Source organism: Pseudomonas sp. AOB-7 (assembly GCF_003696305.1).
Taxonomy (GTDB): Bacteria; Pseudomonadota; Gammaproteobacteria; order Pseudomonadales; family Pseudomonadaceae; genus Aquipseudomonas.
On the sequence record NZ_RFFK01000005.1, the window covers coordinates 1 to 54873 of the forward strand.

A 54873-nucleotide genomic window follows, 5' to 3' on the forward strand; every position below is an offset into this window, starting at 1 on the left:
AGCGTGCGCTGGCGCAACTCCGACGTGCGCCGCGACGTCGGCATGGACTTGCAGGAGAACCGCCTGATCATCAACTACCCGCTGTCGATCCTGTAACGCCCGACGCGCCAGCGCGTCCGCTTGTCTCCATGTGTTTACGGCACTTTGCGCCCGTCCTTGCGACGGGCTTTTTTGGCCTGCAGATCCAACGGTTTGCCGCTGGCCCCTACTCCCCCTCAGCGCAGCTGGCCCACCACCTGCGCCAGCACCGTCAACACGTCCCGCCCCAGCTGCTTCGAGCGCGCGCCGTTCCAGCCGGTGCGTGGCTGCGGGTTGTCGTCGTGGTCCTTGAACGGCATCTCGATGGTGAACGACAGGCAGTCGAAGGCCTGGCCCACGGCGTTGCACGCCAGGGTCAGGTTGGCCTGGCCGGGTTCGTCGCGCGGGTAGCCGAAACGGGTCTGGAACTCGGCGCCTATGCCCACCAGGCGCCGGCGGAAGTCCTCCTCCAGCGCGGCCAGGCGCGGCGTGTAACCGGGGTTGCCCTCGCAGCCGGCGGTGAACACGTGGGGAATTTCCTCGTCGCCGTGGATATCCAGGAACAGGTCGACGCCGATGCGCTGCATCTGTTGCAGCACGAACAGCACTTCCGGGCTGCGCTCGGCGCTGGCCGACTGCCAGGCGCGGTTGAGGTCCTGCCCCGCATGGTTGGTGCGCAGGTGGCCGCGAAAGGCGCCGTCGGGGTTCATGTTCGGCACCAGGTACAGCTCGGCCTGGGCCAGCAGCGCATTCAACTCGGCATCCTGCGGATCCTGCAGGCGCTCGATCAGCCCTTCCATGAACCACTCGGCCATGTGCTCGCCGGGGTGCTGCTGGGCGATGATCCACAGCTTGCGCGGCGTCTGCGCCTGGCGCGCGATGCGCAGCAGCTGGATATCGCGCCCTTCCAGGCTCTTGCCGCAGGCCAGCAGCTCGGCGCCGGCCTGGCTCAGCGCCTGCTCGATCAGCGCATCGTGGCGCGCCCGGCTATAGGGCTCGAAATAGGCGAACCAGGCCTGCGCGCGCTCGGCCTGCAGCTCGAAGTGCAACTGGCCGTCCGCGAAGCGGGTGGGCACGCGAAACCAGTCTTGCCGGTCGTAGCTGGCCACGGCCTGGTAGCCGTCCCAGGCATTGTTGTAGGCCGACTGTCCGGCATTGGTCAGGCTGAAGGCGTGGCGCTGACCCGGCTGCAGGCCGTCCACCTGAAAGTGAAACCACTGGAAATGATGACTGTTGAGGTCCGGGCGCATGGCCAGCAGCACCCGCTGCGGGTCGCTGGCGTCGATGACCTGGATGTTGCCACTGTCGAAATCCGCGCTGATCTTCATGAATGCCTCGTGAGCCGAAATCAGCCGTCAGGATTGCAGCTCGCCGCGCCGCTGTGAAGGCAGACAGGTCGCTCCTGGCGAACTAAGGTTGGCAAGGTCGGCCTAACGGCCTGAGCCGACTCAACCAGAGAATCCTGCCATGCCCAGCCCCATCCTCCTGCGCCACAGCCTCACCGCCCTGCTCGCCCTGACGCTGCTGGCCGGCTGCGCCGCCCGCGAGCCCAGCCCGGCGAGCCCGCCGGCGCAGCTACAACCCCAGCAACAGACGCCGCAGGACCCACTGCGCGATCTGCGCCAACAGGCCCAGCGCGGCGATCTGGAGAGCCAGTTCCAGCTCGGCAGCAGCTACTTCGTCGGCCAACCGGAGAAGAACCTCAAGCAGGCCGAATACTGGTGGAAGCAGGCCGCCGACAAGGGCCACGCCATGGCCGCGGTGAGCCTGGCCTACCTCTACACCGGGCGCGACGCACCGGAATTCGCCAACCAGCAGGGCATGCTCAAGTACCTCAACCAGTCGGCCGCCGCCGGCAACCCCATGGCCCAGCACATCCTCGGCAACCTCTACCGCCGCGGCGAAGGCGGCGTGCCGCGCGACCCGGACCAGGCGCGGCGCCTGTACCAGAGCGCCTGCCAGCAGCGCTACGAAGCCTCCTGCGCGGCGCTGGGCCAGCAGTAAGCGGGCCGTCAGGCGTCACAGATCACCTCGACGCTGTAGCCGTCCGGGTCGAGCACGCAGGCGGCGTAGCAGCCGGATTCGGCGCGCAGTCCGGGTCGGCCGTCGTCCTCGCCGCCGGCCTGCAGCGCCGCGGCATGGAAAGCCCGCACCGCCTCGCGGTTGCCTGCCCGCAGGCGAAAAGGCGGGCACGCCTCGCCTACGGCGCGCCCCGGTACGGCGCTGAGCAGGTAGAGCAAGGCCGGCTCGTCGTCCCGCGGGCCGAAGCCGGCAGCCAGCCCCGCACCGTGCTCGCCCTCGTGTTTCAGCTCGTAGCCCAGGGGCGCCAGGGCCGCCCGATACCAGGCACGGCTGCGGCGGAAGTTGGCCACGGTGATGCACGGACGATCGATCAGCGAATCCTCGAACACCTCTCAGGCCGCCTCCAGACGTTCGCGCACTTGCTGCAGCTCGACATGACCGAGAAAGCCGCCGCTGTGGGCCGTTTCGCCGCGCTCGATGGCGCGGGCGAAGCACGCCGCCGGATCGGCGGCGAGCCGGGCCAGGTGACGGGCCAGATGCGGATGCTCCCGCTGCAGATCGAACAGCTGGTGGTAGTCGACCCAGCGGCCGATGCCGGCGAGGTAGGCGTCCGCCAGGCTGCGCCGTTCGCCCAGCAGCCAGTCGCGCTCGCTCAGCAGCCGCTCGAGGTAGCGACAACCCGCCGCCACCTGCTCGGCCCCCAGGCTGCGCAACAGCGCGCGTTGCGACTCGTCCAGCTCGGTCTTCTCGTAGGCCAGCCACAAGGGGCTGAAGGCGGCGAAGAAATCGCTCACCAGGTAGGCCAGCATCTGGTTGAGCGCATCGAACTCGGCGCTGCCCTGGCGCGGCGCCAGCGGCGAGCCCTCTGCCCGCGCCGCCAGGTGCAGCAGAATCGCCAGGCTCTCGCTCAGCGACTCGCCGCTTTCCAGCAATAGCGTGGGTGTCTGGTACAGCGGGTTGAGCCGCTCGAACAGCGGGTCCCAGGGTTGCTCGAGCATCTCCACGCGACACAGCCGGTATGGCTGGCCGAGCCACTCGAGGGCGACGATGGCACCGAACGAACAACCTTGCGGCACGCCGTAGAACAGTATCGGTTGCATGAGAAGAACTCCTTGTCTGCCAGCGGTCGACGCGCCCTTCGCGTCACCTGCTGCCAGGCTAAGGGCGAATTAGGCTATATTCGGCCCTAATAAAATCGTTCCCCTGATGTTTATCCCGACGCCCCGCGCGCCCCCGGAGTCCGTCCCCCGTGAACAGTCCCACCACCCGCGTGCTGGCCCTGCTGGAACTGCTGCAGAGCCACGGCCAGCTCAGCGGCCGCGAACTGGCCGAACGCCTGGAAGTGGACGGGCGCACCCTGCGCCGCTATATCCGCCACCTGGAAGACCTGGGCATTCCGCTGACCAGCGAGCGCGGCCGCTACGGTGGCTACCGCCTGGTGGCCGGCTTCAAGCTGCCGCCCCTGATGTTCAACCTCGAGGAAGCCCAGGCCGTGGCCCTGGGCCTCCTGGCCACGACCAAGCTCGGCCTGGCCGAGACCGCGGCGGCGGTGGCCAGCGCCCAGGCCAAGCTGGAACGGGTGATGCCGGCCAAGCTGCAGCAGCGGGTGCGCGCCCTGAGCCAGAGCGCCACCCTGGATCTGCCGCGCAGCCGCGGCACCGGCGATCAGCTGCTGCTGGCCGAACTCGCCGCCGCCGCCCAGGAGCGTCAGCGCGTGCGCCTGGTTTATTGCAGCGAACAGGGCCAGTGCAGCGAGCGCGAGGTCGATCCCTACGGCCTGGTGTTCCGTCAGGGTCTCTGGTACCTGAGCGGCTACTGCCACCTGCGCCAGGCGCTGCGCTCGTTCCGCCTGGAGCGCCTGCGCGAGGTACGGACGCTGGACAGCCGCTTCGAGCGCCCGCACGACTTCGACGCCGCCACACACCTCAATGCCAGCATCGCCAACCTGCCGCGTGCCTACCCGGTGCGCATCCTGCTGCACACCGACCTGGCCGGCGCCGTCGCCGAACTCGGCGTCAACGCCGGCCTGCTGACGCCCGAGGGCGACGGCGTGCGCCTGAGCACCAGCACCGACAGCCCGACCTGGTTCGCCCGCCTGCTGCTGCGCCTGTCCTTCGATTTCCACATCGAACAGCCGGCGCAGCTGCGTGAAGCCCTGCGGCAGCAGGCGCAGCGCATGTTGCGCCTGGCCGCAGGCTAGTTCGCACGATTTCGCCAGCACTGCTTGCAGGCCTCGCCAACAGCGACGCAGCGACTAGGCTTCTGCCTGCCACGACACAACGAAAGGAGGCACGCCATGTCACAGGCAGAAGCGAATATCCTCGTCATCTGGGGCCGTCATTGGTTCGCCAACATGTGGGTCGGCAACCAGCAGGACAAACGCGACGAACTCATCGCCCACGTCAACAGCGAGCTGGGCGGCCTGGGCTTCAAGCTGGGGCGCGGCTGGCAGAACTACGATCCGGTGATTCGCCGCGCCGGTAGCCGCCCCAGCAGCTATGCACAAATCGCCGCCTGGGCGGCGCGGCAACCGAACCAGGGCCGCGCCGTCGCCCAGCAATTTCTCGACTGGGCGACCGGCGATGCCGTCGGGTTGATGCACCTACCGGTGGAGTTGCAGGACCTGGCCATCATCACCCACCTGGCCGAGGTCGGACGTGGCTACGTGTCGGCCCTGGAAGGATCGCTCTATCCGCTGATGCAGGACATCGCCAACGGCCAGCGCAACTGGAGCGACTACCGGGACTACGCGCCCGCGCTCAAGTACGCCGAAGACAGCGCCATGGACTGGGCGTCCTGACCGGCGTCAGGGCTGCAGATCGAACAGCGCCTTGCCGCTTTCCATGTCGCTGGGCGCGGAGAAGTGCTCGTGGAAGATCAGCCAGCGCCCGCCCTGGCGACGCAGGCACTGGGTCACGCGCATCCAGCAGGTCTGCAGCTCGCCCTTTTCATTGGTACCACCGCAGTGCAGCAGGTAGTGGGTCACGCCGAGATCGCCGGCGGCGGTGAAGGTCGGCTCGTGCGGTTCGAACATCCCCGGGCCGCTGCACATCTCCATGCAGGCCTGCCAGTGCGCCTGGTACGTCGGGCGCCCCTGGAAACGCAGCGGGCCGATGGCATCGTAGGCCACCACGTCTTCGGCGTAGTGGCTCATGATGCGCGCCACGTCCTTGCTGCGGCAGGCTTCGGTCCAGCCGTTCAGGGCATCTTGCAGTTCGTGCTGACTCATGTCGAATCTCCTTGTTGATATTCAGGCCTTGTGGCCACAACAGTCGTGGGCGGGCGCCGCCTGTTCGTACTCGTCGTGCAGGCGCGTCCAGTTGAGTCCCTTGCCGTCCAGGTCGGGCATGCCGTCCCAGCCCTCGCCGCGGCCGAAGGGGGTGAGGTCGAGGTAGTGGAAGCTGCTCATCAGCATTTCCAGGCCACGCGCATAGCAGGAATAGGTGTGGAACACCTGCTCGCCGTCGCGCAGGAACACGCTGACGCCGGGCTGTTCGCCCTGCAGGTGGTAGTCCAGACCCAGGCGCTGCAGCTCGGCCTGGTCGCGGTAGTTGTACTGCACCGGGGCCACCCTCTCGTCGCAGGTGGCCTGGTAGTCGTAGTTGAAACGGCTGCCGTAGGAGCTGTACCAGGGCAGCGTCCAGCCCATGCGCCGCTTGAAGGCGTCGAGATCGGCCAGCGGCGCGCGCGAGACCAGCACCAGGGTGGTGTCGCGCGCGTGCAGGTGGGACTGATGGCCGATGTTGTCGACCAGGCAGGAGCAGCCGTCGCAGCCCTCGCCGCGATCCATGTGGTACATGAAGTGGTAGACGATCAATTGGCTGCGCCCCTCGAACAGGTCGAGCAGACGCACCTCGCCCTGCGGGCCCTGGAAGCGGTAATCCTCCTCCACCGCCACCATGGGCAGGGCGCGGCGCGCGCGGTTGAGCGCATCGCGCTGGTGGGTCAGGGCCTTCTCCTGCTCCAGCAGCGCCTTGCGGGCGGCCAGCCACTGCTCGCGCGTGGCGACCTCGGGAATATAGCTGCGGTCCATAGCGGTTCTCCTGCCGATGGCGGCTCAGTGCCGGCCGGCCTGCAACTGCGCCGGCTGGACGTCCAGTTCGCGCACCGGGCGCACCTCCACGCAGCCGACACGGGCGGCGGGGATGTGCCCGGCGAGCTGGATCGCCTCGTTGAGGTCGCGCGCCTCCACCAGATAGAAGCCGGCCAGCTGCTCCTTGGTTTCGGCGAAGGGGCCGTCGGTGATCGCCAGCTTGCCGCCGCGCATACGCACGGTGGTGGCGCTCCGCACCGACTGCAGCGCCTCGGCGGCGAGCATGCGCCCGCTCTCCTGCACGGCGTTGGCGTAGGCGAGGCACTCGCTGTCATGCGGGCTGTCGGGGGAGCTGTGCAGCTCCTGTTCGTTGGCGTAGACGAGGCAGAGGTATTTCATGACGCGCTCCAGTTCCTTGGCGGGTGGGTACTGGATAGTCGAACGCGCCGGGGACGTTTCGACATTGGTCGGAAAAACTTCGTCGGAGCCGACGAACGGTAATAGGCTTGCGCAAAAACTGCGTCACAGCGATAAGCGGCCCATCCGCCAACGGACGCCTATTAACCGTCACCCTGCGCTCAACCCAGTCATTCGCCGCGCAGCCACAACGCCCGCCGCTGCGCGATCAGCCGTAGCGGTTCGCTCGCCCCCTGCTCCACCACGCCGCGGGCACTGCCCAGGCGAATCCGCCCCTCGGCATCCTGCGCCAGCAGACGGCGCATGCGCCGACGCCAGCACCAGGCGCCGATCCAGTCGGCGATGGCGTTCTGCAGATCCAGCGGCCACATGGCCGGCATATAGAACTCGGGCATGGCTGGACGCGACTTGTCGCACTCGTTCGAACCTTTCATGGCCTTTCCTCCTGTTCAGTGCCGGCTTCTGGCCGGGCTTGCGAGCAGGATGAAACGCGCCTATCGTTCAAACAAACGACAAATATCAAACCATTAGTTAATTATTATTTAACGGTCATGAACACGGCAGCCCCCATCTCCCTGCCGCTGCTGGAAAGCGATGTGCTGCGCACCTTCGTCGCCATCGCCGACAGCGGCAGCTTCACCCGAACTGCGGCGCAGGTGTTTCGCAGCACGGCGGCCGTCAGCCTGCAGATCAAACGCCTGGAGGAAAGCCTCGGCCAGCGCCTGTTCGTCCGCGAGGCCAGGCGCGTGCGCCTGACCGCCGAGGGTGAGCTGCTGCTGGGTTACGCCAGGCGCCTGCTCAGGCTCAACGAGGAGGCGGTGGCGCAGTTTCTCCAGCCGGCGCTGAGCGGCCGGGTCTGCCTGGGCATCCCGAACGATCTGAGCACCCGCGTGCTGCCTGGCGTGCTGACCAGCTTCGCCCGCAGCCATCCGGCCGTGCAGGTGGACGTCTGCGTGGGACGCAGCGTGGATCTGGTGGCCAAACTGGAGCTGGGCGAACTCGACCTGTGCCTGATCGAGACCGGCAATCAGGGCCTGGACGATACGCTCGGCGTGGTGGTCCATACCGAGCCGCTGGTCTGGGCAGGTCGCGACGGCGGCCTGGCGGTACAGCGCTCGCCGCTGCCGCTGGCCCTGGCCAATCCCGGCTGCGCCTGGCGCCGTGCGGCGCTGGACGCCCTCGACCGGATTGGCCTGGACTATCGCGTGGCGTACTCCTGCGATCAAAGTGCGGGGCTGGAAGCGGCGATGATCGCCGATCTGGCGATAGCCCCCTTCCCCCGCGGCCTGATCCGGCCGCCGCTACGTCGTTTGGGCGAGGAGCACGGCCTGCCGCCGCTGGACGACTACCAGATCAGGCTACTGCGCGGCACTCAGGCCAACGACGCGATCGAGGCACTCGCCACGCAGGTGATCCAGGCGTTTGCGCAGAGCTGAACGGCACGCATCGGATACGGGGCGGTGCGCATGGCCTGGGCGGCGCCGCGACGCCCTGCAGCGGCTAACCGCGATTGGCCGCCGCGACGATCAGCGCCTTCATCTCCGCCACCGCCTGCTTGAAGCCGACGAACAGCGCGTGGGCGACGATGGCATGGCCGATGTTCAGCTCGTTGATCCCGACAATCGCCGCCACCGCCTCGGCGTTGTGGTAGTGCAGGCCATGCCCGGCGTTGACGATCAGGCCATGCTGCAGGCCGCAGGCGACGCCGTCGCGGATACGCGCCAGTTCGCGGGCGGCTCCCTCGGGGGTGTGGGCATCGGCGTAGCGCCCGGTGTGCAGTTCGATGGCCGGCGCACCGACGCGCCGGGAAGCCTCGATCTGCCGCGCCTCGGCGTCGATGAACAGCGACACCTCGCAGCCGGCGCGGGAAAGCCGCTCGACCGCGGCGGCGATGCGCGCCTCCTGGCCGGCCACGTCGAGGCCGCCTTCGGTGGTCAGCTCCTGGCGGGTTTCCGGCACCAGGCAGACATGCGCCGGGCGGATCTGCTCGGCGAAGTCGAGCATGAAGTCGGTGACGCCCATCTCGAAGTTCATCCGCGTCTGCAGCACCTCGGCGAGGATTCGCACGTCGCGATCCTGGATATGCCGGCGATCCTCGCGCAGGTGCACGGTGATGCCGTCGGCGCCGGCCTCCTCGGCATCCAGCGCGGCTTTCACCGGATCGGGGTAGCGGGTGCCACGGGCCTGGCGCAGGGTGGCGACGTGATCGATGTTCACGCCTAGCAGGATTCGGTTGGCGTCAGTCACGCTTGGGCTCCTTGAGCGTCATGAAGAGTTCGCGGCTGACCAGCGGTCGGCCGCCCAGATGGGGTGCCAGCGCCTGACGCATCAGGCGCTTGGCCGCGGCCAGGGCGCCGGGGGCGCTCCAGTCGGCCTCGGCCATGGCCAGCAGGTCGCGACCGTGGAACACCCCGGGCTGCAATTGCGCCACCGGCACCAGGCCGGCGTCCAGCTGCCAGCGGTACAGGCCGTCGGGCGCGACCGGCGCGCCCTGCTGGTCGCGATCCAGGGCGAAACCATAGCCCAACTCGTCCAGCAGGCGCCATTCGAAGGCGCGCAGCAAGGGCTCCAGCGGCCGGCCCTGGGCCAGGGCGGCAAGGGTCAGGGCATAGTGTTCGAGCATCCGCGGGTGCGGGTCTTCGGCCGGCAGCAGGCGGATCAGCAGTTCGTTGAGGTAGAGCCCGGAGAACAGCGCCTCGCCGCTCAGCAGCAGCGGAATCCCGGCGCTTTCCAGACGCCCGACCGTCTTCAGCTCGCCACGCCCGCGCAGTTCCAGCTCCAACGGGGCGAACGGCCGGGCGATGCTGCCGGCCTTGCCGCGCGCGGCGCGCAGCACGGCACGCAGGCGCCCTTGGGGGGTGAAGAAATCCACCAGGGCGCTGCTTTCCTTGTACGGACGGCTATGCAGGACGTAGGCGGCGTGGCTCATCGGCGTGGCTGCCTGGGTACTCTATGACGGGCACCAAAGGTGCGCACGGCGCGGTCTACTCCAGGTAGCCCAGCGAGCGCAGCGCGCGCTCGTCGTCGGACCAGCCACCCTTGACCTTGACCCAGAGGTTGAGCATGACCTTGGAGTCGAACAGCACCTCCATGTCCTTGCGCGCCTCCTGGCCGATGCGTTTGATGCGCTCGCCCTTGTCGCCGATGATGATCTTCTTCTGCCCGTCGCGCTCCACCAGGATCAGCGCATGGATATGCAGAATGCGCCCTTCCTGCTTGAACTCCTCGATCTCCACGGTGATCTGGTAGGGCAGTTCGGCGCCGAGCTGACGCATGATCTTCTCGCGCACCAGTTCGGCGGCGAGGAAACGGCTGGAGCGGTCGGTGATCTGGTCTTCCGGGAAGAAGTGCTCGCCTTCCGGCAGGCGCTCGGCCACCAGCTGCTCCAGAGTGTCGAGGTTGCTGCCCTGCTGCGCCGAGATCGGCACCACTTCGGCGTTCGGCAGCTGCTGCTGCAGCCATTGCAGGTGCGGGATCAGCTCGGCCTTTTCCTCGAGGCGGTCGACCTTGTTCACCGCCAGGATCACCGGCCCCTGCACGTACTGCACGCGCTCGAGCACCATCTGGTCTTCGTCGGTCCAGCGTGCGCGGTCGACCACGAAGATCACCACGTCGACGTCCTTGAGCGCCGAGGCCGCGGTCTTGTTCATGTAGCGGTTGAGCGCCTTGTCGCTGTTCTTGTGCAGGCCGGGGGTGTCGACGTAGACCGCCTGGATCTCGCCCTCGGTCTTGATCCCGAGCATGTTGTGGCGCGTGGTCTGCGGCTTGCGCGAGGTGATCGCCAGCTTCTGCCCGAGGATATGGTTGAGCAGCGTCGATTTGCCCACGTTGGGGCGACCGACGATGGCGACATAGCCGCAGCGGCTCACAGGTGCATCAGTCATTGCCGTTCTCCACCCCGAGGGCGATCAGTGCCGCAGCCGCGGCGACCTGCTCGGCGATACGCCGGCTGCCGCCCTGGCCCAGGGTCTTTTCATTGAGCAGGGCCACCTGGCACTCGACCATGAAGGTACGGCAGTGCGGCTCGCCCTGAATGTCCACCACCTCGTAACGGGGCAGTTCGCAGGCGCGCGATTGCAGAAACTCCTGCAGGCGCGTCTTCGGGTCCTTGTTGGTGTCGACCAGCGTCAGGCCATCCAGCTCGCCGGTCAACCAGTCCAGCACTCGCTCGCGCGCCGCCTCCATGCCGGCATCCAGGTAGATGGCGCCGATCAGCGCCTCCAGGGCATCGGCGAGGATCGACTCGCGGCGGAAACCGCCGCTTTTCAGCTCGCCCGAGCCCAGGCGCAGGTACTCGCCCAGCTCGAAGCCGCGCGCCAGCACGGCCAGGGTCTCGCCCTTGACCAGGCGCGCGCGCAGGCGCGACAACTGGCCCTCGCGCGCCTGCGGGAAGCGCTCGAACAGCGCCTCGCCGGCGACGAAGTTGAGGATGGCATCACCGAGGAATTCCAGGCGTTCGTTGTTGCGCCCGGCGAAACTGCGATGGGTCAGGGCCAGAACCATCAGGTCCTGGTCCTTGAAGCTGTAACCGAGCTTGCGCTCTAGGCGGGACAGGTTGGAACTCACGGCATGCGTACACGAAATTCTTTGTCGAAGGTCGCCACCAGATCGAGGTTCTCGATCAGCGGCTCGCGTTTCTCATACTTCAGGTGGACCAGGAACTCGTTGTTCTCCACCTTGACCTTGACCACCTCGCGCAGCTTCAGGTCGCGGATGTTGTTGACCTGCATGCCCTTGCTGACATGGTTGTAGAAATCGCCGACGGTGCGCACTTCCTGCGCCTTGTCGGTTTCCACCGAGGTGATGATCTTTTCCATCGACATGTAGTCGAGGTAGTGCGGCATCATCTTGAACGCCGTGCTGGCGAAGAACGCCACCACGGCCAGTACCATCAGCCAGCCCAGGATGGACAGGCCCTGCTGCGAACGCGCGAAAGTCATGTGTATCCCCAATAGACGGTCTTGTTTAAAGCCTTGCGGCAAGACTATTTATAGCCTGCGGCGCTGCCGAAAGCAGCGCGCCAGTGCTCAATGAATCAGGCCGACACGGGAGAAATTGGGCAGGTTGCTGGTCTTGGGCTCCGGCCAGCTCATCCAGATGGCGAAGGCCTTGCCGACGATATGATCGTCCGGGACCATGCCCCACAGCGCCTGCGGGATCTTGCGGTCGCGCCAGTAGCGGCTGTCGTTGGAGTTGTCGCGGTTGTCGCCCATCATGAAGTAGTGCCCTTGCGGCACCACCCACTCGCCGCCGGGTTCGCGGCGCATGCGGCTCATTTCCTTGCGGATGGTGTGCTGCACCTGGCCCAGGCGCTCCTGATAGAGCATCGCGCTGCCCAGGCTGCCGGCTTCTTCGCCGAGCAGTTTCTCCGCGACCGGCTCGCCATTGATCAGCAGACGCTTGCCCTGGGTGTACTGGATGCGGTCGCCGGGCAGGCCGACCACGCGCTTGATGTAGTTGATGGTCGGGTCGCTGGGATAGCGGAACACCATGACGTCGCCGCGCAGCGGGTTGTCCACCTCGATCACCTTGGTGTCGAGTACCGGCAGGCGGATGCCGTAGGCGAACTTGTTGACCAGGATGAAATCGCCCACTTCCAGGGTCGGTTTCATCGAGCCGGAGGGAATCTGGAACGGCTCGACCAGGAAGGAGCGCAGCACCAGGACGATGGCCAGCACCGGGAAGAACGACTTGCCGTACTCGACCAGCAAGGGCTCCTTGCTCAACCGCTCCAGCACGCGCTCGTCGGGCTCGTCGACGCGCCCCTGATAGGCGGCGATGGCCGAGCGCCGGCGCGGCGCCAGCAGAACCAGGTCGACCAGAGCCAGAAAGCCGCAAACGGCGACCGCGATAACCAACAGGAGCGGAAAATTGATCGACATAGAGCCTTAGCTATCCAACCTGAGCACGGCAAGGAAGGCTTCCTGTGGAATTTCCACGTTACCGACCTGCTTCATGCGTTTCTTACCAGCCTTCTGTTTCTCCAGCAGCTTTTTCTTACGGCTGACGTCGCCGCCGTAACACTTGGCCAGTACGTTCTTTCTGAGCGCCTTGACCGTGGTCCGCGCGATGATCTGGCCGCCAATGGCGGCCTGGATAGCCACGTCGAACATCTGCCGCGGGATCAGTTCCTTCATTTTCTCGGTCAGTGCACGGCCCTTGTAGGCCGCGTTGTCGCGATGCACGATCAAGGCCAGGGCATCGACCTTGTCGCCGTTGATCAGCACGTCCAGCTTGACCAGGTTGGCCGACTGGTAGCGATCGAAATGATAGTCCAGCGAAGCATAGCCGCGGCTGGTCGACTTGAGCTTGTCGAAGAAGTCCAGCACCACCTCGTTCATCGGCAGGTCGTAACGAACCTGAACCTGAGAACCGAGGAACTGCATGTCGCGCTGCACGCCGCGCTTCTCGATGCACAGGGTGATGACGTTGCCCAGGTGCTCCTGCGGCACCAGGATGGTCGCGGTGACGATCGGCTCACGGAAGTCGGCGACGGCCGAGACATCCGGCAGCTTGGACGGGTTGTCGACGGTGATGGTTTCGCCGGTCTTGAGCTCGAGCTCGTAGATCACGCTCGGCGCGGTAGTGATCAGGTCCAGGTCGTATTCGCGCTCCAGGCGCTCCTGGATGATCTCCATGTGCAGCATGCCGAGGAAGCCGCAACGGAAGCCGAAGCCCAGCGCATCGGAGCTTTCCGGCGCGTATTGCAGCGACGAGTCGTTGAGGGTCAGCTTCTGCAGGGCATCGCGGAAGTCCTCGAAGTCGTCGGAGCTGACCGGGAACAGGCCGGCGTAGACCTGCGGCTGGATTCTCTTGAAGCCTGGCAGAACCTCGACCTCGGGGGTCGAAGACAGGGTCAGGGTGTCGCCCACCGGCGCACCATGAATGTCCTTGATGCTGGCGATGATGAAGCCCACTTCACCGGCTTTCAGATCGGCAGTGGCGGTGTGTTTCGGGGTGAAGACGCCGACGCTGTCGACCAGGTGCACCTTGCCGGTGGACTTGACCAGGATCTTGTCACCTTTCTTGACGCGGCCCTGACGCACGCGCACCAGCGAGACCACGCCCAGGTAGTTGTCGAACCAGGAGTCGATGATCAGCGCCTGCAGCGGCGCTTCGATATCCCCGGTCGGCGCCGGAATGGTCTGCACCAGGCGCTCGAGCACCTCGTCCACGCCCATGCCGCTCTTCGCGCTGCAGGCCACGGCGTCGGTGGCGTCGATGCCGATGATCTTCTCGATCTCGTCCTTGACGCGATCCGGGTCGGCCTGGGGCAGGTCCATCTTGTTCAGCACCGGCATGACCTCGAGGCCCTGCTCGATGGCGGTGTAGCAGTTGGCCACCGACTGCGCCTCGACACCCTGACCGGCATCGACCACCAGCAGCGCGCCCTCACAGGCCGCCAGGGAGCGGCTGACCTCATAGGTGAAGTCGACGTGACCGGGGGTATCGATGAAGTTCAGCTGGTAGGTCTTACCGTCCCGCGCCTTGTAGTGAAGGGTAACGCTGTGGGCCTTGATGGTGATGCCGCGCTCACGCTCCAGATCCATGGAGTCCAGGACCTGAGCCTCCATTTCACGTGCAGCGAGGCCGCCGCACATCTGGATGAAACGGTCAGCCAAGGTGGACTTGCCGTGATCGATGTGGGCAATGATGGAAAAATTGCGGATATGACTCAGGTCACTCACGGATCAACACTCGAAGAAGGCACAGGCAAGACGCTTGCCGAAAATAGCCGCGGATTGTACCCGATCCCTCGCGACCGCGTCACGTGCACACCGCGCTGGTGCAGATACGCAGAAGGGCGCCCGAAAGCGCCCTTCTTCAGCGTTGCCCGGATTACTCAGCCAGCTTGAAGGTGATAAAGCTGGCACGCCCCTGGCGCAGCACGCGCATCGACACCGAACGGTTCTTCGGCAGCTCCTGCGCGACCTTGGCGAAGGTGGCGGTGGAGTCGATGGCCTGGTTGTTCAGGTGGGTGATCACGTCGCCCGGACGCAGGCCGATCATCGCCGCCGGGCCGTTGAGCACCTCCTTGACCACCACTCCCCCCTTGAGGTCGAGACCCTTCTTCTGCTCGGCGGTCAGCTCCACCACGCTAACGCCCAGGCGGTTGTTGCTGCGTTCGCCGCCCGGCGTGCCGGCGGCCGCCAGCTCCTGCCCCTCTTCCGGCAGGGTGCCGATGGTGAGCCTGAGCTTCTTGCGCGAGCCTTCGCGCACCACGTCCATCTCGGCCTTCTCGCCCGGCTTGAGGCCGCCGACCAGATGCGGCAGGTCGGCCGACATGACGATGGGCTTGCCGTTGAGGCTGAGGATCACGTCGCCGACCTGCAACCCGCCCTTGTCCGCCGGGCCGTCCTCCAGCACCTGAGCGACCAGCGCGCCGGCCGGTTTGTCCAGGCCGAAGGATTCGGCCAGGTCCTTGTTCACTTCCTGAATCACCACGCCGAGCCAGCCGCGGGTGACCTTGCCGTCCGCCTTGAGCTGGTCGGCCACCTGCAGCGCCACTTCCATGGGAATGGCGAAGGACAGCCCCATGAAGCCGCCGGAGCGGGTGAAGATCTGCGAATTGATGCCGACCACTTCGCCCTGCAGGTTGAACAGCGGACCGCCGGAGTTGCCGGGGTTGATCGCTACGTCGGTCTGGATGAACGGCACGTAGCTGTCGCTCGGCAGGTTGCGGCCCTTGGCGCTGACGATGCCGGCGGTCACCGAGTGGTCGAAGCCGAAGGGCGAGCCAATGGCCAGCACCCACTCGCCGACCTTGAGTTCGTCGGACTTGCCCAGGCGCACGGTGGGCAGATTCTCGCCCTCGACCTTGAGCAGGGCCACGTCGCTGCGCGGGTCGGCGCCGATCAGTTTGGCCTCCAGCTCACTGCGGTCGGACAGGCGCACGATGATCTCATCGGCATCGGCGACCACATGGTTGTTGGTCAGCACATACCCATCGGCGGAGATGATGAAGCCCGAGCCGAGCGACTGCGCCTCGCGCTGGCGACCGCCGCCGGGGCCGCGCGGTACTTGGGGAATGTTGCGTTCGAAGAACTCGCGAAACATCGGCGGCAGGCCTTCCAGGTCGGGCATGCCCGGCTGAATGCCGGCCACCCGCTCCGGCATCTTCTGCCGGGTACTGATATTGACCACCGCCGGCGAGGCCTCCTCCACCAGTTCGGTGAAGTCGGGCAGGCTGGCCTGGGCCAGCAGACTCTGCCCCCAGAGCAGGGCAACCGCCAACAGCGGCGCAACGGATCTGAGCTTTCTCATCGACTACGACTCCCCATATGGAACGCAAACACTCTCAACTCGCCGCCGGCCCACCGGTCAGCAGCGCACGCAGGACAACGGGTTGCAAGGTCGGATCGTCGGCGACGCGCGACGCGCGCCAGCGCACCAGCAGCCAGGTGGCGAACAGACCGGCAAGAGCGCCGAGGATGACCCAGGGCTCGCTCAGGCCGAGGCCGTCGGCCAGCAGGGCGGCGCCCAACAGGCCGAGCAGCGGCAACAGATAGACCAGCAGCGAGCTGCGCACCAACAGGTCTTCGCGCACGCCGATCACCACAGCGTCACCCACCGCGAGCTGCAACTGACAGAGGGCGCGCACATAGCCACGCTGGCGGCCGACGCCGAGACGCTCCATCAACCCTTGGCCGCAGGCGGCATTGGCCGAACAGCTGGAACAGGTGCTCTTGCGCAGTGTCTCGACCCAGACCGCGCCGGGCTCGACCGCCACCACGCGCCCCTGTTCTTCGATCATTGACTGACCTGTTCGGAGGCCCCGGCACGCATGGACAGGGCGATACGTTCGGCGGTGCCCAGGGGGATCTCGCCGACCACGGTGACCATCACGTCGCCGGCCTCGGTAGCCATGCGCCGCGACACCGCGACGGTAGGGCCGAGCTGGCTGCGTGCATCTTCCACCACCGCCCCCTGCAGGGGCTCGAGAAAGACCGAGAAACGCGCCAGGCCGTCGCCGTACATCAGGCAGGCGACCGCCTCGTCGGAGGCAGGACTGCGCCGCAGTTGAGCGGCGTTGAGGGTGAAACCGGGGGGCAACCAGTCCGAACGCCAGCTGCCTTCGACCACCTGATCGACCGAACGCAAGCGTACCGGACGGCAGCGCGAACTGGGTTGCAGCGCGCCTGCTTCGGGGGCCGCGGCCTGCAGCTGGGTGAACTGGAAGCGCTCCAGCAACTGACCCTTTTCGTTGAGCAGCAGGGATTTCAGCGGCAGACCGGTTTCCTGGTCCAGGTGCAATTCGAAGCCGTAGCGATGCTGATCCTTGGGTGCCAACACCAACACCACGGCATTGCGTCCGGCGATGCGCGACTGGCCGGCGACGCGGATGTCGTACCAGTTGCCCAGTTGCTCGGCGTCCAGATGGCGCGCCGGCCAGGCCTGGGCGTCGCCGACCTGGTCGGCCAGCGCGCCGCTGACGCATTGGGTCTGGCCGTCGACCTTGAGCACTTCCTGGGCCGGGCCGTCGAGCTGCAGCAGACGTTCGCGGATCGAACCGCCCTCCTCTACCCGATGCCACACGCTGTGGGTGGAGAAACTGCCGTTGCGCTCGTAAACGAAGGTGCCCTGAAAGCTCTGCCCACGCTCGGCTTCGGCGAGGCGCTTGAGCCAATCTTGTGCATCAGCGGCATGAGCCGGCAACGCCAGCCAGCCGCTGAGAAGAAAGAGAGGGATCGCGCGCATGTGACTCCTTAGCGGTTTTCCAGGCTGGCGGCTCGCGCATAGGGCAATGCGGTCTCACCGGCACTCATCGCCGCCTGCTGCGTGTGCTGGCGCAGGTAGGTCGGCAGGCGCTGCTCATGCCAGCCGGCGGTGCCGGGCTTGGCGGCTTCGCTCGACGCCTCGCCGCTGCTGTAACCGGCCAGCAGCGCCGGCCCTTGCACCTGCGGCACAGACAGCGTCGGTGCAGCGTCCTGCTGGGCCAACTGGCTGCCACTCAGTTCGTCCTGGTTGTACAGGCGCACGCCGGCGAGCACTGCAACGGTCACCGAAGCAGCCACCGCGAGACGACCGACACTGCGCCACAGCGGCGCCTTGCGCACCGGCACGACCTCGTCGGCCAGCGCCGCCGAGACCGCCGCGGCGATATCCAGGCGCGGCTCCAGCAATTCCCTGTGCATGGCCGCACGGGCGATCTGGTAACGCGACCAGGTGCCACGCAGCTCGCCATCCTCACTGGCCGCGAGCACACGCCGCAGCTCCAGTTCGTCCGCTTCGTTATCCATCACCGCGGACAGCGATTCCTGCAGGGTTTCACGACTCATGGTGTTCCTCTCTTGGCTGTCGCCGCTGCCTCAGGCTTCCTGCAACAAAGGTTGCAGAGATTTATCAATGGCCTCACGCGCACGGAAGATCCGCGAACGCACGGTACCCACCGGACACTGCATGACGCTGGCAATGTCCTCGTAACTCAGACCCTCGAACTCGCGCAGGGTCAAAGCCGTGCGCAAGTCGTCCGGTAGCTGGGCGATGGTTCGATGCACCGTGGCCTCGATCTCGTCGCGCAGCAGTGCCCGTTCCGGTGACTCGATGTCCTTGAGGGCGTGGTCGCCATCGTAGAACTCCGCGTCATCGCTACTGACATCACTATCTGGCGGCCGCCGACCGCGGGACACCAGATAATTCTTCGCCGTGTTGATGGCGATGCGGTACAGCCAGGTATAGAACGCGCTGTCACCGCGAAAGTTTCCAAGCGCCCGGTACGCCTTGACGAAGGCTTCCTGGGCAACGTCCTGAGCCTCGTGGGTGTCGTGCACGAATCGCACGATCAAACCGAGGATCTTGTGCTGATACTTCAGCACCAACAGATCGAAGGCGCGCTTGTCGCCGCGCTGCACTCGTTCGACCAGTTGCTGATCATCTTCCTGGGTTAGCATGCACTCTCCTCATGATGCTTGGAGGAGGCTTGCGCCCCTGAGCGAATCAGCCTGCCAAGATAGACTCGGGCCTCGCGCAAAAGTTCTCCCCTCCAAGCAAGCTTCCCGCAGAGTCTGTTTTTCCCTCTGCCGGAGCGGCGCCAACGGGACGCATCCCGCTCGCGCGAATAATTTATCGCCACACGTTTTCCCAATTGATCGACGGTTTGACCGAAGATCGAGCGGGCACGCGCCGGCGCTCTCCCTTATATGGGCGACCCTGTATGGAACCTTAACGACTAAGAAAGTTCCCGAGCACTGCGGTCGGTCATAAGCTGGCTATTGTGCCGCCGACCCTCTCTATATACTAGGGCTCGCATTCCCGCGGAATTCGGACATGAACCAACACTTCCAGCACGACGTTCTGGTCATCGGCAGCGGCGCCGCCGGCCTGACTCTCGCCCTCACCCTGCCCGCCCAGCTGCGCATCGCCGTGCTGAGCAAGGGCAACCTGGCCAATGGCTCGACCTACTGGGCGCAGGGCGGCGTGGCGGCGGTGCTGGACGACACCGACACCGTCGAATCCCACGTCGCCGACACCCTCAATGCCGGCGCCGGCCTGTGCCGTGAAGACGCCGCGCGCTTCACAGTGGAACACAGCCGCGAAGCCATCCAGTGGCTGATCGACCAGGGCGTGCCCTTTACCCGCGACGACCAGACCGCGCGCGAAGACGGCGGCTTCGAATTCCACCTGACCCGCGAGGGCGGCCACAGCCACCGGCGCATCATCCACGCCGCCGACGCCACCGGCGCGGCGATCTTCAACACCCTGCTGGAACGGGCTCGCCAACGGCCCAACATCGAGCTGCTGGAACAGCGCGTGGCGGTCGACCTGATCACCGAGCGCAAGCTCGGCCTGCCTGGCGAACGCTGCCTGGGCGCCTACGTGCTCGATCGCGCGCGCGGCGAGGTGGACACCTTCAGCGCGCGTTTCGTGATTCTCGCCACCGGCGGCGCGGCCAAGGTCTACCTCTACACCAGCAACTCCGACGGCGCCTGCGGCGACGGCATCGCCATGGCCTGGCGCGCCGGCTGCCGGGTGGGCAACCTGGAATTCAACCAGTTCCACCCCACCTGCCTCTACCACCCGCAGGCGAAGAACTTCCTGATCACCGAGGCGCTGCGCGGCGAAGGCGCCCTGCTCCGCCTGCCCAGCGGCGAGCGCTTCATGCCGCGCTTCGACGAACGCGGCGAGCTGGCCCCGCGCGACATAGTCGCGCGCGCCATCGACCACGAGATGAAGCGTCTCGGTATCGACTGCGTCTACCTGGACATCAGCCACAAGCCGGCGGAGTTCATCAAGAATCACTTCCCCACCGTCTACGAACGCTGCCTGGGCTTCGGCATCGACATCACCCAGGAGCCGATCCCGGTGGTGCCGGCGGCGCACTACACCTGCGGCGGCGTGGTGGTCGACCAGCACGGGCGCACCGATGTACCCGGCCTGTACGCCATCGGCGAAACCAGCTTCACCGGCCTGCACGGCGCCAACCGCCTGGCCAGCAACTCGCTGCTGGAATGCTTCGTCTACGCCCGTTCGGCCTGCGCCGATATCGTCAATCAGCTCGACCAGGTGGCGATGCCGGCCGACCTGCCCGGCTGGGACGCCAGCCAGGTCACCGACTCGGACGAGGATGTGATCATCGCGCACAACTGGGACGAGCTGCGGCGCTTCATGTGGGACTACGTCGGCATCGTGCGCACCAACAAGCGCCTGCAGCGCGCCGAGCACCGCGTGCGCCTGCTGCAGGGCGAGATCAACGAGTTCTACAGCAACTACAAGGTCAGCCGCGACCTGATCGAGCTGCGCAACCTGGCGCTGGTCGCCGAACTGATGATCGAGTCGGCGATGCGCCGCCACGAGAGCCGCGGCCTGCACTACACCCTGGATTACCCCGAGCAGTTGGCCGAGGCGCGCGACACTATCCTGACCCCGGCATAGCCCAGCGCCGGCGGCTGAACTTCAGGCGCAGACGCAGGCGCCTGTGCAACTCGCGCGGCAGCGCATCGCGGGGAATGCACAGGCCGCGGCCGAAACGCTCGCCCGGCAGGCGAAAGCGCAGCACCACCGCCAACGGCAAGGCCAGGCTATCGGGGCGCAACTGCACCGGCTGCCAGCCCCGCGCGGCGCTCCACAGCTGCCAGCCGAGGGCGTCGCGACGCAGCCCGCGCAAGGCATGGGGCGAAGTCAGCAGGATATGCCGCGGCAGCACCCAGGCGGCATGCGCCAGGCACAACGCCAGCGCCAGAACCTTGCCCCACAGGGGCACGGCGGCCAGCCAGGGCGCCAGCAGAGCCAGCGCCAAAGCGGCCAGATAGAGCCTCAGCAGCCCGCGCGAGGGCTGCCAATGGCATTCGAACACCTCACTGGGGTTGGACACGGTCCAGGATCATGCGCACCATGCGCTTGAGGTCGGCGTCTTCCGGCTCGCCGCGCTGCATGAACCAGCCGAACATGTCCTGATCCTCGCACTCCAGCAGCTTGCGGTAGCGCGCCCGGTCGTCGGCATCCAGGTTGGGGTAGACCTCCTTGACGAAGGGCACCAGCAGTACGTCCAGCTCCAGCATGCCGCGACGGCTGTGCCAGAACAGGCGGTTGAGTTCGGTTGCGTCGACCATGGAACGGCTCCTTGAAAGAGGCCGGCAGTATAACGGCGAAAAGTCTCGCTGTTGACCCGAAGCGACGACCGCGCCCGCTGACAAGCGCCTATCGCGCCCTCTATGATGACGCCCCTGTCTTTTCTCCAGCGACTCGATTCCCACCATGGCCGATAGCGCGTACTTCACCCTCCTCGACCACGAAGGCCTGCTCGCCGTGCGCGGCGCGGATGCCGGCAAGTTTCTCCAGGGCCAGCTGACCTGCAACCTCGACTACCTGTCCGCCACCCAGTCCAGCCTGGGCGCCCGCTGCACGCCCAAGGGGCGCATGCTGTCGAGCTTTCGCATCGTCCCGGTGGACGGCGGCTACCTGCTGGCCATGGCGCGCGAGCTGGTCGCGGCGCAACTGGCCGACCTGCAGAAGTACGCGGTGTTCTCCAAATCCAAACTGAGCGACGAAAGCCCCGCCTGGGTGCGCTTCGGCCTGGCCGGCGGCGACGCCCTGCTGGCCGAGCTGGGCCTGGAGCTGGGCGCCGAGCGCGATGCCATGGCCAGCGCCGGCGAGCTGCTAGCCGTGCGCCTCGGCGACGGCCGCGCCGAGCTCTGGGCGCCGGCCGCTGCCGCCGAAGGCCTGCACAGCCGACTGGCCGCCGCGCTGCCGCAGGCGCCGCTCAACGACTGGCTGCTGGCCCAGGTGCGCGCCGGCGTCGGCCAGGTGTTCGGCGCCAGCCGCGAGCTGTTCATTCCGCAGATGCTCAACCTGCAGGCCCTCGGCGGCGTCAGCTTCAAGAAGGGCTGCTATACCGGCCAGGAAATCGTCGCGCGCATGCAGTACCTGGGCAAGCTCAAGCGGCGCCTGTACCGCCTGCGCCTGAGCGGCACGGACACCCCGGCCATCGGCGTCGAGCTGTTCTCGCCGGTGCACGGCTCCAGCGTCGGCGAAGTGGTGCTGGCCGCCCAGGCGGACGATGCCGTTGAGCTGCTCGCCGTGTTGCAGGAAGATGCCGTCAACGATGGCCGTCTCCATCTCGGCAGCGGCGAAGGCCCGACGCTGACTTTGCTCGATCTGCCTTATCAGCTGGATGCCGACCAGGAAATCCAGCGCTGACTAAACTGCCCTGGCGCCGCATCGGATCGCCTAAGAGAGCCCATTGATGAGCAAGCTTGCCGAAAAAGTCCAACAGGAACTGATCCACGCCATCGAGAACGACGAGCTGGTGCTGCCCACCCTGCCCGAGGTGGCGCTGAAGGTGCGCGAAGCCGCGGAAGATCCGGATATCGGCATCCCGCAGATCAGCAAGGTGATCGGCAACGACGCCGCGCTCACCGCGCGCATCATCAAGGTGGTCAACAGCCCGCTGCTGCGCACCAACAAGGAAATCACCGACCTGCAGATGGCGGTCAGCCGCCTGGGCATCAACTACACCTGCAACCTGGCCACCGGCCTGGCCATGGAGCAGATGTTCCAGGCCACCAGCGACGTGGTCGACCGCAAGATGCGCGAGGTGTGGAACAAGAGCACCGAGATCGCCGGCATCTGCCATGTGCTGTGCCGCCACTACACCCGCCTGATGCCGGACCAGGCCACCCTCGCCGGCCTGGTGCACCAGATCGGCGTGCTGCCGATCCTCACCTACGCCGAGGAACACAACGAACTGCTGGCCGACTCCATCAGCCTCAACCACGTGATCGAACAGATCCACCCGATCATCGGCGACAAGATCCTGCGCACCTGGGAGTTTCCCGAGCCGATCGCCATGGTGCCCAGCCAGTACCTGAACTTCGCCCGCGACTCGGCCAAGGTCGACTACGTCGACATCGTCCAGGTCGCCACCCTGCAGAGCTACCTGGGCAGCGAGCACCCCTACACCCAGCTGGACTGGAGCACGGTGCCGGCCTTCGCCAAGCTCGGCCTCGACCCCAACGTCGACATGCAGGCCGACGAAGACCTCTCCGCCGCCATGGAAGCGGCGATGAGCATGCTGCAATAAAAGCGTCGCGGCGCGGCTGACAATCTGCCTCTAGACTCAAGCCCACAGGTTCGTCGGAAGCCGTCACGCATGCGCCTCGTCCTTCTCCTCTGCACCCTGCTGTTCGGCAGCCTACAAGCCGCCGAGCCGCTGCGCCTGACCAACGGCGAGTGGCCGCCCTACCTGGGCGAGCGCCTGCCGCATCACGGCGTGGCCTCGCGCATCGTCGCCGAGGCCTTCGCCCTGCAAGGCATCGAGGTGCAGTGGGAATTCCACCCCTGGGCACGCTCGCTGAAACTGGCCGAACAGGGCCACCGCGACGGCAGCGCGGTGTGGCTGTACAGCGCCGAGCGCGCGCAGCGCTTCCATATCAGCGACCCGGTGGTGGAAAGCGGCTACTACCTGTTTCACCGCAAGAGCCGCGCCTTCGACTGGAACGCGATCGACGACCTGCGCGGCCTGCGCATCGCCGGCACGCGCGGCTACGACTACGGCGCGGCCTTCCAGCAGGCGGAGGCGGCGGGCGAACTGCAGGTGAGCCGCATGACCAGCGACGAACAGGGTTTTCGCCAGCTGCTGGCCGGCCGCGTCGAGCTGTTTCCGATGGACAAGGTGGTCGGCTTTGACATGCTCTACCAGCACTTCAGCGCCGCCGACCGCGCCCGCCTGAGCCTACACCCCATACCGCTGCGCAGTGACAGCCTGCACCTGCTGCTGTCGCGCGAGGTGCCCGGCAACGCTGAGCGCATCGCGCGCTTCAACCGCGGCCTGGCGCAGCTGCGCGACAGCGGCAAGGTCGCGCAGTACCTGCTGGAGATCCGGCAGCCGTTAAGCCTCACCCCCTAACGGGAACTCCACCCGCACCCGCAACCCATGCGGCTGCACCTGGTGCAGGCTGATCTGCGCCTGGTGCGCGCGGCAGATCTCACCGACTATGGCCAGCCCCAGGCCGGCGCCGCTGCCCTGCGCGCCGCGCCGGTAGAAGCGCTCGAAGACCTTCTGATGCTCGTCCTCGGGAATCCCCGGGCCGTCGTCCTCCACCTCCAACAGCGCCGGGGCCAGCACCCGCAGGATCAGGTTGCCGCCGGCCGGGGTGTGCGCCAGGGCATTGTCGATCAGGTTGTTGAGCAGCTCGTTGAGCAGGGTCGGCTCGCCGTCGATCCACACCGGCTGCTCGGCCTCCAGGGCCAGGGCGACGCCGCGGGCATGGGCCAGCGGCGCCATGGCCAGACCCAGCTCGCGCGCCAGCTGGCTGAGGTCGATGCGCTGCGCACCGCCCTCGGCGATGGCCCGCGCGCCGCTTTCGATACGCGCCAGCGACAGCAGCTGGTTGGCCAGCTGGGTCAGGCGATCGCCCTGCTGCGCCACCTGCTCCAGGGTGTCGCGCCACGCCTGCGGTTGCTCGGCGCGCAGGCCCAGGGCGATGCGCGCCTTGAGCGCCGCCAGCGGCGTGCGCAGCTCGTGGGCGGCGTCGGCGATAAACTGCGACTGGCGCTCGAACAGCCCGCGCAAGCGCTCGTTGAACTGGTTGAGCGCCCCCACCAGCGGCAGCACCTCGCGCGGCAGACCGGCATCGGGCAGCGGCTGCAGGTCGTCGCTGGCGCGTTCGGCCACCGCCCGGCGCAGGGTCTCCAGCGGGCGCAGGGCCAGGCTCACCGCCAGCCACACCAACAGCAGCGCGCTGACCGACAGCAGGCCCATGCGCCACAGGGTGCCGACCAGCAGTTCGCGGGCCATGCGCTCGCGCGCGCCCTGAGTCTCGGCCACGCGAATTTCCGCCATACCGTTCAGCTGCGGCTCGCTGACCGGCTGCAGCAGGCTGACCACGCGCACGCCCTGGCCGCGGTACTCGGCGTCGTAGAAATGCGCCAGCGCCGGGTAGTCGTCGGTGCGCCGGGTGCCGGGCGGCGCCGGCGGCAGGTCCTCGTAGCCCGAAACCTGCTCACCCTGCAGGTCGAGCACCTGGTAGTAGATGCGCCCGGCGCTGTCGTAGGCGAAGGTGTCCAGCGCCACGTAGGGGATATTGGCCCTGAGCCTGCCATCCTCGGCGTACAGGCCGTCGGCCACCGCCCGCGCCGAGGCCAGCAGGGTGCGGTCGTAGGCGGTGTCGGCGGCGCGCCGGGCGCTCCAGTAGGCGCTCAGGCTGCTCAGTAGCAGGATCAGCGCCAGCAGCAGCGCCAGGCGCCGCAGCAGGCGGCCGCGCAGGCTGGCGCCGCGGCTCATGCCTCGATCGCCTCCAGCAGGTAGCCGAGGCCGCGGAAGGTGACGATGCGCACCGCACGCCCTTCGAGCTTCTTGCGCAGGCGGTGGACGTAGATCTCGATGGCGTCGGCGCTGGCCTCCTCGTCCAGGCCGAACACCTGGGCGGCCAGCTGCTCCTTGCTCATCACCCGTCCGGGGCGGGCGATCATCGCCTCCAGCACCGCCTGCTCGCGAGCGGTCAGGCTCAGCGCCTCGCCGTCCAGGCTGAAGCGCCGCGCGCCGAGGTCGTAGACCAGCGTGCCGCAGCGCTGCAGCTGTTCGCCGCCGAGCACGCTGCGGCGCAGCAGGGCCTTGACCCGTGCCTCCAGCTCGGACAGCTCGAAGGGCTTGGCCAGGTAGTCGTCGGCGCCCAGGTTGAGGCCGTGCACCCGGTCCTTGACCTCGCCGCGCGCGGTGAGCATCAGCACCGGCAGGGTCTGGCCGCGGTCGCGCAGGCGCGCCAGCACGGCGAAGCCGTCGAGCCGGGGCAGGCCGATATCGAGAATCGCCAGGGCGTAGTCCTCGCTGGACAAGGCCAGGTCGGCGGCCACCCCGTCGTGCAGCACGTCCACCGTCCAGCCGGCGCCCTTGAGCGCCTGGACCACGCTTTCCGCCAACTGCGGATGGTCTTCGACCAGCAGAATCCGCACCGCCACCTCCGCCTGCAGCATCGTTCGAGGCGCGCAGTGTAGCGCCGTTGCGGCTGCTGTGAATTGCCGAGATGCCAGCAGGAGGTCCGCCTGCAGACCGTCGCAGGCGACGTCAAAAAACGCTCCAGGCGTTTCTGGGTTCTTCCCGTAGTTTGGGGAAAGCGCTGGTTGACACCGGACTGGCAAGTTGGTGCTTTCTGATCGCGGCGCTCTCTACTTCTGGAATAGGTTCATTAACGTGTCGAACTTGCGTTCTGGTTTCGCCCCTCACGGGCGAGTCACTTGATTCGCTGCGCTCACCCTGCGGGCCAGCCCGCGGCTGTTACTCCGCTTCGCTACGTAGCTCTTGCTTGCCCAAGAGAAAGTAACCAAAGAGAAGGGCACCCCACCATCCGGCCCCGGCTACGCCGGGGTTCCCTCCCTCCATCACCGGTCCAGGGGCACGCCGCGAAGGGCCATCCCTGGCCCATCGCGGCTCTCGCGGCATCCATGCCGCTCAACCCCTTCCACGACGATTCCACTCGGCCTCCTGAAGGGGACTTGAGCGTCGTCTGTGCCATCGCAGCTGAAGAGCAAAAGCCAAACTCTAAACACCGCCGAGTTTGATCTTTCGGAGATTTCGCAAGCTCGCGACCCGGTCCCGTCAGGAGGCCGAGTGGAGGTGTTGCGTAGGGGGACGAGCTGCATGGATGCGGCGAGATACCGATGGCGGCCCCGCTTAAAGGGCCAGGGACGGCCCTTGTAAGCCGGCCCCCGGAGCGGCACCGGAACGAGGGAAGTTTCGCGCAGCGAAACCCGGATGCCGGGTGCCCTTCTTTGGCACACCTTTCTTGGGCAAGCAAGAAAGGTGTGGCGCCCGTAAGGGGCGCAACCCAGACGTTCAGCAGACGCGGTGATGGATAGTGCTAAGTCAGTCAGCGATGCGCACACCAACTTGCCAGTCCGGTGTTAAGCGCACCCTCCCCGCAGAAATGCAAAGAACCTTTCTGTGGCCAGCCATCCAAGCGGGCCACGTCAAAAAACGCTCCAGGCGTTTTTTTCAGTGCTGAAAGCCTGGCGAAAGCTTGCCTCTCTAGCATCGCCTCATGGTGGCTCGATCCACCTGCTCGAGCGACCCCGCAGTGGTGCGAGGTCGCGACAAAAACAAGAATGGAGACCACAAGATGCACGCAGCCTCACGTCAGGCCCTGCCACCTGTCCGCCTGCTCTGCCTGGCCATCGCCGCTGCCGGCGCCGCCCCCCTCGCCAACGCTGCCTTTATCGACGACAGCACGGCCAGTCTGACCGCCACCAACATCTACCTCAACCGCGATTTCCGTGAAGGCACCGGGCAGAACAAGCGCGAAGAATGGGGCCAGGGTTTCTGGCTCGACGTGCAGTCCGGCTATACCGACGGCAGCGTCGGCTTCGGCGTCGACGCCATGGGCCTGCTCGGCGTCAAGCTCGACTCCGGCGGCGGCCGCACCGGCACCGACCTGCTGCCGGTGCAGGACGACGGCGGCACCCCGGACGAGTTCAGCCGCCTGAGCCTGACCGCCAAGGTCAAGGTCTCCGCCACAGAGCTGCGCTACGGCTCGCATGTGCCCGAGCTGCCGGTGGTCAAGGCCAGCGACAGCCGCCTGCTGCCGCAGGTGTTCGAGGGTGGTCTGCTGACCTCCTCCGAGCTGGACGGCCTGACCTTCACCGGTGGCCGCCTGGACAAGGTGATCGACCGCGCCTCGACCAACTCCGAGGACCTGCTGCTCAACAGCAAGAACCGCCGCTTCGCCGCCGGCATCGCTGCCGATCACCTGGATCTGCTCGGCTTCGACTACGACTTCGGCCAGGGTTTCAGCGGCCGCTACTTCTACGCCGAACTGGACGACATCTACCGCCAGCACTTCGTCGGCCTGCTGAGCAAGCACCCGCTCGGCGCCGGCACCCTGAGCAGCGACGTACGCCTGATGCTCAGCGACGACACCGGTGCGGCCAACGCCGGCAAGGTCGACAACCGCGCCTTCAACGCCATGCTCAGCTACGGCATCGGCAGCCACAAGTTCGGCCTGGGTTTCCAGGACATGAGCGGCGACACCGGCTATGCCTATATCGACGGCAGCGACCCCTACCTGGTCAACTTCGTGCAGATCAACGACTTCGCCAACGCCGACGAGCGCTCCTGGCAGGCCCGTTACGACTTCAGCTTCGCCAACCTCGGCCTGCCCGGGCTGAGTTTCATGACCCGCTATATCAAAGGCAGCGACGCGCAGATCGCCGGCTCGGACGACACCGGCGGCGAATGGGAACGCGACATCGAGTTCAAGTACGTGGTGCAGAACGGCCCGCTCAAGGACCTCTACCTGCGCCTGCGCAACGCCAGCTTCCGCTCCGATTTCGCCCGCGATGCGGACGAGAACCGTGTCATCGTCGGCTACACCCTGCCGATCTGGTAACCCACAATAAGATTCGCGAGGAGAACCCATCATGAAATCTGCCCTGACCCGTGCCGCCCTGACGGTTTCCTGCCTGGCCTTCGCCGGCCAGCTGCTGGCCGCCGAGCCCAAGCGCCCCGAATGCATCGCCCCGGCCAAGCCCGGCGGCGGTTTCGACCTGACCTGCAAGCTGGCCCAGAGCGGCCTGAAAGACAGCGGCCTGCTCAAGGCGCCGATGCGCGTCACCTACATGCCCGGCGGCGTCGGCGCGGTGGCCTACAACGCCGTGGTCGCCCAGCGCGCCAAGGACCCGGGCACCATCACCGCCTTCTCCTCGGGCTCCCTGCTCAACCTGGCCCAGGGCAAGTTCGGCCGCTACGACGAGAACGCCGTGCGCTGGCTAGCCGCCATCGGCACCGACTATGGCGCCATCACCGTGCGCGCCGACTCGCCCTGGCAGAACCTCGGCGACCTGGTCGCGGCGCTGAAGAAAGATCCGACCAGCGTGGTGTTCGGCGCCGGTGCCACCATCGGCGGCCAGGACTGGATGCAGACCGCGCTGATCGCCCGCGCCGCCGGCATCGATCCGCAAACCCTGCGCTACGTGGCCTTCGAGGGCGGCGGCGAAACCCTCACCGCCATGCTCGGCGGCCACGTCCAGGTCACCTCCAGCGGCCTCGGCGAAGTCACCCCGCAGCTGGCCGCCGGCAAGGTGCGCATCCTCGCCGTGCTGTCCGACGAGCGTCTGCCGGGCAAGCTGGGCGACATCCCCACCGCCAAGGAGCAGGGCTTCGACATCAGCTGGCCGGTGATCCGCGGCTTCTACATGGGCCCGCAGGTCAGCGACGAGCAGTTCGCCTGGTGGCAGGGCCAGTTCGAGCAGATGCTCGCCCGTGACGACTTCGCCACCCTGCGCGAGCAGCGCGACCTGTTCCCGCTGGCGCTGACCGGCGACGAGCTCAACGCCTTCGTGCTCAAGCAGGTGCAGGAGTACAAGGCGCTGGCCGGCGAGTTCGGCCTGGTTCAGTAATCCGCCTGCACAACCCGCCCCCGGCCCGTCCGCTCCCCGGGCCGGGGCGCTCCCGAGGTAACCCACCATGTACGTTCGTCTGTTCTCCGCGATCTGGCTGCTGCTGTGCGCCTGGCTCGCCGTCCTCGCCTGGGGTTTCCAGGCCCCCTTCGCCTACGACCCGGTCGGCCCGCGCGCCTACCCGCTGCTGCTGCTGGCCCTGATGGGCGTCGGCAGCCTGTGGCTGGTGTACAAGCCGGGCATGCTCGAGCAACGCCTGAACCTTTCCGCCGCGGCGCGCAGCGCCCTGTGCGTGCTGGTGCTGCTGGCCTATGCGCTGACCTTCGAGTCGCTCGGCTTCGTGCTCAGCACCGCCCTGGCCACCTTCGCCCTCGGCCTGCTGTTCACCGGCCGCCCCCTGCCCTGCGCCGTCAGCGCGGTGCTGATGGGCGTGCTGCTGTACGTGTTGTTCGATCTGCTGCTGGACGTGCCCCTGCCGCTCGGCCTGCTTGAAGCCTTCGTGGAGAGCTGAAATGGAAACCCTTAACTTCCTCATGCAGGGCTTCGACGTCGCCACCCGCCCGACCAACCTGCTGGTGGCGCTGTTCGGTGCCTTCGTCGGCACCGTGGTCGGCCTGCTGCCCGGTCTCGGCCCGATCAACGGCGTGGCGTTGCTGCTGCCGCTGGCCTTCGCCCTCGGCCTGCCGCCGGAAACCGCGCTGATCCTGCTCGCCGCCGTGTACCTGGGCTGCGAGTACGGCGGACGCATCTCCGCCATCCTGCTCAACGTGCCGGGCGACGCCGCGGCGATCATGACCACCCTCGACGGCTACCCGCTGGCGCGTCAGGGCAAGGCCGGCATCGCCCTGTCGCTGTCCGCGGTCAGCTCCTTCATCGGCAGCATCATCGCCACCTGCGGCGTGGTGCTGTTCGCCCCGCTGCTGGCGAAATGGGCGGTGGCCTTCGGCCCGGCCGAGTACTTCGTGCTGATGATCTTCGCCATCGCCTGCCTCGGCGGCATGGTCGGCGACAAGCCGGTCAAGACCCTGATGGCGGCGCTGATCGGCCTGGCCCTGGCCACGGTCGGGGTGGACTCGACCACCGGCGTGTACCGCTTCACCTTCGACAGCGTCAGCCTGTCCGACGGCATCCAGTTCGTCATCGTGGTGATCGGCTTCTTCAGCGTCAGCGAGATCCTGCTGATGCTGGAGAAGACCCATGGCGGGCAGAAGGCGGTCAAGGCCAGCGGGCGTCTGCTGTTCAACTTCAAGGAGTTTTGCCTGAGCTTCTGGACCATGATCCGCAGCGCCCTGGCCGGCTTCGTCATCGGCACCTTGCCCGGCGCCGGGGCGACCATCGCCAGCGCCATGACCTACATGACCGAGAAGCGCCTGGCCGGCAGCAAGGGTCGTTTCGGCGACGGCGACCTGCGCGGCCTGGCCGCCCCGGAAGCGGCCAACAACGCCTCGGCCTGCGGCTCCCTGATCCCCATGCTGACCCTCGGCGTGCCGGGCTCGGGCACCACCGCGGTGATGATCGGCGCGCTGACCCTGTACAACATCACCCCCGGCCCGCTGCTGTTCGAGCAGCAGCCGGACGTGGTCTGGGGCCTGATCGCCTCGCTGTTCATCGGCAACGTCATCCTGCTGGTGATGAACATCCCGATGGTCGGCCTGTTCTCGCGCATGCTCAGCGTGCCGAACTGGGTGCTGGTGCCGGCGATCACCGTGGTCAGCATGGTCGGCGTCTACGCGGTGCACAGCACCACCTTCGACCTGGTGCTGATGATCGTGCTCGGCGTGTTCGGCTACATCCTGCGCAAGCTGGACTTCCCGCTGTCGGCGCTGATCCTCGGCTTCGTCCTCGGCGAGCTGATGGAAGACAACCTGCGCCGCGCGCTGTCGATCTCCGCCGGCGACCTGGGCATCCTCTGGGGCAGCCCGATCACCCTGGTGCTCTGGGCGCTGGTGGTGCTGATGCTGGCCCTGCCGGGCATCCGCTGGCTGCGCCGGCGCAAGCAGGTCAAGGCGCAAGCCGATGCGGCTACCGCCTGATCTGTGGGTGACGCCGCTGGCCGGTGCGGCCGGCGGCTACCTGGCCAGCCTCGCCGGCTGGCCTTTGCCGTGGATGGTCGGATCCTTGCTGGCGGTGATCGCCCTGCGCTGCATCAGCAACCGCGCCTTCAGCGAACTGCCCGGCGGGCGCAAGGCCGGCCAGTGGCTGGTGGCCAGCGGCATCGGCCTGCACTTCACCAGCGAGGTGCTGGCGCAGGTCGTCAGCCACCTGCCGATCATAGTCGGCGGCGCCTGCGTCACCCTGCTGCTGAGCCTGATCGGCATCGCCATCCTGCGCCGCGGCGGCGTCGACCGCGCCACTGCGTTCTTCGCCAGCATGCCCGGCGGCGCCAGCGAGATGGTCAACCTGGCCCTGCGTCACGATGCCCAGCCGGCGCGGGTGGCCGCCGCCCACAGCCTGCGCCTGCTGCTGGTAGTGCTGCTGATTCCGGCGCTGTTCACCTGGAGCCTGCCGGCCGTCGACGCCCCGCCGGCGGCACAGGTGGACTGGGCCTGGCTGCTCGTCCTGCTGGCCGCCGGCGCGGTGCTGGCGCTGCTGTGGACGCGGCTGAAACAGCCCAACCCCTGGATGCTCGGCCCGCTGACCGCCTGCGCCGTGGCCAGCGCCAGCTTCGATCTGCACCTGGGCCTGCCGCCGGGCTTCGGTCAGTTCGGCCAGTGGCTGATCGGCTGCGCCCTGGGCTGTCACTTCGACCGCGCCTTCTTTCGCAGCGCGCCGGGCTTTCTCGCCCGCGTACTGCTGTTCACCCTGCTGGCCATGCTCGCCGCCGCTCTGCTCGGCGAAGCGCTGGGCTGGCTGGCCGGCGAGGATCGCCTGTCGCTGATGCTGGGCATGATGCCCGGTGGCATCACCGAACTGTGCCTGACCGCCGAGGCGCTGCAGCTGGCGGTGGCGCTGGTCACCGCCCTGCAGGTGCTGCGGCTGTTTCTGGTGATGTTTCTCGCCGAGCCCTTATTCAAGCTCTGGTGCAAGAGCCACGCTTAGCCCGCCTTGTGCGGGCTTTTTTTCATCCACGAGGCAGTAGAATCCGGGGTTGCTTGACGCCTGCCTTCCGGATGGCTTCCGGGCTGGGACGGGGGCGCAGCGCCGCTACCACTGCAACTGCAATTGGCTCTCGAACTCACGTACTTGCCCGCTGAGCGGGTCGACGAAGCGCAGGCCGCGCGCCAGCAGCTTGAGCGGCTTGGCGTAGTCGTCCGGCTGGCCGCGGCTGTCGTGCAGCTCGGGATAGAAATCGTCGCCGACGATGGGCGCGCCGAGCCCGGCCAGGTGCACACGCAGCTGGTGCTTGCGCCCGGTCACCGGCGACAGGCCGTAGCGCCACAGCGCGCCGCGGCGCTCCAGCACCTCGATACGCGTCTCGCTGTTGGCCTCGCCCGCCACTTCCTGCATGCGAAAGAACGGCTCGCCCTCGATCATGCGCGAGCGATGCACATGGGGAAACTGCAGCTGCGGCAAGGCCGGGGCTATGGCCTCGTAGCGCTTTTCCACCGCACGCTGGCGAAACAGCGCCTGGTAGCGGCCGCGGCTGCTCGGCTCGACCGAGAACAGCACCAGCCCGGCGGTGAGGCGGTCGATGCGATGGATCGGCACCAGCTCGGCATTGCCGGTCAGCCTGACCAGCCGCGCCAGCAGGGTCTGCTCGACGTACTCGCCGGCCGGCATCACCGGCAGGAAATGCGGCTTGTCCGCCACCAGCAGGTGCGCGTCCTGCCACAGCACGCGCGCCTCGAAGGGAATCGGCGTCTCGTCCGCCACCTCGCGGAAGTAGCGCACCTTGAGCCCGACCCGATAGGGATGCTGCGGGCCCAGCGGCGCACCTGCCGCATCCAGCACGCGGCCGCGGGCCATGCGCTGCAGCCAGGTGGCGCGGTCGATGGCGGGAAAGTGATCGCACAGACAGTCGAGCACCGTCGCCCACTCGCCCTGAGGCAGGTGCAGGGTGCTGGGACGCATGGCAGGGCTGGACATGGCAGAACCAACTCGGGGGCAACGGCTGATCCGGCGCATTAGGCCGCAGCCCGCGCGCGCCGTCAAAAACAAACGGCTTGAGCCGGCGCACGCCTGTGGCTAAGGTGGCGGCTTCCGTTCGGAGGCTTTCATGTCGATCACCCGCACCCTGCTCGCCAGCTTCGCCCTGCTGCCCCTGCTCACCGCCTGCCAGGTCTACACCGGCAAACCCGAAGGCCCGCCGCCGGCCACGCGCCTGCAGGGCCAGTTGCAGGCTCAGGGCGGCCAGCTGTTCTTCACCCCCTGCCAGGAGCAGCGCCGCTTCGCCCTGGTCGACAGCGGCAACACCGGCGTCACCCGCGCAGCCGCCGAGTTGCTGGCCGACGGCCAGACTGTGCTGTTCACCGACCTCGCCGGCCGGCTGGGCGGCAGCCAGGGCAACGGCAGCGACGGTCGTCTCGAGGTCAGCCAGCTGTACCGCATCCAGGGCGAAGGCCATGGCTGCGACGACCTCAACTTCAAGCGCCTGACCCTGCGTGCCAGCGGCAACGAGCCATTCTGGCAGGTGGAGGTCAGCGGCAAGGGCCTGGTGCTCAACCGCCCCGACCAGCCGCCGCTGGCCCTGCCCTACCTGGAAGAGCAGCTGCCCGAAGGCCGCCTGAATTTCAGCAGCGAGGCCAACGGCCGCCGCCTGGAGCTGTGGGTGGCGCCGCAACGTTGCGTCGACGGCATGAGCGGCGCGGTCAGCCACCTCAGCGCCGAACTGCGCCTGGACGGCCAGGTGCAGCGCGGCTGCGCCCACTTCGGCGGCGCGCGCAACTGAGCCCCGCCGCGTAGGCGCCGGCTTGCCGGCGATCCCTGGCGGTATCCCGCGGGCCGTCGCCAGCGAGGTCAAAAATCACTCCCGGCGATTTTTGGTGGCCTGCCATCCCTGGCGGCCACCCTGTGGGCCCTCGCAGGCGACGTCAAAAACTTCTCCCGGAAGTTTTTTGTCACCTGCCATCCCTGGCGGTGCCCCCTTTGGGCCGTCGCCAGCGACGTCAAAAATCACTCCCGGTGATTTTTTGCCACAGTCCTGCGCGGCAGGCTCGCCAACTGGCTCCTAAGCTGCACAGAGCAAAGCCGGAAGGAGACCGCCATGCTACGAGTAGCTCTGAACGGATACGGGCGCATCGGCCGCGCCCTGCTGCGCGCCCTGGTGCAGCGCGATCTGCAGCAACGCATCCGCCTGATCGCGATCAACGACCTCGGCGACCACGCCACCCTCGCCCACCTGACCCGCTTCGATTCGACCTTCGGCCGCTTCCCCGGCGAGGTCGAGCTGCAGGGCGACCAGTTGCAGCTGGCCGGCCAGTCGATCCACCTGCTCTGCGAGCGCGAAGCCTTCAACCTGCCGTGGAACCGCCTCGGCGTCGACCTGGTGCTGGAGTGCTCGGGCAAGTTCAAGAAACGCGCTCAGGTCGAACAGCACCTGACCGCCGGGGCCCAGCGCGTGCTGCTTTCGCACCCGCTGGAAAGCGCCGACCTGACCGTGGTCTACGGCGTCAACCATGAGCTGCTGGGCAATCAGCAGATCGTCTCCAACGCCTCCTGCACCACCAACTGCCTGGCGCCGCTGGCCAAGGTGCTGCACCAGGCCGTGGGCATCCGCCAGGGCCTGATCAACACGGTGCACGCCTACACCAACGACCAGAACCTGCTGGACAAGGCGCACAAGGACCTCTACCGCGCCCGCGCCGCGGCGCTGTCGATGATTCCCACCAGCACCGGCGCGGCCAAGACCATCGGCCTGGTGCTGCCGGAGCTGGCCGGGCGCCTGGACGGCCTGTCGGTGCGGGTGCCGACGCCCAACGTATCGCTGCTCGACCTGACCTTCACCGCCGAGCGGCCGGCCAGCCGCGAGGCGATCAACGCCGCGCTGCAGGCCGGGGCGGCGGCGCTGCCGGCCGGGGTGATGGAGTGCAACGCGCTGCCGCTGGTGTCCAGCGACTTCAACGGCTACCCGCTGTCCTGCGTGGTCGACCTCAACCACACCCGGGTGCAGGACGAGCTGGTCAAGGTGCTGGCCTGGTACGACAACGAATGGGCCTTCGCCAACCGCATGCTCGACGTGCTGCTGGCCTGGCCGCTGCCGCAGGCCGGTTGACGACCTGCGGGCGGCGATCCTGTACAATCGCCGGCCTTTTTCACTCTGCCGGATCGCCACCGGCCCTGCGGGATACTCGCCATGATTCGCCTGACCGAACTGAAACTGCCCCTCGACCACGCCGACGACGCCCTGCGCCCGGCCATCGTCCAGCGCCTGGGCATAGACGACGCCGAGCTGCTCGATTTCAGCGTATTCAAGCGCAGCTACGATGCGCGTAAGAAATTCGGCGAGATGCCGTTCATCTACACCCTCGATTGCGAGGTGAAGGACGAAGCCGCCCTGCTCGCCCGCCTGGCGCACGACAAGCAGGTCGGCGCGGCGCCGGATATCGCCTACAAGCCGGTCGGCCAGGCCAAGGCGCCGCTGGATGAGCGCCCCATCGTCGTCGGCTTCGGCCCCTGCGGCATCTTCGCCGCGCTGATCCTGGCCCAGGCCGGTTTGCGCCCCATAGTGCTGGAGCGCGGCAAGGAAGTCCGCCAGCGCACCAAGGACACCTGGGGCCTGTGGCGCAAGAACCAGCTCGACCCCGAGTCCAACGTGCAGTTCGGCGAGGGCGGCGCCGGCACCTTCTCCGACGGCAAGCTCTACAGCCAGATCAAGGACCCGCACCACCACGGGCGCAAGGTGCTGCAGGAGTTCGTCAAGGCCGGCGCGCCGGACGAGATTCTCTACGTCAGCAAGCCGCATATCGGCACCTTCCGCCTCACCGGCGTGGTCGCCACCATGCGCGAGGAGATCAAGGCCCTGGGCGGCGAGGTGCGCTTCCAGCAGCGCGTCAGCGACCTGCTGATGGAAGACGGCCAGCTCACCGGCGTGGTGCTGGACAGCGGCGAGCAGATCCTCAGCCGCCACGTGATCCTCGCCCTCGGCCACAGCTCGCGCGACACCTTCCGCATGCTGCATGCCCGCGGCGTGTACCTGGAGGCCAAGCCCTTCTCGGTGGGCTTCCGCATCGAGCACCCGCAGTCCTTGATCGACCGCGCGCGCCTGGGCAAGTACGCCGGCCATCCCAAGCTCGGCGCCGCCGACTACAAGCTGGTGCACCACGCCAGCAACGGCCGCTCGGTGTACAGCTTCTGCATGTGCCCGGGCGGCACCGTGGTCGCCGCCACCTCAGAGCCGGAGCGGGTGGTCACCAACGGCATGAGCCAGTATTCGCGCAACGAGCGCAACGCCAACGCCGGCATAGTCGTCGGCATCACCCCCGAGCAGGACTATCCGGGCGGCCCGCTGGCCGGCGTCGAACTGCAGGAGCGTCTGGAATCCCACGCCTACGTGCTCGGCGGGCGCAACTACGAGGCGCCGGGGCAACTGGTCGGCGACTTCATCAAAGGCCAGCCGTCGACCGCCCTGGGCGAGGTCACACCCTCGTACAAACCGGGGGTCAAGCTGGGCGACCTGGCGCCGTCGCTGCCGGACTTCGCCATCGAAGCCATCCGCGAGGCGCTGCCGGCCTTCGCCAAGCAGATCAAGGGCTTCGACCTGGCTGACGCGGTGCTCACCGGCATCGAGACGCGCACCTCCTCGCCGGTGCGCATCACCCGCGGCGACAACCTGCAGAGCCTGAATCTCAAGGGCCTGTACCCGGCTGGTGAAGGCGCGGGCTATGCCGGCGGCATTCTTTCCGCCGGGGTCGACGGCATCCGCGTGGCCGAAGCGGTGGCGCGCGATATGCTCGGGCTAAAGCCTTAACGCCTCAGGCAGCACAGGGTCGCACCGCGGCGATGGCCGCGAGGTGACTGCGTACGGGCAAATGGTTCCAGGCATTGGCCCGTGCGCGAGGCGCGGGCCGCTCGGCTATGGATCCCGCTCAACTACTGTTCCCAGGGCCGCCCGCGGGTCTGCTCGCTGAGCGGCAGCTTCTGCTGCAGCGCCGCCTTGGCCAGCATATGGGCGCTGACCGGGGCGGTGATGAAGAGGAACAGGGTGATCAGCAGTTCGTGCAGGCTGAGGCCGTTGCCGCGGCTGCCGAAGTAGATCAGCGAGGCGATGACCATGCCGCCGACGCCCAGGGTGGTGGCCTTGGTCGGTCCGTGCAGGCGCATGAAGAAGTCCGGCAGGCGGTACAGGCCGATGGCGCCGACCAGGGCGAACAGGCTGCCGAGCAGCAGGAACAGGGCGACCAGGCCTTCGATCAGGGTGTCCATGCAGCAGTCTCCATAGCAGGTCGTTATTCGATGATATCGCCGCGCAGCAGGTACTTGGCCACTGCCACGGTGCCGATAAAGCCCATCACCGCGATCAGCAGCGCCGCCTCGAAGTAGAGGTCGGAACCGAGCCAGATGCCGAACAGCACGATCAGGGCGATGGCGTTGATGTACAGGGTGTCCAGGGCGAGGATGCGGTCCGGCATGTCCGGCCCCTTGATCAGGCGCGCCAGGGTCAGCACCAGGGCCAGGCCCATGATGGCCAGGCAGATCGGGATCACGTAGGCGAGCATGCGAACACCTCCAGCAGCGGCGCTTCGTAACGGGTCTGGATGCTACGCACCAGCTCTTGTTCGTCGTCGACATCGAGGCTGTGCACCAGCAGCATGCGCTTGTCGTCGCTGAGGTCGGCCGACACCGTGCCGGGGGTCAGCGAGACGATGCTGGCGAGCATGGTCAGCGCCAGCTCGTCGCTCAGCTGCAGCGGCACCTCGACGAAGGCCGGACGCAGGCGGCTGATCGGGCCGAGGATCAGCTTGGCCACCTGCAGGTTGGCGACCACGATGTCGAGCAGCACGCGCAGCAGGAACAGGCTCAGCTTGAGCGGCTTGCGCACCCGCGGCGGGTTGATCCAGAACACCTGGGTGACCAGCGGGATCAGCCAGCCGAGGAAGGCGCCGAGCAGCCAGTGGCCGAGGCCGAAATCGTTGACCAGCAGCAACCAGACGAACAGCAGGCACAGGCTCAGCAGGGGGTGGGGCAACCAGCGGCGCGCCTTCATGACGCACCTCCGCTCTGCAGGATCATGCGGTAGCTCTCCAGGTCGTGCAGTTGCGCCACCGTGGCGGCGAGGTACGTCAGCACCGGCTGCGCCAGCGCCACCAGCAGCGGCCCGGTCAGCAGCAGGCCGATGGCGGCCAGCAGACGGCCCTTGTCCAGTTCGGCACTGTCCAGCTGGCTCAGGCCCACGCGCCAGAACAGCGTGCTGCCGGCGCGGCTGAGGCTGACCAGGGTGACTAGGCCGCCGATCAGCACCAGCGGCCAGAGGAACAGCCCCTGCCAGCCGGGGCCGACCGCCTGCAGCAGCAGCAGCTTACCGAGGAAACCGGACAGCGGCGGCAGACCGGCCACGGCGATGGCGCCGACGAAGAACAGCGCGCCGAGCAGATGCGGGTTCTGCAGTGCCGCGCCCTGCACCAGCTGGCCGCCCTTGACGCCGCGCTGGCGGGCGATCAGGTCGGCGATCAAAAACAGCGCGCCGGCCATCCAGGTGCTGTGGATCAGGTAGAACAGCGCGGCCTGCAGCGCCTCCGCGGTGCCCAGGGCGATGCCGGCCAGCAGGGTGCCCACCGACACCACCACCAGGTAGGCCAGCAGCCCCTGCAGGCTGGTGGCGGCGAAGGCGCCGATCACCCCCAGGCCCAGGGTCAGCAGGGCCAGCGGCCACAGCCACTGCAGCGCCATGTCGGCCAGTTCGCCGGCGTTGTCCCCGAAGATCAGGGTGTACACCCGCAGGATCGAATACAGGCCGACCTTGGTCATGATCGCGAACAGCGCCGCCACCGGCGCCGTGGCCGCGGCGTAGGCCTTCGGCAGCCAGAAATACAGCGGCAGGAAGGCCGCCTTGAGGCCGAACACCACCAGCAGCAGCATGCCGGCGGCGCCGATCAGCGCCGCCTGGTCGTGGTCGGCCGCCGCCACCCGCTCGGCCATGTCGACCATGTTGAGGGTGCCGGTGATGCCGTAGAGCACGCCGACGGCGATCAGGAAGAAGGCCGAGCCGACCAGGTTGAGCACCACGTAGTGCAGGCCGGCGCGTACCCGATCCTTGCCGCCGCCGTGCAGCAGCAGCGAGTAGGAGGCGATCAGCAGGATCTCGAAGAACACGAACAGGTTGAACAGGTCGCCGGTGAGGAAGGCGCCGTTGATGCCCAGCAGCTGGAACTGGAACAGCGCGTGGAAATTGCGCCCGCGCTCGTCGTCGCCGCGCATGGCGTAGAGCACGGCGAACAGCGCCAGCACCGCGGTGACCAGCAGCATCAGCGCGCTGAGGCGGTCGAGCACGAGGATGATGCCGAACGGCGGCTGCCAGTTGCCCAGGGCGTAGAACTGGATGGCGCCCTGGTCGGCCTGCAGCAGCAGGTACAGGCTGACCGGCACCAGCAAGGCGGTGGCGCTCACCGAGGCCAGGCGCTTGAGCGGCATGCTCAGGCGCGCGGCGAACAGCAGCAGGCTGCCGACGAACAGCGGCAGCAGAACGGGCAGGATCAACGCATGGTTCATCGATGAGGCTCCCGGCCATCGACATGGTCGGTGCTCAGCTCGCCGACGCTACGCAGCGCCAGGACCACGACGAAGGCGGTCATGGCGAAGCCGATGACGATGGCGGTGAGCACCAGCGCCTGCGGCAGCGGGTCGGCGTAGTGGCTGCCCTGGCCGATCACCGTGGAGGCGCCGCCCTGCAGGCGGCCCATGGCGAAGAGGAACAGGTTGACCGCGTAGGAAATCAGGGTCAGGCCCATCACCACCGGAAAGGTGCGGGCGCGCAGCAGCAGGTAGACGCCGCTGGCGGTGAGGATGCCGAGCGCTACGGCAAACAGTGCTTCCATCTCAGAGTACCTCCTGTCCGGGCTTTTCCTGGGTCAGCTTGCCCAGGTTGGCGAGGATGAGCAGGGTCGCCCCAACCACGGTCAGGTACACGCCCAGGTCGAACAGCATGGCGGTGGCCAGTTCGATCTCCCCCACCAGGGGAATGTGGAAATGGCCGAAGGCCGAGGTCAGGAACGGCCGGCCGAACAGCCAGCTGCCAAGGCCGGTGGCGGCGGCGATCAGCACCCCGGCGCCGGCCATGCGGTGGTAGTTCAGCGGCAGGCGCGACTGGGTCCACTGCACGCCGCTGGCGACGTACTGCAGGATCAGCGCCACGGCGGTGACCAGACCGGCGATGAAGCCGCCGCCGGGCAGGTTGTGGCCGCGCAGGAAGATGAACACCGAAATCAGCAGCGCCATCGGCAGCAGCACCCGCGACAGGGTGGCGAGGATCAGCGGGTGGCGGTCGCGCGCCCAGCTGCGCCCCTGGGCGTCGGCATTGGGCTGGAACAGGCGCAGGCCGTCGAGCATGGCGTAGATGCCGACGCCGGCGATGGCCAGCACGCTGATCTCGCCGAGGGTGTCGAAGCCGCGGAAGTCCACCAGGATGACGTTGACCACATTGGTACCGCCGCCGCCGGGCACGCTGTTCGCCAGGAAGTAGCTGGCGATGCTGTCGTAGGGACGAGTGAGCACGGCGAAGGCGAGCATGGCGATCATCACCCCGCTGCCGATGGCCAGGCTGAAGTCGCGCAACGCGCGCAGGCTGCTGGACTCGACGCGGGTCTGCGCCGGCAGGAAGAACAGCGCCAGCATCAGCAGGATGATGGTCACCACCTCCACCGACAGCTGGGTCAGCGCCAGGTCCGGCGCCGAGTAGCGGGCGAAGGCCAGCGCCACCATCAGGCCGACCACGCTGAGCATCAGCAGCGAGACCAGGCGCTGGCGGTGAAAGATCACCGTGACCAGCGCCGCCAGGGAGAGGATGCCCAGGCCGAGCGCGGTGATGCCGTCCACCGGGCTCAGCGCCACCGAACCGCTCAGCTGCGGCAGCGGGCCGAGGCCGAGCACCACCACCAGCACGCCGGCGCCGAGCAGGCAGGCCAGGTAGCGCTGCAGCGAACCGTTCTCCAGCCACTGGGTCAGCGCCGTGGCGGCGCCGAACAGGCTGACCACCACGCGCTCGAACATCAGCTTGGCGTCGACGCTGGGCATCCCGGCGTACCAGCGGAACAGCGGCTGACGCAGGGTGTAGATGAGGATGCCGCCGACCGTGGCGATCAGGCTCATGATCAACGGCAGGTTGACCCCGTGCCAGATCGCCAGGCTGTACTCCGGCAGCGTGCCGCCAAGGGTGGCCGAGGCCGCCGTGGCCAGCAGCGGCGCCACGGTGTAGGCCGGCAGCATGCCCACCAGCAGGCAGAGGAACACCAGGATCTCCACCGGCACCTTCATGTAGCGCGGCGGTTCGTGCGGCGGGTACTTGGGCAGGTTGATCGGCTCGCCGTTGAAGAACACGTCGTGGATGAAGCGCAGCGAATAGGCCACCGAGAACACCCCGGCGAGGGTCGCCGCCGCCGGGATCACCCAGCTGAAGCTGCCCAGCAGGTGCTGGTGGAGGGTCTCGGTGAAGAACATCTCCTTGCTCAGGAAGCCGTTGAGCAAGGGCACCCCGGCCATCGCCGAGGCCGCCACCATGGCCAGCACCGCGGTATGCGGCATGTACTTCCACAGGCCGTTGATGCGCCGCATGTCGCGGCTGCCGGTCTCGTGGTCGATGATCCCCGCGGCCATGAACAGCGAGGCCTTGAAGGTGGCGTGGTTGATGATGTGGAACACCGCGGCGACCGCCGCCAGGTGCGAGTCGAGGCCGAACAGCAGGGTGATCAGGCCCAGGTGGCTGATGGTCGAGTAGGCCAGCAGGCCCTTGAGGTCGTGCTGGAACAGCGCCATGCCGGCACCCACCAGCAGGGTCGCCAGGCCGGTCAGGCTGACCAGGTAGAACCACCACTCGGAGCCGGCCAGCGCCGGATACAGGCGCGCCAGGAGGAACACCCCGGCCTTGACCATGGTCGCCGAGTGCAGGTAGGCCGACACCGGGGTCGGCGCCGCCATCGCATGCGGCAGCCAGAAATGGAAGGGGAACTGCGCCGACTTGGTGAACACGCCGAGCAGCACCAGCACCAGCGCCAGCGGGTACAGCTCGTGGGCGCGGATCGCATAGCCGGCGGCGAGCACCTGCGACAGCTCGAAACTGCCGACGATATGGCCGATCAGCAGGATGCCGGCGAGCAGCGCCAGACCGCCGCCGCCAGTGATCGCCAGGGCCATGCGCGCGCCCTTGCGCGCCTCCGAGCGCGAACTCCAGAAACCGATCAGGAGGAACGACGACAGGCTGGTCAGCTCCCAGAACACCAGCATCAGCAGCAGGTTTTCCGACAGCACCACGCCGAGCATGGCGCCCATGAACAGCAGCAGGAAGGCGAAGAAGCGCCCCATCGGCTCGCTCTTGGCCAGGTAATAGCGGGCGTAGAGGATCACCAGCAGGCCGATGCCAAGGATCAGCAGGGCGAACAGAAAGCCCAGGCCATCCAGGCGCAGGCTGAGGTTCAGCCCCAGTTGCGGCAGCCACTCCAGCTTGACCCGCAGCACCTCGCCGGCGAACACCGCCGGCTGCTGACTGAACAGCAGCACTAGGGCGAGCAGCGGCGCCAGGGCGGCGGCCACGGCACAGGCGGAACGCCCCAGGCGGTCAGCCAGCACCGGCAGAAACAGTCCAAGAAATGGCAAGGCGACAATCAGCGCAAGCGCCATCGGCAAAAACCCCTTATGCAAGCCCGCCGGGCTTGCAGAACCCGGCGGCGTGAATTGGAGTCGCAACTCCCCTGACGGTATTCGATTCCTGACCGAGCGGTCGAGCTAAGTCATTGTCGTGACACGAATAAGCGCCGATTATCCATACCTATCGACACATCGTCATGCATTGAATTATTACTAAACACACGCGCGGCGCGCCAATCGCCCAGCCTCGTGGCAGCGGCCCGTACGGGCCACAAAAAAGCCGGAGCAACCTGGGGCTGCTCCGGCTCGTACACTGCACCTCAGTGAGTGACGCGGCTGGTGCCGTTGACGGTCATGATGCGCACGCGCTCGCCGACGCGGAAGATCTGGTTCGGCTCGACCTCCTGCACATAGGCGCGCAGGGTGCCGTCGTCTTCGCGCACGGTGATCTCAACCCCCTGAGTGCGGGTGATGCCCTCCTCGGCCGCGGCGCCGAGCAGGCCGCCGGCCACCGCCCCGATCACCGCCGCCACCGCACTGCCGCGACCGCCGCCGACCGTGCTGCCGCCGATACCGCCGATCACCGCACCGGCGCCGGCGCCGATCGGCGTCTTGGTGCCTTCGATCTTCACCGGACGCAGCGACTCGATGGTGCCCATGCGCACCGTCTGCACGGTCCGGGCCTCGTCGCGGCTGTAGGTGTCGCCGGTCAGGCTGGACGCACACCCGCCGAGGGCCAGCAACGCGGCCAGCGAGGTAATGAGCAGAGTGGGTTTACGCATAGCAGTTCCTCCAGAAGTTTCTCAATCCATTAGACGCCGCGTCCACGCGGCTGTCACGGCCGTGACTCAACAATAGCCGATTCGGACAGACGCAGTTCAGCTAAGACGCCACAGCCTGGCGATGTCCACCGCCCGCGCCTCGAGTTCCGCGGCGGCGCCGCGCATGGCCTGCTCCAGCGAGATCGGCCCCGGGGCAAGGCTGAAGGCCGCCTCGATACCGACCTGGTACAGCGCCTGGTAGCCCTCGCCGAGGCTGCCGGCCAGGGCGATCACCGGCACCCCGGCGGCGCGTGCCACTCGCGCCACGCCCACCGGCGTCTTGCCGTGCAGGGTTTGCGCGTCCATCCGCCCTTCGCCGGTGATCACCAGGTCGGCGCCGGCCACCGCCTCGGCCAGCCCGGACAGCTCGGCGACCAGTTCGATGCCGGGGCGGAAGCTGGCCTTGAGCAAGGCGCGGGCGGCAAAGCCGAGGCCGCCGGCCGCGCCGACGCCGGGGAACTGCGCATGGTCCTCGCCCAGGGTAGCGGCGACGATGCGCGCGTAACGCCCCAGCGCGGCATCCAGTTCGGCGACCTGTGCCGGCGTCGCGCCCTTTTGCGGGCCGAACACCGCCGAGGCGCCGCGCGGTCCGCACAGTGGGTTGTCGACGTCGGCGGCGACCTCGACCTGCGCCTTCAGCAGGCGCGCGTCCAGGCCGCTCAGGTCGAGCTGATCGAGCGCCGCCAGGGCCGCGCCGCCGGGCGCCAGCTCGCGTCCGGCGACGTCGAGAAAGCGTACGCCGAGGGCCTGCAGCAGGCCGGCGCCGCCGTCGTTGGTGGCGCTGCCGCCGAGGCCGAGGATGATCCGCGTGGCGCCGGCGTCCAGCGCCTGCAGAATCAGCTCGCCGGTGCCGAAGCTGCTGGCCAGGCGCGCATCGCGCTGCTCGCGCGGCACCCAGTGCAGGCCGCTGGCGGCGGCCATTTCGATCACCGCGGTGCCCTGCCCGAGCCAGCCCCAGTGCGCCGCCACCGGCGCGCCCATGGGTCCGCGTACCCGGCACTCGCGGCGCTCGCCGCCGACCGCGGCGAGCAGCGCGTCCACCGTGCCCTCGCCGCCGTCGGCCATCGGCCGCAGCAGGCATTCGGCGTCGGGGAACACCTGCTGCCAGCCGCGGGCGATGGCGACGGCCACTTCGGGTGCGCTGAGGCTCTCCTTGAAGGAGTCCGGGGCGATGACGATTTTCATGATGGCTAACCTCGACGGAGGCGGACGGCCGCCGGCCGTCCGCCGATAGAGCGGATTACAGCAGAACCAGGCTCAGCAGCCAGACGGTGAGCATGCCGGCCAGCCCCTGGATCAGGGTGGCCAGGGTCTGCGCACGGTAGGCGGTGGCCACCTTCATGCGGCTGAACTGGGTCACCACCCAGAAGAAGCTGTCGTTGGCGTGGGACACGGTCATGGCGCCGGCGCCGATGGCCATCACGGTCAGCACCCGGCCCATCTCGCTGTCCAGGCCGAGGTTGGCCAGCAGCGGCGCGACCATAGCCGAGGTGGTGACCAGCGCCACGGTGGACGAGCCCTGCGCGGTCTTCAGCGCCGCCGCCACCAGGAACGGCATGAACAGGCCGATGCCCAGGGCCGACAGGCTGTCGCCCAGGTACCCTGTCAGCGCGGTGGCCTTGAGCATGGCGCCGAAGGCACCGCCGGCACCGGTGATCAGCAGAATCGGCGCGGCGGCCTTGAGGCCGTCGGCCACCTGGTCGTGGAACTGCTGACGCTTGTCCTCGCCCTTGAGCAGGGTGCAGGCCAGCGCCAGGCCCACCAGCAATGCCGCCACCGGCTGGCCGAGGAAGCTCAGCAGGTCGAACAGCACACCCTCGCCGAGCGGCTTGCTGGGGAAGGCGGCGAGCGAGCCAAGGCAGATCAGTGCAATCGGCACGAAGATCGGCGAGAACGCCTGCCAGGCGCTGGGCAGCTTGCCGTAGCGGGCCTTGAGCGCTTCGAAGTCGACGTCGTCGGCGAGCAGCTCGCTGGGCGCTTCCTCCAGCAGCTGATGGTCGTCCTGCTTGAGGTAGCGGTTGGCCCAGAGCATGCCGGCGCAGGCGGTGACCGCGGCGACCAGCAGGCCGACCAGGATCACCAGGCCGAGCGAGGCCTCCAGGCCCAGGTTGCCGGCCGCAGCGATCGGCCCCGGGGTCGGCGGGACGAAGGTGTGGGTGGCGTACAGACCGGTGGCCAGGGCCACGCTCATGGCCACCACGGAGACCTTCATGCGCGCCGCCAGGGCGTTCTTCAGCGAATTGAGGATGACGTAGCCGGAGTCGCAGAACACCGGGATCGACACCAGGTAGCCGATGATCGACAGGGTCAGGGTGGGAAAGCGCTGACCGAGCAGGCGGATCACCGTCTCGGCCATGGTGATGGCCGCGCCGCTGCGCTCGAGGATCACCCCGATGACGGTGCCGAGCACGATGACGATGCCGATGTAGCCGAGAATGCCGCCGAAGCCGGCGGCGATGGTCTTGAGAATTTCGCCGGCGGGCACCTGATAGGCGAAACCGGCGATCAGCGCGGCGGCCAGCAGGGCGAGAAAGGGATGCAGTTTCAAACGGGTGGTGGACAGCACGATGAACGCGATCAGTGCCACCAGGATCAGGACCAGGCCCATGACCAGTCTCCTCATTGTTGTTATGGCGGGCGCGAGGCCCGGACGGGAATGCCGACAGGCGCGCCATTGTGGCTCAGCCCGCCCCGCCCAGACCCTGTGCGCAAGCACCAAAAGCCCGACCAGCAAACACCCCGACCTGTGCAGGCGCACAAGAGCGGTTCCCTGACTACCTCGCCCAGCAGCCTAGCAGCGGCGCCGGCACGGCGCTGTCAGCCCTCGCCCGGCTCCAGCAGCCCGAGGCCGAGCGACAGTTGCAGGCGCTGGTCGAAGCGGTTGAGGTCCAGGCCGCTGAGCTCGCCGATGCGCTCCAGGCGATAGCGCAGGGTGTTGCGGTGAATGCCCAGGGCCTGGGCGCAGGTCTGCACCTGACCGTCGTGGGCGCACCAGGCCTCCAGGGTGGCGCGCAGCGTGCCCTGGGCGTCCTGCGCCAGCACCCGGCGCAGCGGCGCCAGCCAGCCCTGCAGCAGCCAGCTGTGGCGCTGGGCGTAGAGCAGAGTCGGCAGGCGCAGTTCGTCCAGGCGCAGCAGACGCCTCTCGGGAAAGCGCGCCTGACCGTAGGCCTGCAGGTCGCGCAGCGCCAGGCTGGCCTGGCGCAGGGCCGCCAGGTCCTGCAGCGGATCGCTGAGCGCCAGCGATTGCACGCCCCACTCGCGCTCGTCGGCCTGGACCAGCCAGGCGCGGTCGTCGCGGCTGGCGCTATGGGGCCGGCACCAGAGCAGTTCGCGCCGCCCCAGCGGCGCAACCAGGTGCTCGCCCTTGCCACCCAGGGCGGCGAGCAGACGCGCCTGGCGCGGCAGCGGGTCGCCCTCCTCGCTCAACCGCAGCAGGCACATCTGCCGCGGCCAGGCGAGCTGCAGCGCCAGGCGCTCGGCCTCGACCTCGAGGCTGGCCAGGCTCTGCTGCGGATCGAGCAACTGGCGCAGCCAGGCCTCCTGCTGGTGGCGCTGCCAGTGGCGCTCGGCCTGCAGCACGCGGTGCTCGACCAGCATCTCGGCGGCCATGCGCACCAGCTCGGCGTAGGGCCGCACGAGTTCCGGGTCGCCGGTGATGCCGAGCACGCCGATCAGCCGTTCACCATGCAGCAGCGGCAGATTGACCCCGGGTTTGACGCCGCGCAGGCAGGCGGCGGCCTGGGCGTCGATCTCCACCACGCGGCGGTTGGCCAGCACCAGCTGCGCGCCTTCGTGACGGGTGTGCAGGCGACTGGGATCGCCGCTGCCGATGATCATGCCCTGGGCATCCATCACGTTGATGTTGTGCGGCAGAATCGCCATGGCGCGGTCGACTATGTGCTGCGCCAGGGTGGAGTCGAGTTCGAGCATGCGGGCGGCCTCGCGGGGAAGGCCGCCATTGTAGGCCGATCAGCGGCCCTCACGATGCGGCCATCGAGACGCAAGTGAGTCGAAACGCCATCAGGCTGCCAGGGGGCTTACTCCGCGCTTGGCTGCGCAACGCTCTCGACGGCCTTGTCGTCCGCTGGCGCTTTCGCCTTGGCCTGATTGCGCCGTGCTTCGGCACGTTGCCGCCTGGCCTGCTGCCTGGCATGCAGCGCCTGCGCCGCCGTCACCACGCCAGCAGGCTGACCTTGCAGGTCCAGACGCGGCGCATTTTCCGTCATGGCAGCCCAGTAGCGACCGCCCCGGCACCAGGCGGCAATACCCAGCTTGAGCTGCTCACCGGTGATACCGAGCAACTGCAGATGCTGCTCGGCATCCTTGAGAATGCCCTCTTTCAGCGGCACCTTGGGTGCCGGATTGACCGGGAAAGCCAAGGGGAAGTGCTTCTGCAACCTCCAGATCGCCTCGACGGTAGGATCCTGCTCGCGTGGTTTGGCTTTCGACGCCATGTGCCTTTGCGGCTTCGCGCCTGCGGTCTTTATCTGCTCTTTTTCAGCCCGTAGGCGGTCACGTAGCTCAGCTAATTGTTCAAAACCCATCGTTCGGTTCGCATTGTCCTGGTTGGTTCGTGGCGCAAAGGTATCTTATGTGCTCGTTTCTTACAGCCTTATTGGCGGCTGGCGTGCCCGCCGGTAGGTGATGGACAGGCCGCAGAGACTTATGGAGGGCGGTTTTCGGCCAGAAGCAGCCATCCAATGGCAACTAAAGCTCGTGCGATTCAGTTGGTGACAGCGGCTAGATCAGAAGCCAGATGAGGCGATGGGCACATAGGCGCAAGAGCCTAGCATCTACGATGAGGACAGCAGGGCATTCAGGGATGCGCTCAAGCGGTCGATCCGTTCGGTGCTTTCGGTGACCAGCTGGGTGATCTCTGTTGCTGAATCGGCTGACTGCTGGGCGAGCTTGCGAACCTCATCAGCGACCACGGCGAAGCCGCGTCCTGACTCACCGGCCCTGGCCGCCTCAATGGCGGCATTCAAGGCCAAGAGGTTGGTTCTCTGGGTGATCGAGTTGATCGTTGCGATGATGTTGGCGATCTGGGTGCTCGACTCCTGTACAAGGCGCATCTCGCGATCCGTGACCAGCGAGGCATCATGCTTGGCCTGCTCGTCGATGCCGTAGCTGACCAGGCGCTGAATCCTGCCAATCGAATCGGTGATTGGGCAGACGGCCCCGCTGAATTGGATGGTGCGCCCATCCTTGCCTGGGATCGTATAACCGCCAGCGTATTGCTCACCCTTGAGCAGTCTCGAAAAGACTTCGCTGCCCAGAATATCGCGAAGGTTGAGCTTGAGGCGCAGCAGCTCCGATGCCTGCTGGAAACCCAGGTGCTGGATCAAGTAACCGTTGGCCGAGTACATCAAGCCATCAGTTCCCCATTCAGCTACGGCATTGGTGACGCTGATAGCTTCAAACCGCTTTTCCGACTCAAGGGACAGCTCCTTGGTTTGGGTGATATTGGCCTGAATTGAGATGTACTGCTCGACCTCACCCGCAGCGTTGAAAATGGGATTGATCGCCAGCGAAATCCAGTAATGCTCGCCCGTTTTCCCGTAGTTCAGGATCTCGTTGTAAATGGGGCGGTTGTTACGCAGGTCATCCCTGATCTGCGCGACGGTTTCCATGTCAGTGGCCGGCCCCTGCAGGAAGTGGCCCGGCTTCTTCTCGACCACTTCACCCAGACTGTAGCCGGTGAGCTTGGTAAAGCCCTGGTTCACATACTGGATGAAGCCATCCCTGTTGGTGATGACGATGGAGTTGTCTGTCTCGTTGGCGACCAAGGAGAGCAGCTTGAACTCCTGATTACGAAGCACCTCGGCGGTGATGTCATTGGCGAACTTGATGACTCGCACAACCTCGCCATCGGAGCTGCAAATGGGGTTATAGGTGGCATGAATCCAGACAGAACGGCCACTCTTGGTGATCCTCTCGTACTCGGCTGTCTCGAAGCTGCCGGCGCGCAGCTTGTTCCAGAATTCGGCGTAAGACCTGGATGTGCGCTCGGACTCACGGACGAAAATCTGGTGCTTCTTGCCGCGAATCTCTGCCAGGGCATAGCCCATCAGGTTGAGGAAGTTCTCGTTGGCTTCGAGAATCGTGCCGTCAGGGCCGAACTCGATAACCGCCTGTGAGCGATTGATGGCCTCCATCTGCGCGCGAATGCGTGCGCCCTCGATCACCTGGGCGGTAACGTCGGTGGCAAACTTGATGATCCGCTGGACCCTGCCGCCACGAATAATCGGGGTGTAGGTCGCCTGAATCCAAACAGGTTCCCCGCTTTTGCTGAGCCGCTTGAACTCTCCAGTCTGAGGCCTGCCTGCCCGCAAATCCTGCCAAAAGGAGCGGTAGGCCGGGCTCTGGACGTAATCAGGGGTGGCAAAGATGCTGTGATGGCGGCCGCGAGCTTCGTCGAGCGAATAGCCCAACAAGTCCAGGAACTTCTGGTTGGCTCGAATTATTTTGCCGTCAAGATCGAACTCGATGACCCCCTGCGTCTGCTCGATAGCATCCATCACATCCAAGGCAGATCTTTTACGAAATAGATTAAGCATCTAGGTTCCTGGCCATCCGGATAATTCTGCTTTTTGTTTAACGGCAAGCCGGGGCGAATTTAAGCCCCGCATGCCACGTCTAGATGCTCTCGTCGGCGGTGCTTGGTTGAGGGGCTGCCGAGCGCGCGAGCCATCAGTCGATGACTATCGCCATCGCCCCTGCCAGTCCTCGGGCGTCGTTAACCGGCCAAGTGCGGACGGCCGCGAGGGGAAGATAAATCGCTCCCCTTTGTATATAAATTCGTTACTTCTTCAGCCCTGCACCCATTATCAATTTGGCTTGAGGTTCATTCTTGCCTCAAAATCAATAAATCGCTCTCTCCATTTGCGACCATCATATTAACGAGGCGATCGCCCTGTATTTGCTTGCCTGATCAGCGCCATGACAGACCAGAGTGAGGTTGCCCCCCAGTGCCTGCTTGAGCTCATCAGAAAAATTCTCAACACAACACAGGGCATACTGATCGACCTGTTTGAAGGTGACGCCATCCATAACACTTCCTACAAGAGCTGAAACTGCAGCGTCCTCGCGCGGTTACTACGAAAATTCAATGGTCCTTTCATGCGCCAGAGTAGGTACCAGCTGGGCTAAGGCTGGCGTATACCGACATGAGTCAGGAAACTCACGATAGCGGCACTATGCTAGCCTGGCTGAAAACTAGCGTGATCGAGGGGATAGGTAAACAAAAAATAGAGTCTTGCTTGACAGGGCTTCTGGGGCTGAAGACGGGAAAAGAGATGGCTATATTTCTTTACTCTCAACGTCCGCTCTTGGACGAAGCAGCCATCCCCAAAACAACCTCAAAGCATCCCGCCCCAAGGCGAGCGGGTTGCTATTCAGAAGGCGCTTAAGAAACCTGAAAGCCATTGCCCGGCGCGCGCACCATACGGGCCCGCCTATCAGGGCGCCAGGCGCTCGCGCAGCCAACCCTCGCCCTGCAGGCGGTAGTTGAGGCGGTCGTGCAGGCGGCTCGGGCGGCCCTGCCAGAACTCGATGCGCTCGGGCAGCAGGCGGTAGCCGCCCCAGTACGGCGGGCAGTGCGGCGCTTGGTCATGAAACCGCCGCTCGGTCTCGGCCAGCAGCCCTTCGAGTTCGTCGCGCCCGGCGATCACCCGGCTCTGCGGCGAGGCCCAGGCGCCGATGCGGCTGCCCAGCGGACGGACCCGGTAGTAGGCGTCGGACTCGCCGGGGGTGACCCGTTCCACCCGCCCTTCAATGCGCACCTGGCGCTCCAGGCTGGGCCAGAAGAAGGTCATCGCGGCGAACGGACGCGCCGCCAGCTGGCGCCCCTTGGCGCTGTCGTAGTTGCTGAAGAAGGTGAAGCCGCGCTCGTCGAGGCCCTTGAGCAGCAGCACCCGGCAGTGCGGGCGGCCCTCCTCGTCCACCGTGGCCAGGGTCATGGCATTGGGTTCGACCGGCAGTTGCTCGGTCTTCACCGCCTCGGCGAACCATTGGTGGAACAGGGCGAAGGGTTCCAGCGGGGCCTGGGCTTCGCTCAGGCCGTCGCGGGTGTAGTCGCGGCGCATATCGGCCAGCGTCTGGGTCATGGCAGTTCCTCACGATGGGGAAATGCCACCAAGCTTACTCCGACTTGCTGCTTTTTCCTTGATCTACGGCAGCCACCTTGGGTCCGGCGGCGGGGTCTGCCTTGGCCGGCCGGCTGTACTTGGCGATCAGCCCGTGCATGGTGTCGCGCGAGGTCAGGAGGATTTCCACGCGGCGGTTGAGGGCACGGCCGGCGGCGCTGTCGTTGGCCGCACGCGGCGCATCGGAACCGAGGCCCAGCACCTGCAGGCGGTTCTGCTTGAGGCCGCTCAGGCGGAAGATCGAGGTCACGGCGCGCGCACGCTGGTCGCTCAGCTCGCGGTTGCGGCTGGCATCGCCGCTGCTGTCGGCATGCCCAAGCACCACCACCGCGACGTCTTCGTCGGCTTCCAGCAGCTTGGCCACGCGGGTGATCGGGCCGAGGCTGACCGGCAACAGCATGTGCGGACGATCCGGGTTGAACGAGCCCTGCACCGGGGCGGTGACCACCAGCAGGTTCTCGCGCCGTTCGAACTCGAAGTGGCTGCCCTTGACCGCCTCGCGCAAGCGCGGCTCGTACTCGTCGAGCCAGGCGCGGGTCACCTGCGGCGGCGGCATGACCGCCGCTTTGGCGACTTCCTTCTTTTCCGAGCCGGCGCAGCCGGCGATCAGCAGGCAGCAGGTGAAAGCGAAGATCTTATTGGCGCGCATGAAGCCCCCAGGTTCTAACAGTCAAAGCGGATTAATTCACAACTTATGTTGCCGGGCAGTGTAGACCGGCCGTTACAGGCATTGCGCCAACTCGCGCGCAAGTTTCTGCGCACGCGGGTCCATCAAGACGAACGGTCCCAGATTGTTGGTGACGAAGCCGAATGCCACGTCGCGCTCCGGGTCGGCGAAACCGCTGGAGCCGCCCGCGCCGGGATGGCCGAAGGCGTAGGGCCCCATGCCGTAGGTGGCGTTGCCCAGTTGGGCCTGGTCGAGCATGCAGCCGAGGCCGAAGCGGGTACTGGTGAGCAGCGTGCGGTCCTCGCCGACACAGTGCTCACGGGTCATTTCTCCGAGCAGCTCGCCATCGAGCAGGCTGCCGTCGAGCAAGCCGGCGTAGAAGCCGGCCAGGCTGCGCGCGTTGCCGTGGCCATTGGCCGCCGGCTGCTGCATGCGCCGCCACTCGGGCTTGTTGGTGCTGGTCATGATCGACGGCGGGTTGGTGAAGGCGCGCGTGCTCAGCGCCGTCGGTTCGCTCATCATCACCTTGAGCAGGCGCTGCGCCGCTGCATCGCCGAGGTTGCCCTTGCCGCGGGCGATATGGGCGACGCGATCGAATTCGCTGTCAGCCAGGCCGACATGAAAATCCAGCCCCAGCGGGCGGGCGATGCGCGCGGCGATGCTGTCGCCGGGCCCGCGCCCTTCGACGCGGCGGATCAGCTCGCCGATCAGCCAGCCATAGGTAATGGGTGCGTAGCCATGGCCCTCGCCCAGCGGCCACCAGGGTTCTTCGGCGGCCAGCGCGGCGGTCATGGTCGGCCAGTCGTACAGCGCTTCGGCCGGCAGCATCTGATGCAGCGCCGGCAGGCCGGCCTGATGGCAGAGCAGGTGGCGCAGGGTGATGCGCTGTTTGCCGGCGGCGGCGAACTCGGGCCAGTAACGCGCCACCGGCGCGTCCAGCTCCAGCTTGCCCTCGCCGACCAGCTGCAGGGCGACCACGGCGGCGAAGGGTTTGGTGCAGGAGAACAGGTTGGCGATGGTGTCGCTGTGCCAGGCCTGCTGGCCGTCCTTGTCCATCACCCCAGCCCAAAGGTCCACCACGGTCTCGCCGCCGATCTGCACGCAGAGCGCGGCGCCGCGCTCCTGCGGGTCGTCGAAGAGCGCGGCGAAGGCGTCCTTGAGCGGCTCGAACCTGAGGTCGAAGTAGCCTTGAATCTGCACGAAAAATCCTTGCTGGCGGAAAGCGCGTAATGGTGCCACGCCCAGCGCGAGGATGCAGCAGCACCTGGCGCGGTTCTCGACCACCGGCCGCCTGGCTGGCGGCGGACTATTCCTCGACCGGCGGCTCGTTCACCTCGTCGCGCGCCGCCTGGCGGTCGACCGCGGTTTGCAGCCCCAAGGCGGCGGCAACGGAGGCTGCGGTGGTAGAGACCACGCCCATCGCCTTGGCCAGCCCCGAAGTCTCGTCGGAGCGAGCCGCCGCCGAGGTGGTGCTACCCCGATTGTCACCGCGACTGGTCAGGCCTTTGCCATTATTGGCGCCATCGGCCTGGCCGCTGCGCCCCACTCCGCCGCCCAGGCCCATGCCGCCGTCACCACGACCGGCACCGTCGCCGCCACGACCACCACCGTCACCACCACGGCCACCGCCACCCTCGCCGCCGCGACCGCCACCACCGGCTCCACCGCCGCCGCCCTCTCTCGCCTCGGCGGAGTCCACGAGCAAACTACCCGGCGGCGCGCTCAGCGCCGCCATCATCAGCGCGCAAGCACCAGCTGCCAGCAACTTGGTCATTCTTGTAGCCATGATGCTCTCCCGTCAGAGGATGATCGCCGCCGCGGAGTACGAGGCGCGGACAGTCGTTCGAGTGGCGTTTCAGCCCCAAGGTTCTGCCACCCGGACGAGCGGCGCCGTCATTCAGTCGATCTGTCGACGAAAGGGCGGCAGCGCGTTGAGAATCGCCTTGCCGTAGCGCTGGGTGACCACGCGCCGGTCCAGCAGGGTGATGGTGCCGCGGTCGGCCTCGGTACGCAGCAGGCGGCCGCAGGCCTGCACCAGGCGCAGCGAGGCGTCCGGCACGGCGATTTCCATGAAGGGGTTGCCGCCGCGTGCCTCGATCCACTCGGCCAGCGCCGCCTCCACCGGGTCGTCCGGCACGGCGAAGGGGATCTTGGCGATCACCACGTGCTCGCAATAGGCGCCGGGCAGGTCGACCCCCTCGGCGAAGCTGGCCAGGCCGAACAGCACGCTCTCCTCACCGGAATCGACCCGCG

Annotated in this window: 59 protein-coding genes (1 of these 59 only partly in view); 17 read left to right on the forward strand and 42 right to left on the reverse strand. The window is 67.1% G+C overall.

What is annotated here, in order from left to right:
* A partial coding sequence (locus EA796_RS23720) for an OprD family porin (RefSeq protein ID WP_147459046.1) occupies window positions 1–96 on the forward strand: 96 nt, incomplete at its 5' end.
* 119 nt (window positions 97–215) lie between these two features.
* Here EA796_RS23720 and EA796_RS11015 read toward each other — a convergent pair.
* A complete protein-coding gene (locus EA796_RS11015) occupies window positions 216–1346 on the reverse strand; it encodes a M14-type cytosolic carboxypeptidase (RefSeq protein ID WP_122108657.1) in 1131 nt (376 codons plus the stop codon).
* Between the two features lie 139 nt (window positions 1347–1485).
* On the opposite strand from EA796_RS11015, the gene EA796_RS11020 reads away from it, so the two are divergent.
* A complete protein-coding gene (locus tag EA796_RS11020; protein ID WP_122108658.1) occupies window positions 1486–2022 on the forward strand; it encodes a tetratricopeptide repeat protein in 537 nt (178 codons plus the stop codon).
* A gap of 8 nt (window positions 2023–2030) precedes the next feature.
* Here EA796_RS11020 and EA796_RS11025 read toward each other — a convergent pair whose 3' ends face one another.
* Window positions 2031–2429 (reverse strand): VOC family protein, encoded by a 399-nt coding sequence (locus EA796_RS11025; protein ID WP_218567631.1) that lies wholly within the window; start codon window positions 2427–2429, stop codon window positions 2031–2033.
* A 3-nt stretch (window positions 2430–2432) separates the two neighbouring features.
* Complete coding sequence (locus EA796_RS11030) at window positions 2433–3140, reverse strand: glutathione S-transferase family protein (protein WP_021444839.1); 708 nt, start codon at window positions 3138–3140, stop codon at window positions 2433–2435.
* A gap of 149 nt (window positions 3141–3289) precedes the next feature.
* Between EA796_RS11030 and EA796_RS11035 the strand changes: the two genes are divergently transcribed.
* The gene (locus EA796_RS11035) at window positions 3290–4240 is read left to right on the forward strand and encodes a YafY family protein (protein WP_021444838.1); all 951 of its coding nucleotides are present in this window, start codon (window positions 3290–3292) and stop codon (window positions 4238–4240) included.
* A gap of 96 nt (window positions 4241–4336) precedes the next feature.
* The gene (locus EA796_RS11040) at window positions 4337–4840 is read left to right on the forward strand and encodes a hypothetical protein (protein WP_021444837.1); all 504 of its coding nucleotides are present in this window, start codon (window positions 4337–4339) and stop codon (window positions 4838–4840) included.
* Between the two features lie 6 nt (window positions 4841–4846).
* On the opposite strand, the gene EA796_RS11045 is transcribed toward EA796_RS11040, so the two are convergent.
* The 4 genes from EA796_RS11045 to EA796_RS11060 form a co-directional block, all read right to left on the reverse strand.
* On the reverse strand, window positions 4847–5269 hold the full coding sequence (locus EA796_RS11045) for a nuclear transport factor 2 family protein (RefSeq protein WP_021444836.1): 423 nt from the start codon (window positions 5267–5269) through the stop codon (window positions 4847–4849).
* A gap of 21 nt (window positions 5270–5290) precedes the next feature.
* The gene (locus tag EA796_RS11050) at window positions 5291–6073 is read right to left on the reverse strand and encodes a DUF899 domain-containing protein (protein WP_021444835.1); all 783 of its coding nucleotides are present in this window, start codon (window positions 6071–6073) and stop codon (window positions 5291–5293) included.
* Window positions 6074–6097: 24 nt separating this feature from the next.
* Window positions 6098–6472 carry a YciI family protein gene (locus EA796_RS11055; protein WP_021444834.1) on the reverse strand — a complete coding sequence of 125 codons (375 nt, stop codon included), beginning with the start codon at window positions 6470–6472 and terminating at the stop codon, window positions 6098–6100.
* A 188-nt stretch (window positions 6473–6660) separates the two neighbouring features.
* A complete protein-coding gene (locus EA796_RS11060) occupies window positions 6661–6924 on the reverse strand; it encodes a hypothetical protein (RefSeq protein WP_021444833.1) in 264 nt (87 codons plus the stop codon).
* A gap of 117 nt (window positions 6925–7041) precedes the next feature.
* On the opposite strand from EA796_RS11060, the gene EA796_RS11065 reads away from it, so the two are divergent.
* Complete coding sequence (locus tag EA796_RS11065; RefSeq protein WP_021444832.1) at window positions 7042–7926, forward strand: LysR substrate-binding domain-containing protein; 885 nt, start codon at window positions 7042–7044, stop codon at window positions 7924–7926.
* A 64-nt stretch (window positions 7927–7990) separates the two neighbouring features.
* Here the strand turns inward: EA796_RS11065 and pdxJ are convergent, their stop codons facing one another.
* The 12 genes from pdxJ to rpoE form a co-directional block, all read right to left on the reverse strand.
* Window positions 7991–8737, reverse strand: a complete 747-nt coding sequence (gene pdxJ / locus EA796_RS11070; RefSeq protein ID WP_122108659.1) for a pyridoxine 5'-phosphate synthase — start codon at window positions 8735–8737, stop codon at window positions 7991–7993.
* The gene (gene recO, locus EA796_RS11075; protein WP_021444830.1) at window positions 8730–9419 is read right to left on the reverse strand and encodes a DNA repair protein RecO; all 690 of its coding nucleotides are present in this window, start codon (window positions 9417–9419) and stop codon (window positions 8730–8732) included. Before recO ends, pdxJ begins: the two co-directional genes overlap by 8 nt.
* Before the next feature lie 55 nt (window positions 9420–9474).
* The gene (era, locus tag EA796_RS11080; protein WP_031303358.1) at window positions 9475–10374 is read right to left on the reverse strand and encodes a GTPase Era; all 900 of its coding nucleotides are present in this window, start codon (window positions 10372–10374) and stop codon (window positions 9475–9477) included.
* Entirely contained in the window at window positions 10367–11056 is a 690-nt protein-coding gene (rnc, locus tag EA796_RS11085) for a ribonuclease III (RefSeq protein WP_021444828.1), read from the reverse strand. The genes era and rnc overlap by 8 nt, the downstream gene beginning before the upstream one ends.
* A complete protein-coding gene (locus tag EA796_RS11090; RefSeq protein WP_122108660.1) occupies window positions 11053–11430 on the reverse strand; it encodes a DUF4845 domain-containing protein in 378 nt (125 codons plus the stop codon). Before EA796_RS11090 ends, rnc begins: the two co-directional genes overlap by 4 nt.
* Window positions 11431–11517: 87 nt before the next feature.
* Entirely contained in the window at window positions 11518–12372 is an 855-nt protein-coding gene (gene lepB, locus EA796_RS11095) for a signal peptidase I (RefSeq protein WP_122108661.1), read from the reverse strand.
* A gap of 6 nt (window positions 12373–12378) precedes the next feature.
* Window positions 12379–14178, reverse strand: coding sequence for a translation elongation factor 4 (gene lepA, locus EA796_RS11100; protein ID WP_021444825.1), 1800 nt, complete (start codon window positions 14176–14178; stop codon window positions 12379–12381).
* A 151-nt stretch (window positions 14179–14329) separates the two neighbouring features.
* Entirely contained in the window at window positions 14330–15754 is a 1425-nt protein-coding gene (locus EA796_RS11105; RefSeq protein WP_031303356.1) for a DegQ family serine endoprotease, read from the reverse strand.
* Between the two features lie 34 nt (window positions 15755–15788).
* Window positions 15789–16244: a SoxR reducing system RseC family protein gene (locus EA796_RS11110; protein ID WP_122108662.1), complete on the reverse strand. Its 456-nt coding sequence runs from the start codon at window positions 16242–16244 to the stop codon at window positions 15789–15791.
* Window positions 16241–17188, reverse strand: coding sequence for a MucB/RseB C-terminal domain-containing protein (locus EA796_RS11115; RefSeq protein ID WP_122108663.1), 948 nt, complete (start codon window positions 17186–17188; stop codon window positions 16241–16243). The genes EA796_RS11110 and EA796_RS11115 overlap by 4 nt, the downstream gene beginning before the upstream one ends.
* Before the next feature lie 8 nt (window positions 17189–17196).
* A complete protein-coding gene (locus EA796_RS11120) occupies window positions 17197–17769 on the reverse strand; it encodes a sigma-E factor negative regulatory protein (RefSeq protein WP_021444821.1) in 573 nt (190 codons plus the stop codon).
* A gap of 30 nt (window positions 17770–17799) precedes the next feature.
* A complete protein-coding gene (rpoE, locus tag EA796_RS11125; protein WP_003245473.1) occupies window positions 17800–18381 on the reverse strand; it encodes an RNA polymerase sigma factor RpoE in 582 nt (193 codons plus the stop codon).
* A gap of 376 nt (window positions 18382–18757) precedes the next feature.
* Here rpoE and nadB point away from each other — a divergent pair, with 376 nt between their 5' ends.
* The gene (gene nadB / locus EA796_RS11130; protein ID WP_122108664.1) at window positions 18758–20362 is read left to right on the forward strand and encodes an L-aspartate oxidase; all 1605 of its coding nucleotides are present in this window, start codon (window positions 18758–18760) and stop codon (window positions 20360–20362) included.
* Here nadB and EA796_RS11135 read toward each other — a convergent pair.
* Window positions 20343–20801, reverse strand: coding sequence for a protein YgfX (locus EA796_RS11135; protein ID WP_122108665.1), 459 nt, complete (start codon window positions 20799–20801; stop codon window positions 20343–20345). The two genes, nadB and EA796_RS11135, sit on opposite strands and share 20 nt — an antisense overlap.
* Window positions 20785–21039 carry a succinate dehydrogenase assembly factor 2 gene (locus EA796_RS11140; RefSeq protein ID WP_021444818.1) on the reverse strand — a complete coding sequence of 85 codons (255 nt, stop codon included), beginning with the start codon at window positions 21037–21039 and terminating at the stop codon, window positions 20785–20787. Before EA796_RS11140 ends, EA796_RS11135 begins: the two co-directional genes overlap by 17 nt.
* A gap of 145 nt (window positions 21040–21184) precedes the next feature.
* On the opposite strand from EA796_RS11140, the gene EA796_RS11145 reads away from it, so the two are divergent.
* From EA796_RS11145 to EA796_RS11155, 3 genes are all read left to right on the forward strand, one after another.
* On the forward strand, window positions 21185–22126 hold the full coding sequence (locus tag EA796_RS11145; protein WP_122108666.1) for a folate-binding protein YgfZ: 942 nt from the start codon (window positions 21185–21187) through the stop codon (window positions 22124–22126).
* A gap of 46 nt (window positions 22127–22172) precedes the next feature.
* Window positions 22173–23009, forward strand: coding sequence for an HDOD domain-containing protein (locus EA796_RS11150; protein ID WP_122108667.1), 837 nt, complete (start codon window positions 22173–22175; stop codon window positions 23007–23009).
* Between the two features lie 69 nt (window positions 23010–23078).
* Window positions 23079–23834 (forward strand): ABC transporter substrate-binding protein, encoded by a 756-nt coding sequence (locus tag EA796_RS11155; RefSeq protein WP_122108668.1) that lies wholly within the window; start codon window positions 23079–23081, stop codon window positions 23832–23834.
* Here EA796_RS11155 and EA796_RS11160 read toward each other — a convergent pair.
* Both EA796_RS11160 and EA796_RS11165 read right to left on the reverse strand, forming a co-directional pair.
* A complete protein-coding gene (locus EA796_RS11160; RefSeq protein ID WP_122108669.1) occupies window positions 23817–25211 on the reverse strand; it encodes a sensor histidine kinase in 1395 nt (464 codons plus the stop codon). The genes EA796_RS11155 and EA796_RS11160 overlap by 18 nt on opposite strands.
* Entirely contained in the window at window positions 25208–25879 is a 672-nt protein-coding gene (locus EA796_RS11165; protein WP_031302970.1) for a response regulator, read from the reverse strand. Before EA796_RS11165 ends, EA796_RS11160 begins: the two co-directional genes overlap by 4 nt.
* 1163 nt (window positions 25880–27042) lie before the next feature.
* Here EA796_RS11165 and EA796_RS11170 point away from each other — a divergent pair.
* From EA796_RS11170 to EA796_RS11190, 5 genes are all read left to right on the forward strand, one after another.
* A complete protein-coding gene (locus EA796_RS11170) occupies window positions 27043–28308 on the forward strand; it encodes an OprD family porin (RefSeq protein WP_122108670.1) in 1266 nt (421 codons plus the stop codon).
* A gap of 31 nt (window positions 28309–28339) precedes the next feature.
* On the forward strand, window positions 28340–29317 hold the full coding sequence (locus EA796_RS11175; protein ID WP_021443499.1) for a tripartite tricarboxylate transporter substrate binding protein: 978 nt from the start codon (window positions 28340–28342) through the stop codon (window positions 29315–29317).
* Between the two features lie 67 nt (window positions 29318–29384).
* Window positions 29385–29828, forward strand: coding sequence for a tripartite tricarboxylate transporter TctB family protein (locus EA796_RS11180; protein WP_021443498.1), 444 nt, complete (start codon window positions 29385–29387; stop codon window positions 29826–29828).
* Window position 29829: 1 nt separating this feature from the next.
* Complete coding sequence (locus EA796_RS11185) at window positions 29830–31350, forward strand: tripartite tricarboxylate transporter permease (protein ID WP_021443497.1); 1521 nt, start codon at window positions 29830–29832, stop codon at window positions 31348–31350.
* Window positions 31334–32356, forward strand: a complete 1023-nt coding sequence (locus tag EA796_RS11190) for an AbrB family transcriptional regulator (protein ID WP_122108671.1) — start codon at window positions 31334–31336, stop codon at window positions 32354–32356. Before EA796_RS11185 ends, EA796_RS11190 begins: the two co-directional genes overlap by 17 nt.
* A 105-nt stretch (window positions 32357–32461) precedes the next feature.
* On the opposite strand, the gene EA796_RS11195 is transcribed toward EA796_RS11190, so the two are convergent.
* The gene (locus tag EA796_RS11195; RefSeq protein ID WP_122108672.1) at window positions 32462–33343 is read right to left on the reverse strand and encodes an RluA family pseudouridine synthase; all 882 of its coding nucleotides are present in this window, start codon (window positions 33341–33343) and stop codon (window positions 32462–32464) included.
* Between the two features lie 130 nt (window positions 33344–33473).
* Between EA796_RS11195 and EA796_RS11200 the strand changes: the two genes are divergently transcribed.
* From EA796_RS11200 to EA796_RS11210, 3 genes are all read left to right on the forward strand, one after another.
* On the forward strand, window positions 33474–34145 hold the full coding sequence (locus EA796_RS11200; protein WP_122108673.1) for a COG3650 family protein: 672 nt from the start codon (window positions 33474–33476) through the stop codon (window positions 34143–34145).
* Window positions 34146–34460: 315 nt separating this feature from the next.
* A complete protein-coding gene (gap, locus tag EA796_RS11205) occupies window positions 34461–35468 on the forward strand; it encodes a type I glyceraldehyde-3-phosphate dehydrogenase (RefSeq protein WP_122108674.1) in 1008 nt (335 codons plus the stop codon).
* An 81-nt stretch (window positions 35469–35549) separates the two neighbouring features.
* The gene (locus EA796_RS11210) at window positions 35550–37163 is read left to right on the forward strand and encodes an NAD(P)/FAD-dependent oxidoreductase (RefSeq protein ID WP_122108675.1); all 1614 of its coding nucleotides are present in this window, start codon (window positions 35550–35552) and stop codon (window positions 37161–37163) included.
* A gap of 122 nt (window positions 37164–37285) precedes the next feature.
* Here the strand turns inward: EA796_RS11210 and EA796_RS11215 are convergent, their stop codons facing one another.
* The 18 genes from EA796_RS11215 to dinG all read right to left on the reverse strand — a co-directional run.
* Window positions 37286–37618, reverse strand: coding sequence for a Na+/H+ antiporter subunit G (locus tag EA796_RS11215; RefSeq protein WP_021442606.1), 333 nt, complete (start codon window positions 37616–37618; stop codon window positions 37286–37288).
* 23 nt (window positions 37619–37641) lie between these two features.
* A complete protein-coding gene (locus tag EA796_RS11220; protein WP_122108676.1) occupies window positions 37642–37911 on the reverse strand; it encodes a K+/H+ antiporter subunit F in 270 nt (89 codons plus the stop codon).
* A complete protein-coding gene (locus tag EA796_RS11225; protein ID WP_021442608.1) occupies window positions 37896–38399 on the reverse strand; it encodes a Na+/H+ antiporter subunit E in 504 nt (167 codons plus the stop codon). The genes EA796_RS11220 and EA796_RS11225 overlap by 16 nt, the downstream gene beginning before the upstream one ends.
* A complete protein-coding gene (locus tag EA796_RS11230; RefSeq protein WP_122108677.1) occupies window positions 38396–39901 on the reverse strand; it encodes a monovalent cation/H+ antiporter subunit D in 1506 nt (501 codons plus the stop codon). Before EA796_RS11230 ends, EA796_RS11225 begins: the two co-directional genes overlap by 4 nt.
* Window positions 39898–40227 (reverse strand): Na+/H+ antiporter subunit C, encoded by a 330-nt coding sequence (locus EA796_RS11235; protein WP_021442610.1) that lies wholly within the window; start codon window positions 40225–40227, stop codon window positions 39898–39900. The genes EA796_RS11230 and EA796_RS11235 overlap by 4 nt, the downstream gene beginning before the upstream one ends.
* Window position 40228: 1 nt before the next feature.
* On the reverse strand, window positions 40229–43021 hold the full coding sequence (locus EA796_RS11240; protein ID WP_122108678.1) for a monovalent cation/H+ antiporter subunit A: 2793 nt from the start codon (window positions 43019–43021) through the stop codon (window positions 40229–40231).
* Between the two features lie 287 nt (window positions 43022–43308).
* Window positions 43309–43770 (reverse strand): hypothetical protein, encoded by a 462-nt coding sequence (locus tag EA796_RS11245; protein ID WP_122108679.1) that lies wholly within the window; start codon window positions 43768–43770, stop codon window positions 43309–43311.
* Window positions 43771–43866: 96 nt separating this feature from the next.
* Entirely contained in the window at window positions 43867–44994 is a 1128-nt protein-coding gene (locus EA796_RS11250; RefSeq protein WP_122108680.1) for a glycerate kinase, read from the reverse strand.
* A gap of 55 nt (window positions 44995–45049) precedes the next feature.
* Entirely contained in the window at window positions 45050–46417 is a 1368-nt protein-coding gene (locus tag EA796_RS11255; protein ID WP_021445136.1) for a GntP family permease, read from the reverse strand.
* A 209-nt stretch (window positions 46418–46626) separates the two neighbouring features.
* Window positions 46627–47739 (reverse strand): sugar diacid recognition domain-containing protein, encoded by a 1113-nt coding sequence (locus EA796_RS11260; RefSeq protein ID WP_122108681.1) that lies wholly within the window; start codon window positions 47737–47739, stop codon window positions 46627–46629.
* A gap of 107 nt (window positions 47740–47846) precedes the next feature.
* Window positions 47847–48353: a ProQ/FINO family protein gene (locus EA796_RS11265; protein ID WP_122108682.1), complete on the reverse strand. Its 507-nt coding sequence runs from the start codon at window positions 48351–48353 to the stop codon at window positions 47847–47849.
* 249 nt (window positions 48354–48602) lie between these two features.
* Window positions 48603–50366: a PAS domain S-box protein gene (locus EA796_RS11270; RefSeq protein ID WP_178082555.1), complete on the reverse strand. Its 1764-nt coding sequence runs from the start codon at window positions 50364–50366 to the stop codon at window positions 48603–48605.
* A 334-nt stretch (window positions 50367–50700) separates the two neighbouring features.
* Window positions 50701–50859: a hypothetical protein gene (locus EA796_RS23210; RefSeq protein ID WP_158603098.1), complete on the reverse strand. Its 159-nt coding sequence runs from the start codon at window positions 50857–50859 to the stop codon at window positions 50701–50703.
* A 407-nt stretch (window positions 50860–51266) separates the two neighbouring features.
* Window positions 51267–51914: a pyridoxamine 5'-phosphate oxidase gene (gene pdxH / locus EA796_RS11275; protein WP_122108684.1), complete on the reverse strand. Its 648-nt coding sequence runs from the start codon at window positions 51912–51914 to the stop codon at window positions 51267–51269.
* A 34-nt stretch (window positions 51915–51948) separates the two neighbouring features.
* Entirely contained in the window at window positions 51949–52602 is a 654-nt protein-coding gene (locus EA796_RS11280) for an OmpA family protein (RefSeq protein ID WP_122108685.1), read from the reverse strand.
* A gap of 72 nt (window positions 52603–52674) precedes the next feature.
* Window positions 52675–53820: an EstA family serine hydrolase gene (locus EA796_RS11285; protein ID WP_021442378.1), complete on the reverse strand. Its 1146-nt coding sequence runs from the start codon at window positions 53818–53820 to the stop codon at window positions 52675–52677.
* Between the two features lie 106 nt (window positions 53821–53926).
* Window positions 53927–54406 carry a hypothetical protein gene (locus EA796_RS11290; RefSeq protein ID WP_122108686.1) on the reverse strand — a complete coding sequence of 160 codons (480 nt, stop codon included), beginning with the start codon at window positions 54404–54406 and terminating at the stop codon, window positions 53927–53929.
* A gap of 111 nt (window positions 54407–54517) precedes the next feature.
* Window positions 54518–54873: the 3' end of an ATP-dependent DNA helicase DinG gene (gene dinG / locus EA796_RS11295; RefSeq protein WP_122108687.1), read on the reverse strand. Its footprint extends 1789 nt past the window's final position; the window shows 356 of its 2145 coding nt (coding positions 1790–2145); its start codon lies off the right edge, out of view — the gene reads right to left on this strand; its stop codon occupies window positions 54518–54520.

What these genes read in the sequence shown, in the direction of transcription:
- EA796_RS11220 (WP_122108676.1), bottom strand. Translation starts at nt 37,911, where the DNA reads ATGCTCGCCTACGTGATCCCGATCTGCCTGGCCATCATGGGCCTGGCC.
- EA796_RS11150 (WP_122108667.1), top strand. Translation starts at nt 22,173, where the DNA reads ATGAGCAAGCTTGCCGAAAAAGTCCAACAGGAACTGATCCACGCCATC.
- EA796_RS11235 (WP_021442610.1), bottom strand. Translation starts at nt 40,227, where the DNA reads ATGGAAGCACTGTTTGCCGTAGCGCTCGGCATCCTCACCGCCAGCGGC.
- EA796_RS11140 (WP_021444818.1), bottom strand. Translation starts at nt 21,039, where the DNA reads ATGGTCGACGCAACCGAACTCAACCGCCTGTTCTGGCACAGCCGTCGC.
- EA796_RS11270 (WP_178082555.1), bottom strand. Translation starts at nt 50,366, where the DNA reads ATGCTTAATCTATTTCGTAAAAGATCTGCCTTGGATGTGATGGATGCT.
- EA796_RS11115 (WP_122108663.1), bottom strand. Translation starts at nt 17,188, where the DNA reads ATGCGCGCGATCCCTCTCTTTCTTCTCAGCGGCTGGCTGGCGTTGCCG.
- EA796_RS11170 (WP_122108670.1), top strand. Translation starts at nt 27,043, where the DNA reads ATGCACGCAGCCTCACGTCAGGCCCTGCCACCTGTCCGCCTGCTCTGC.
- EA796_RS11185 (WP_021443497.1), top strand. Translation starts at nt 29,830, where the DNA reads ATGGAAACCCTTAACTTCCTCATGCAGGGCTTCGACGTCGCCACCCGC.
- EA796_RS11215 (WP_021442606.1), bottom strand. Translation starts at nt 37,618, where the DNA reads ATGGACACCCTGATCGAAGGCCTGGTCGCCCTGTTCCTGCTGCTCGGC.
- EA796_RS11225 (WP_021442608.1), bottom strand. Translation starts at nt 38,399, where the DNA reads ATGAAGGCGCGCCGCTGGTTGCCCCACCCCCTGCTGAGCCTGTGCCTG.
- pdxH (WP_122108684.1), bottom strand. Translation starts at nt 51,914, where the DNA reads ATGACCCAGACGCTGGCCGATATGCGCCGCGACTACACCCGCGACGGC.
- EA796_RS11055 (WP_021444834.1), bottom strand. Translation starts at nt 6,472, where the DNA reads ATGAAATACCTCTGCCTCGTCTACGCCAACGAACAGGAGCTGCACAGC.
- EA796_RS11015 (WP_122108657.1), bottom strand. Translation starts at nt 1,346, where the DNA reads ATGAAGATCAGCGCGGATTTCGACAGTGGCAACATCCAGGTCATCGAC.
- EA796_RS11050 (WP_021444835.1), bottom strand. Translation starts at nt 6,073, where the DNA reads ATGGACCGCAGCTATATTCCCGAGGTCGCCACGCGCGAGCAGTGGCTG.
- EA796_RS11160 (WP_122108669.1), bottom strand. Translation starts at nt 25,211, where the DNA reads ATGAGCCGCGGCGCCAGCCTGCGCGGCCGCCTGCTGCGGCGCCTGGCG.
- EA796_RS11090 (WP_122108660.1), bottom strand. Translation starts at nt 11,430, where the DNA reads ATGACTTTCGCGCGTTCGCAGCAGGGCCTGTCCATCCTGGGCTGGCTG.
- EA796_RS11250 (WP_122108680.1), bottom strand. Translation starts at nt 44,994, where the DNA reads ATGAAAATCGTCATCGCCCCGGACTCCTTCAAGGAGAGCCTCAGCGCA.
- EA796_RS11280 (WP_122108685.1), bottom strand. Translation starts at nt 52,602, where the DNA reads ATGCGCGCCAATAAGATCTTCGCTTTCACCTGCTGCCTGCTGATCGCC.
- EA796_RS11155 (WP_122108668.1), top strand. Translation starts at nt 23,079, where the DNA reads ATGCGCCTCGTCCTTCTCCTCTGCACCCTGCTGTTCGGCAGCCTACAA.
- EA796_RS11290 (WP_122108686.1), bottom strand. Translation starts at nt 54,406, where the DNA reads ATGGCTACAAGAATGACCAAGTTGCTGGCAGCTGGTGCTTGCGCGCTG.
- EA796_RS11210 (WP_122108675.1), top strand. Translation starts at nt 35,550, where the DNA reads ATGATTCGCCTGACCGAACTGAAACTGCCCCTCGACCACGCCGACGAC.
- EA796_RS11265 (WP_122108682.1), bottom strand. Translation starts at nt 48,353, where the DNA reads ATGGGTTTTGAACAATTAGCTGAGCTACGTGACCGCCTACGGGCTGAA.
- EA796_RS11105 (WP_031303356.1), bottom strand. Translation starts at nt 15,754, where the DNA reads ATGAGAAAGCTCAGATCCGTTGCGCCGCTGTTGGCGGTTGCCCTGCTC.
- nadB (WP_122108664.1), top strand. Translation starts at nt 18,758, where the DNA reads ATGAACCAACACTTCCAGCACGACGTTCTGGTCATCGGCAGCGGCGCC.
- EA796_RS11180 (WP_021443498.1), top strand. Translation starts at nt 29,385, where the DNA reads ATGTACGTTCGTCTGTTCTCCGCGATCTGGCTGCTGCTGTGCGCCTGG.
- lepB (WP_122108661.1), bottom strand. Translation starts at nt 12,372, where the DNA reads ATGTCGATCAATTTTCCGCTCCTGTTGGTTATCGCGGTCGCCGTTTGC.
- EA796_RS11065 (WP_021444832.1), top strand. Translation starts at nt 7,042, where the DNA reads ATGAACACGGCAGCCCCCATCTCCCTGCCGCTGCTGGAAAGCGATGTG.
- EA796_RS11245 (WP_122108679.1), bottom strand. Translation starts at nt 43,770, where the DNA reads ATGCGTAAACCCACTCTGCTCATTACCTCGCTGGCCGCGTTGCTGGCC.
- EA796_RS11045 (WP_021444836.1), bottom strand. Translation starts at nt 5,269, where the DNA reads ATGAGTCAGCACGAACTGCAAGATGCCCTGAACGGCTGGACCGAAGCC.
- EA796_RS11060 (WP_021444833.1), bottom strand. Translation starts at nt 6,924, where the DNA reads ATGAAAGGTTCGAACGAGTGCGACAAGTCGCGTCCAGCCATGCCCGAG.
- EA796_RS11230 (WP_122108677.1), bottom strand. Translation starts at nt 39,901, where the DNA reads ATGAACCATGCGTTGATCCTGCCCGTTCTGCTGCCGCTGTTCGTCGGC.
- gap (WP_122108674.1), top strand. Translation starts at nt 34,461, where the DNA reads ATGCTACGAGTAGCTCTGAACGGATACGGGCGCATCGGCCGCGCCCTG.
- EA796_RS11190 (WP_122108671.1), top strand. Translation starts at nt 31,334, where the DNA reads ATGCGGCTACCGCCTGATCTGTGGGTGACGCCGCTGGCCGGTGCGGCC.
- recO (WP_021444830.1), bottom strand. Translation starts at nt 9,419, where the DNA reads ATGAGCCACGCCGCCTACGTCCTGCATAGCCGTCCGTACAAGGAAAGC.
- EA796_RS11120 (WP_021444821.1), bottom strand. Translation starts at nt 17,769, where the DNA reads ATGAGTCGTGAAACCCTGCAGGAATCGCTGTCCGCGGTGATGGATAAC.
- EA796_RS11030 (WP_021444839.1), bottom strand. Translation starts at nt 3,140, where the DNA reads ATGCAACCGATACTGTTCTACGGCGTGCCGCAAGGTTGTTCGTTCGGT.
- rpoE (WP_003245473.1), bottom strand. Translation starts at nt 18,381, where the DNA reads ATGCTAACCCAGGAAGATGATCAGCAACTGGTCGAACGAGTGCAGCGC.
- EA796_RS11110 (WP_122108662.1), bottom strand. Translation starts at nt 16,244, where the DNA reads ATGATCGAAGAACAGGGGCGCGTGGTGGCGGTCGAGCCCGGCGCGGTC.
- era (WP_031303358.1), bottom strand. Translation starts at nt 10,374, where the DNA reads ATGACTGATGCACCTGTGAGCCGCTGCGGCTATGTCGCCATCGTCGGT.
- EA796_RS11200 (WP_122108673.1), top strand. Translation starts at nt 33,474, where the DNA reads ATGTCGATCACCCGCACCCTGCTCGCCAGCTTCGCCCTGCTGCCCCTG.
- EA796_RS11145 (WP_122108666.1), top strand. Translation starts at nt 21,185, where the DNA reads ATGGCCGATAGCGCGTACTTCACCCTCCTCGACCACGAAGGCCTGCTC.
- EA796_RS11255 (WP_021445136.1), bottom strand. Translation starts at nt 46,417, where the DNA reads ATGGGCCTGGTCCTGATCCTGGTGGCACTGATCGCGTTCATCGTGCTG.
- EA796_RS11040 (WP_021444837.1), top strand. Translation starts at nt 4,337, where the DNA reads ATGTCACAGGCAGAAGCGAATATCCTCGTCATCTGGGGCCGTCATTGG.
- EA796_RS11195 (WP_122108672.1), bottom strand. Translation starts at nt 33,343, where the DNA reads ATGTCCAGCCCTGCCATGCGTCCCAGCACCCTGCACCTGCCTCAGGGC.
- EA796_RS11175 (WP_021443499.1), top strand. Translation starts at nt 28,340, where the DNA reads ATGAAATCTGCCCTGACCCGTGCCGCCCTGACGGTTTCCTGCCTGGCC.
- EA796_RS23210 (WP_158603098.1), bottom strand. Translation starts at nt 50,859, where the DNA reads ATGGATGGCGTCACCTTCAAACAGGTCGATCAGTATGCCCTGTGTTGT.
- EA796_RS11020 (WP_122108658.1), top strand. Translation starts at nt 1,486, where the DNA reads ATGCCCAGCCCCATCCTCCTGCGCCACAGCCTCACCGCCCTGCTCGCC.
- EA796_RS11240 (WP_122108678.1), bottom strand. Translation starts at nt 43,021, where the DNA reads ATGGCGCTTGCGCTGATTGTCGCCTTGCCATTTCTTGGACTGTTTCTG.
- EA796_RS11260 (WP_122108681.1), bottom strand. Translation starts at nt 47,739, where the DNA reads ATGCTCGAACTCGACTCCACCCTGGCGCAGCACATAGTCGACCGCGCC.